Here is a 57,671-nt window from a genome sequence, read left to right as displayed (position 1 = left end):
TAGACGAGGGTATGTAGAAACGTTTAGAAGCGACCTTGTTGCGGAATAAGATTCCAAACCCATGGTTATCTATTACAACGTCTAACAAAAATATACGTTATAATGACGAAATCTTTTTTGAGTTCAAATATTATAAGTAGAGTTGGCAATCTGGAGCAATACTTAACGATCAATTCTGAAGGTTGCAGTGGTGATGAGTAAATTTCTAAAAGAGTAGTTCGATTTGAGATTAAACGTATTTTGATATTTATATGAATACTTTTGTGACACAAAAACGACCCCCGTAAAGTTAGATTTTTAACTCTAACTTTCGGGGGTCACCTCACTGCTCCTTAGATGCGTGCTTTTTATTAAATATTATTTACTAAATAATCAATCAGGACGTATTTTATATCATCATAACTAATCTTTTCAGGCAAAGCTTCTTTAATCGCTTTTAGTGAGTCGGTCCCAACTTTTCGAATCGCTTGCTTGATTTGGTTCTTAATATATGATGACACATCCGCGTCAAACACTTCTAAATCCCCTTGCTCCGCAGCTTGTGTCAGATGCGACAAGATAGTGGCTTCAGTCATATTACGTTCAATCGCAATCTCCAATGGCGTCAGGCCACGTTCTGCATACTGAGCACTAATATAATAACTTGATTGTCCACCACTACTTTGTAGATCAACACTTTCACGGTGTGGTTCTTCTTCGACTGTCGTATCCGGATTCGAAGAAGAATATTCTTGAATCGCAGGTAAGAAATAGCCCGCATACTTCTCTGCTTTAACCGATCCAACCCCTTCAACATCAAGGAATTCTTCATAAGTATTCGGCATACGACTCGCCATATCTTCCAAGGATTTATTAGAGAAGATAATATAAGCCGGCATCCCCTCTTCTTTGGCCAGTTGTGCCCGAACTTGACGCAATTGTTCATACAGATCCGCATTAACATCTTTAGATACTGTGCGTCTACGACTGGTTGATGCTTTAAGGTATTTACGTTCTTTAATTGTTAAAGTCGTCTTACCCATTAAAAGCATCTTAGATGCTTCCGTCGCATATAAACCGCGGTGTTCCGTCACGCCAATATATTGATAGGCTAATAATGCTGAAATGATGTCGCGAATTTGTTGAACAGAATAAGTCTTCATAATGCCGTAAGTCGACAGCTCGTCAAAGCGATTATCTAGAACTCGCTGATTCTGACTTCCACGCAGGACATCAATAATCATCGTCATCCCAAATTGGTGCTTCATTCGAAGCATACACGATAAGATCATCTGTGCTTCTTTTGTCACATCGATTTGACGCATCTCACCCATACAATTTGAACAATTTCCACAAGCTTCATTAGGAAATTCACCAAAATATCTTAGGATAAAATTCCGCAAACAACCCGTGAAGCTTGCGTACTGAATCATCATCTCTAAGCGGCGATGAGCTAATTCATCATTACTTTGCGCAATTAAAAACTTATTCGTCATAATATCTTGAGAGTGATATAAAAGAATCGCTTCCGCATCAAGGGAATCACGGCCCGCACGGCCCGCTTCTTGGTAATAACTTTCTAAATCTTTCGGCAAGTTAAAGTGAATCACTTTCCGAACGTCGGTCTTATCAATTCCCATTCCAAAAGCATTTGTTGCGACAATTATGTTACACTCATCCTTAATGAATTCAGACTGAGATTGTTGTCTTTGATCGTGTTCCATCCCAGCATGATACTTATTCACGGCATAACCTTGTTGCTTCAACTCTAAATGCAACTTGTCGACTTGTTTACGCGTGTTGGCATAAATAATAATTGCTTCATCATGATTAATTAAACTATGCAAAGTCACTAGACGATTGTTAGGTTCGATGACTGAGAATTTGATATTTGGTCGGTCAAAGGAATTAATGAAGACGCCTGGATCTTCTAATTCCAATTGAGCCACAATATCGTCTTGAACACGTTTCGTTGCTGTTGCGGTGAAGGCTGACATTCTCGGTCTTTGAGGCAATTGGTTAATAAATTGTGTAATGTTTCGGTAGCTTGGTCTGAAATCAAAGCCCCATTGAGACACACAATGCGCCTCATCCACAGCAAATAGTGAGATATTTTGTTTACTTAAAAACTCCTGGAAACTTGGATTCTCTAACCGTTCAGGTGCCACATATAACATCTTCAATGTTCTTTGGCGTAGTTGTTGTATTATATCTTGGAACTCTTTACTACTGATAGTCGAGTTCAAATAAGCTGCTTGTACTCCTAGTTGCGTCAACGTATCCACTTGATCTTTCATCAAGGAAATCAATGGCGATATTACTACGGTTAAGCCAGGCAACATTAAAGCCGGGAGCTGGTAACAGACTGACTTACCTCCCCCGGTTGGCAGAATCCCTAATGTATCTTGCCCAGATAATATTGTATTTATTATTTCTTTTTGTCCAGGGCGAAAGGAAGAATACCCAAAATGCTCCTGTAATGATGCTTCTAACTGCACAAAATACGCCCTTTCTTTTTAAATCATTTTTTATCCTTAAATAGTTTAACATACAACTGAATTATTTAGAACATGAGGGTGTTCTCGGAAATAGTGTACTTATTTCAGCGAGAATGATTCGGTCACCGTAGTGGATCTCCTTAAGTCAATCACCTCGGCTTAAACCTTTTGATTAAGCTTTCGTCGCGCTTTGCTAGTTAATCCATATGTCGCTACCACTCCTATGGCTTGAAGTACGCAAAGTCGTCCTAATACGACTGCACCTCACCATTCTCACTTTCATATGCTATTACTAAAACGATCTTATTTATTAAATTTAGTTTTTGAAGAACACTCACCCAGCATATTACCGTGAGTTCAGTGAATTCATTTACTATGAATAAGGACGGACTACCGTATTAAATTCTGCGTGAACGACAGTGATCTACAATATCAATAGGTAGACGAGACGGAAGAGCTTTTATAAAAATACGACCGTATTTTTGTAAAGAACTAGAGACGGTCCCATGGCTACATTGAATTCGCTGAGTGAACATAAATATGCGGTCGCGGAATCATCTCTCTTTCATCAGCATAAATAAACTACTTCTCACAAGCCGATTCTTTGTAAACAAAGGGGGTTGTTGTTAAGATGAGATAGAAAATACAGTTAGATTAAAAGCTTTTGAAAGGAGTTTTTTAATGAAAGTATTAGTAGTAGGAGCAAATGGTAAAGTTGCTAGACACTTTGCTGAAATAGTCAAAGACCATGAAAGCATTCAAGAAAAAGCTATGATACGTAAGGCTGAACAAGAAAGTTTCTTTAGCGAACGAGGGATCGAAACAGTATTACTCGACTTAGCTAAGAACTCAATCGATGAATTAGCCGAAGCAGCTAGAGGCATGGATGCAGTAATATTCAGTGCAGGTGCTGGAGGAAAAGGCTTAGACAAGACAGTGAAAATTGACTTAGACGGCGCAATTAAAGCAATGACAGCTGCTGAACATGCCGGCGTTAAACGATTCGTGATGGTAAGTACATTCCGTACTGGACGCGAAGAAATGGAAAAAGAAAATTCTCTGCAAGTATACACCATCGCTAAGAACTATGCAGATGAATGGTTGAAAAACCGTACAGAATTAGACTGGACTATCGTTCACCCAGGTATTCTTGTAGACGAAAGCGGTACTGGAAACATTAAAGTAGGAACAGACTTTGAAATCAATGAGATTCCACTTGAAGATGTTGCTCACACACTGGTTGCCGTATTAGAAAACGAGAACACAATTAAGAAAGAATTTGAAGTGTTAGCTGGCGACAAAGACGTGAATGACGCTGTTAAATCACTATAATATATAACAAGTAATAACTGAGTCAGATCACATTATAAAGTGACTGACTCGGTTATTTTTATGGATTTATTCATTGTCTTCATCACTATGTATTAGTGTACCCCCTGCATTTGTAAACTCTAAAATTTTTTATATATTGTGTTTCCCATGTATCATTTAATTGCCAAATAATACTAGTTTTTATTGTAAGAATAGACAGTAGTTGAAACTGGAGAATTGAGTGAAATTTTGACTTTGCGGGGCGTCGTGAGTCAGCACGATGAACCGCAAACGAAAATACGGAGTGTCGTGAGTCGGCACGACGTACCGCAAACGAAAATACGGAGTGTCGTGCCAATTCACGACGCACCTTAAGCATCAAAAAAACACTATCCATTCAAGAATAGTGTTAACCATCTTCTATAATACGACTTCAGACCGCTTTCTATAATTAAACACTTCATTCATAACCGTTGAGCCTAGAATAAACAGCGTCCCAACCATTTGTATTGTGCTTAAAGGTTGGTGTAGCAATACTGCCGATAGGATAATAGCTGTAACTGGATCAATGTAGCTCAAGAGTGAGGACGTCTGAGCTGGTAATTTATTCAAAGCTTCAAAGAAGAGTTGATAAACCCAGCCTGTGTGAACAACTCCGACAATCAGTAAAAGGCCAAGCACTGAAGGTGTGAAGCTCAACCCGCTTAAATCCTCGGTCAGGAATACATATGGAACCATCACCACTGCTGAGACCAATAATTGGAAGAAAGTTAACTCCAATCCTGGTAAGCCTTTAGTCTTTTTATTTAGAATCATGATCCACGCATACAGTACAGCTGCACCGATTCCATATCCGACCCCGATTAAGTTAACTTGCACCCCACCAAACACACCTGAAATTAAGACAGCTCCGAACAAGGCAGCAATGGTACTGAAGAGATTATAAATCGTCATTTTTTCATTTAAAACGAAAGGTGCTAGCAATACCACAAAGGCTGGTGCCATATAATAGCACAAAGTTGCAACGGCCACACTTGTATATTGATACGCTTCAAATAGGAAAATCCAATTAAAACCAATCGCAGTTCCAGAAATAATTAAGTATTTCGCATTTTTCTTAACGACAGCCCAATCGATGTTACTTTGCTTAAAAATTATGACACCGAGGAGGAAAAGAGTTCCGACAACGGCTCTAAACATCGCTATCACCGCAGATGGCAACGGAATAAAATGAACAAAAATCCCGATTGACCCTACGATTAACATTGCGACAATTAATTTAACTTTATCCAAAAGACACTCCTCCTCAATCATTAAAGTTTCAATAGTATTCTAACATAATTTTAATTTAATTGGGTGTTTTGTTTCTGGTATTTGCCCCACTCATTCATTCGAAGATTCATCGTCGCTAAAAATTCATCCACCATCCCTTGGCCATTGGTTAAGACAACTAAAGCATAGACCGGTTCGCCGTCCTCCATATAAATACCGGAGTCGTGAAGAGACCCGCCAATACTACCATATTTTGTGAACATGCCTTCTTGGATATGTTTTTTGAAATATTCTGCTTCGGTATTCCCACTAAGCGAAGTTAAAATATAACTGTATTTATCTTCGGTAGCAACCGGGAGTAAAATATTCAATATCATCTGGGCGTCTGCCATATTATTCGTTGTATACTCAGCTTGATCAAACGACAGCCCGCTTAAATTTAAAAGTGACTCTTGCACATTTTCATAAATTTGCTGGTAATAAGAGAAAAGCATATTAAAAGCGGTGTTATCAGACAGAGCTAATGAATTGTAAAACAACTCATATAAAGGATAAGACGCCTTTTTCTCACTATTCGTCACTGGACCGGCACCCTCCTCGAACAAAGCGTCACTATAAGGTAACTCTGTCTCAAAAGTCATCACACCATCGGCAATTAAATCAGCGTAAAGTCTTGCACACCCACTTTCGTCACACTTCCAACAAGCATTGGCGTTCGCTCGTTATAGAAAAAATCTGTGTCAGTCTGGTAATTATGATAGGCAACTAAAACAGCCTCTGGATTCAAACCGAATTCATGTATTGTTGCAGTCACTAATTCTTCCATAGAGGTGAATTGACTATAGTCTTGAGATAATTCTTCAGTCACAGACTCCTCTGTCTCACTCTCAACAGACTCACTTTGAGTCTTCAATAACTGGCACGGGCTCTTCTGATGTGCTACACGCCGCCAATAAAAACAAGGAAACTACTAACATTTTTCTTTAACAACTTGCCCACCTCTTCATTTTTTGTTAAATAAATACCCCACTTTATTCAGTGAGGTAAAACTTAATTGTTTATGCTTTTTTAACGAATTCAGACTTTAACTTCATCGCTCCGAAACCGTCGATCTTACAATCAATGTCATGTCCATCGGCTGGATCAATAATTAACTTTATATTTTTTACTTTCGTTCCATGCTTAATCGCTGATTTGAAGCCTTTTACTTTCAAATCTTTGACAACGATAACTGTGTCACCGTCCGCAAGCTCATTCCCATTCGAATCTGTAATTGTTTCGCTAGCCTCGATGTTTGCTTGTTCACTTGCAGTCCATTCGTAAGCACATTCCGGACAGACGAATAATGCACCATCTTCATACGTGTATTCCGACTGACATTGTGGGCAATTAGGTACGTTTTCCATTCTGCACCTCCTTATCTTTTATTGAAAATAATCATTCCTCAGCTGTATCTCTTAAATTGATTAAAGCTAAGTACTCTTCAAGAGTCAAACCATGTTCATACATAAATGTCGCGTGGTCTTCTCCTACATAACGAATATGCCAAGGTTCGTATTCGTAACCAGTGATATGTGTTTTGCCTTCTAAGTAGCGTAAGATAAAGCCATAATCATGACCGTTCTCAGCTAACCAAATCGCAGAACCGTATTGGCCGTAAGCTTGGTGTAAATCACGTCCGTATTCTTGCCAATCCGTTCCAAGTAAATCAAAAGCCAATCCAGTCGAATGTTCAGTCGCATCTGCTGGGGCAACAAACATGTCCGTCATATAAAAGGCATCCGCATCACTATAACCATCCGCAATATACATATTATAACGACTATCAAAGTTCATCGCTTGATAGGCAATTGTCCGGTGAGCAGAGACAGTTTCAAAGTAGTATCCAGCTTGTTCTGCTGCAGTAATTAAAGCATTAAACTCTTCGAAAATATTCGCATTGTAGGCGTGCCCCGTCCCTGTCCAAGCAAATTCCATGTCTAAATCTGCTTCCAAACGGTTTTCTCGGTTGATCAGCATGAGTGCTGGATCGTCTAAAGACGCATCCTCTGGCAAGGCTTCAACTAATTCTTCTACTGTTAAATCAGATTTAAATGGTTCAATGAGTTCGGTATCAATCAACTCAATCGCTCCAATGGTTTTAACGGGTAAAGTTAACCAGACAACCATTGTCATTAAAAAATATCGCCATTTTGTTTTAAATTTCATTAATTTAAGCTCCTTAATTAAGATTACTCATCTATTATCTCAAATTTTCTCATTAAGACAACCTTTTTTCAATAGGCTTTTAAAATAAAACACACCAGCCAATATAAAACAAACTGATGTGTCATTATAATACATTTTAAATATCAATTTCCAACAAGGTTGGCGTGTGGTCTTGACGAGTTCCTGAATCAATCATTTCAGATTTTTGAACTTTATCCGCAATTCGGTTACTTACTAACCAGTAGTCAATTCTCCACCCCGAATTGTTGATTTTACTAGTCTTCGCGCGTTGATTCCACCAAGAATAAACGCCTTCCACATCTCCGTGAATATAACGGAATGTATCTGTAAATCCGCGAGCTAATAGATTTGTGAACCCTTCACGCTCTTCGTCAGTAAAGCCAGCTGAACGACGGTTACTCTTAGGATTTTTCAAGTCAATTTCTTTGTGAGCGACGTTATAGTCACCTGTTGCTATGACAGGTTTCTCTTTATCAAGACTCGCTAAGTAATCCGCATACTTAATATCCCATTGTTGACGCTCTTCTAAACGAACTAAGCCCGAACCAGCATTCGGTGTATAAACTTGTGTAATAAAGAAATCATCAAATTCAAGTGTAATAATACGCCCCTCCGCATCCATGGTACTTGGTGCCCCAATTTCTGGATAAGTAACATTAGGTGAAAGGTAGTTTTTGAATAAGAACATTGTCCCAGCATAACTTTTTCGGGCCGGTTCTTTTGAACTATTCCAAGCGATGGTGTAATCTGGCACGTCTTCTTGCAAGATTTCTAAATGCTTTTTAGTTGGCCCTTTACTTGATAATTTAGTTTCTTGAATCGCTATTACATCTGGATCTTCATCTTTAATTGTCTTTAGTACAGCTCTTGATAATTCTGCTCTCGCTGAGTCACTTGTTAAAGCTGCGTTAAGTGAATCGATATTCCATGAAATTAATTTCACTGTCATTCTCCTCGTATACTTTATTTATTCTTATTCATTTTATATTTAACTGATTGGATGGTCAAACATTGTGACAATTTCTTTGTAAAAGGAGTTCAAAATTGATTGATGATAGCGCTTTATGATATATTTAAATTAAGATAACGATGATGGAAATAATGGAAGAGAGGGATGTCTATGGCAAGAGGAGGAGGCCGCGGAGGTGGCGGCGGTGGTCGCAGCGGTGGCTTCGGTGGGTCTCGTGGTGGCGGTGGTCGCAGTAGTTCTGGTGGACGCGGTGGCGGGTCATTCGGTGGTAGTCGTGGCGGAGGCTCTTGGGGTGGTGGCGGTTCTTGGGGCGGCGGAGGTTACAATTCTCGTCCAGTCATTCGAACCGGACCAATCTTTAACTCATGGGGTTCTCGTCGTAGAAGAAGTTCCTTTGGTGGTGGTCCTTCTGGAGGCGGAGGTGGCGGTGGCTGTTCAAGCACACTCATCTCAATGATCATTATTGGTGTGATTATCATGTTCATATTACCAATGATATTTGGTGGTATGGGTGGGAGTTCGAATAATAATTCATCCAGCTCTGAAACTTCTGTAACGCGCTCAACCGTTGAACGTGAGCCACTACCAGCAGGTTCAGTCAATGAAACGGATTATTACACCGATGACGCTAACTGGGTTGAAAACCAAACCGTTATGAATGATGGATTACGTCATTTCTATGAAAAAACAGGTGTTCAGCCTCACGTCTATATTACAACTGAAATTAATGGTTCAAACAATGCTTCAATGTCGGAAGTAGAGGTATATACCAATGAACTTTACGATGAATTATTCACCGATGAAGCTCACTTATTGTTAATGTTTTATGAAGGAACACCAAGCAATTACACGACTTATTATGTCACGGGTTCCCAAGCCGACCAAGTTATTGATAGAGAAGCAGCAGACATATTACTAGATTACATTGATCGAAATTACTATGACATGAGCCTTAACACTTCCGAGTTCTTTAGTAAGTCATTCCGAGATGCAGCTGACCGAATTATGGACGTAACAACCTCACCTTGGATACCTGTCCTACTAGTAATAGGTGGCGTGATTCTCGTTGGAATCCTCTTCTTATGGTGGCGTAAACGTAAGCAACAAGAAGCGATTGAAGCCAAACGTACCGAAGATATGTTGAGTAAACCGATTGACACTTTCGGAACAAGTTCTGAAGCAGACGATTTAGCAAAAAAATACGAAGACAAATAATATACAATTTGGAGGAATTACATTATGGCTATACTAAATAGATTTAAAGACATTATCAGTGCAAATATCAACTCAATTATTGACCGCATGGAAGATCCTGAGAAAATGATCGACCAATACTTACGTGACATGTTAGAAGACTTAGCTGAAGTAAAAGAAAGTACCGCAAGTGTGATGGCTGAAGAAACTCGCAGCAAACGTAAAGTCGATGAGAACGAAGCGGAAGTGAAGAAATTCGAAGAATTAGCTAAAAAAGCGCTAGAAGCTAACAACGAAGACGACGCACGTATCTTCTTATCTAAGAAACAAGAAGTTGAAAATGTCGGTGCCGGTTACGCAACAGCTTACGCTGCCGCTCATGAAAATGCCGTTAAAATGCGTCAAATGCATGACAAATTAGCTAAGGATATCGATACATTGAAACACCGTCGTGCAATGATTAAAGGTAAAATGTCAGTGGCAAATACTCAAAAAACAATTAATGATGCCACAGGTAACGTTACTCAATCTGAGAATGCGATTGGAAACTTCGAAAGAATGGAAGACAAAGCAAACCGTATGCTAGACGAAGCAAATGCTATGTCAGAATTAAATACGGAACCGATTGACGAAGCCAAAGCTTTAGAAGAAAAATACGCTTCAAATACTTCCGCTGCTGTTGAAGATGAATTATCTCGACTTAAACAACAAATGGGTCTAGATTCAACAGATACAGAATCTTAATAATAAATTTAAACGCCTTTCTTTCAGTGCTTGTAACTGAAAGAAAGGCGTTTTTTGTACATACTTATATAGATTGTAGTACTTCCGAAACGAGCCAAGCCCACACTCCTACAGTGAACACTGCAGTAATTGGAACCCAAAACTGAAATTTACGATGCTTCGTCTTATGTCTAAAGAAACGCATGCCTAAGAAAGCACCTAGACCTCCAAACAGAAAACTCGCTTGTAGTAATTTTCTTTCTGAAATTCGGTATTGCCCAGTTCGTGAATATTGTTTATCACGGTAGTAAAGATGACACGTGTACACATTCATTAAACCAATAAATAAGATGACGATCATCTCTATCATTCTAATATACTCTTGCATTTATTCACTCTTTCTATTGTAACTTAGCCTTGACTCAACATATCTTGAGCTGCTTTTTTATAATCTTCACTTCCAGAAGTTTCCGCAAACTCCGCAATCGTAATGGCTTGCGTTGATAGAACTTCAATAATATGCTCTTTCATCTTTAGCCAAGTATATCCGCCCGCTGCTTGATATTCCTGAATTAAATTCTCCAACTCAGCCTCTCCAAACAATAAGTAATGCGCTGTAAAGTCATTGGAAACATCCATATGCTTTGCCTCAGTCCAGTCAATAATTCCGATGACTTTTGAATTGGAATCAATCAACATATGACCTGGATACAAATCACCATGAATAAAGCCGGTCTCTTTTGGCCACAAGTCGCCTTGACTTAACCAAGCTTCCCACCGCTCTAAAGGCGATTCATGAACCGAATAGTTTTCCTTCACACGATTTATTCGCTGGCGCATCATCTCTTGTAACTGATCTTTTGAGTCTACTCGCAAGCCCGCTTCTGCCACTTTTTCTTTGGAAATGCTGTGAATTTCTACCATTGCTTTAGCTAGGCTCTTTGTAAATTCAGCTGGCGCTTGATTCACATCAAAAACCCAACTTGTCTCTTGAGTTACCGAATCAGTCGTGACAGCCGGCTGCCCTTCCAGTGACTTATAGGCAATTAACTCTTCTGTAAAAACTTCCCAATTTGGGACTTGGATCGACTTTGTATTTTCATTGACGAGTTCTAATATTTTCTTTTCGGCTTGCGCTTTTAGAAAAACGTCTCTTCGTCTTGGCACGCGTAATATCCACTCTTGCCCATTGATATCTTCGGCGATCACAACTTTAAAATCTAAGCCAATATTTACGTCTTGTAAGGTCTCCTCTTTTAATTAGATGCCATTTTTCTTAGCTAATTCAATCATGTCATCACCCTTTCGTTGGCCCTCTATAATAACTGCTTCAAATCTTGTCCTCTAATTATAACTTAGTCAGTAGCGAATACCAAATGCCCTCTATGGTATATTATATATAAAATGTAAGATCGGAGGACTTTTCATGGTCGCAAAATTATCAGAAGACTTAATCTATGAAATACTTTCCGTCGTTGACGAGATCCCTAAAGGAAAAGTCGCTTCGTACGGACAAATTGCTAACCTCATTGACCGCCCAAAAAACGCTCGCCTCGTCGGAAAAGTACTCAGCCAGGCTAGTTACTACGGCGCTTACCCTTGCCATCGTGTGGTGAATCATGCGGGGAGACTCGCCCCAACTTTCCCTAACCAAAAGGACTTGTTACTTGATGAAGGCGTTGAATTTAAAAAACCATCACATGTGGATATGAAAAATTTCCAGTGGGATATGTGATTTCGCCTTAACTTTAGACAAACGGCGATTCTATTTGGCTTGAGTTCGATCAACTAAGGACGAACCGCAGTTCCATTTGTCCTGAGTTCAATCAACTAAAGACAAACAGTGGTTTCATTTGGCTTGAGTTCGATCAACTAAGGACGAACCGCAGTTCCATTTGTCCTGAGTTCGGGCAACTAAAGACAAATGGCGATTTCATTTGGCTTGAGTTTGCTAAACTAAAGACAAACGGCAATTCCATTTGGCTTGAGTTTGGGCAACTAAAGACAAACGGCGATGTCATTTGGCTTGAGTTTGGGCAGCTAAAGACAAACAGCGATGTCATTTGGCTTGAATTCACTCAAATGATTATATTTTCTATTTATTAGAAGCGCGGTTACTTTTAACTTGATCAATAAGAGCTTGAATTGACTCAATCCCCAATTCATCCATTCTTGCTGGTAAGTCGCGAATAATTTCTGGACAAACCATCGGATTATTGTAGTTCTCTGTTCCTATTTGAACGGCTGTGGCACCCGCCATATACATTTCTAATACGTCATCAACCGTCTTGATGCCGCCAATACCAATAATCGGTATAGTCACGGCATTCGCAACTTGATAGACCATTCTTAGGGCAACGTGTTTGAGTGCGGTACCTGATAAACCACCTGTGATCCCACCTAAGATAGGCTGGCCAGTCGTTAAGTCAAAGGCCATACTTGTTATCGTATTAATCATTGAGATGGCGTCGGCTCCCGCTGCCTCTACCGCTTGGGCAATTTCTACAATATCTGTTACGTTGGGCGTTAGCTTCACATAGATAGGTAGACTGGTCACAGCTTTACAAGCTTTAGTTAAGCGAGCGGCCACTTCTGGATTCGTACCAAAAGCTACACCACCTTCTTTAACATTCGGGCAGGAGATATTTAATTCAATTGCTTTGACATTGGGTGCTGTAGAAATCTGACGGCACATTTCGATGTAATCTTCTTCGGTAGACCCTGCGACACTCGCAATGATTGGTACATCAAAGCCTTCAAGGTAAGGCAATTTCTCAGATAGAACGGCTTCGACGCCTGGATTCTTTAATCCTACAGAGTTCAGTACATCCTTGTCTCTATGCACATATTGTGGTGCAGGATCACCCACACGTTCTTCAAGTGTCGTACTTTTAGTAATTAAGGCACCTAATAAACCTAAGTCATAGTGTTTTGCGTAACTTTCACCGAAACCAAAGCAACCTGAAGCTGGCATAATAGGGTTCTTCAATTCAATACCTGGAAGATTTACTTTTAGTCTGTTCATTATATTCTCTCCTTAAATTTCAAGTGCGTGATACACTATCTCACCATCAACTAGAGTTAAAGCACACATACCTTTGACTTTATAGTCATTAAAAGGCGTATTAGCAGCTTTAGATAAATAATCATCCGAGTTAATCACAGACTCTTTTTCTAAATCAAAAACAGCAATATCTGCAACACTTCCCACTTTCAATTCACCCATAGGTAAGTTAAAGAGTCGGGCTGGCAGGTGACTCATGCGATCAATTAGAAATTCTAAAGTCATCAAATTCTTTTCAACAAAGTGAGTATACATTAAAGCAAAGGACGTCTCGATACCCACTATTCCAAATGGAGCATCAATAAATCCACCAGACTTTTCTTCCATAGTATGGGGCGCATGGTCAGTCGCAATAAAGTCGATCGTTCCATCAGCTAGTCCTTCAATTAGTGCGCGTTGATCTTGTTTGCCACGTAATGGTGGATTCATCTTGAAGATAGCATCATCACTTGGTATATCCATCTCATTAAGAATTAGATGATGTGGTGTCACCTCTGCAGTAACATTCACTCCTTGTCGCTTACCTTCTCGAATGGCATCGACGGATTCTTTCGAAGAGACATGACAAACATGATAATGGACGCCAGTTTCTTTAGCGATGAGAATGTCACGAGCAATCTGGCTGCTTTCAACAATCCCCATAATCCCTGGCAAACCCAATTCTTTATTGCGAATACCATTATGCATGACCCCTCCGTAAAGTAGACTCTCGTCTTCAGTGTGGGCGACGATGGGTTTATCAAGACTCGCAGCTAACTTCATCGCTTCATACATAATTCCAGCTGTTTGAACACCCACCCCATCATTAGTGAATGCGAAAGCATCAATGGCTGCCATATCAACTAATTTATCTGTCCGTAATCCCTCAGTAATCGGCGCATATTGAAAAGTCTTAACAACTGAATCACGCTCGATAATATCCTGAATAGCTTGGTATTTCTCAGGTGTATCTGGAACAGGATTGGTGTTAGGCATAGCGCAAACAGTTGTAACACCGCCACGAGCTGAGGCTTTGGATCCACTCAAGATAGTCTCTTTATCAGTGAAGCCAGGTTCTCTAAAATGCACGTGAATATCGACCAAACCATGTGTGATGAGTTTTCCTTTTAAATCAATCACTTGCTCACCCTCCAAGTCATGCCCTAATTCAACAATCACTCCTTCTTCAATTGCGATATCAATAGACTCTAATTCATTATCTTTTACCACTCTTTGACCATTCTTTAATATTAGTTTCATTCTACTCTCCCTTTTAAGACCCACTCTAGAATTGCCATACGTGCATAGACCCCGTTGGACATTTGAGTAACAATTCGACTTTGTGCACATTCCACTAATTCATCCGCCAACTCAACATCACGGTTCACTGGTGCTGGATGCATAATAATGGCTGTATCCTTCATTGTTCGGTGACGTTGACGAGTTAATCCATACATCGCATGATAGTCTTCTTTTACGTAATGCATATCCTCTGATCCGTGGCGCTCCAATTGAACACGAAGCATCATCACCACATCTGCCTCCGCTACTGCTTCATCCACTGTTTTAAACGCTCCGTACTGCTCAAAGCTTATGTCAAAGTAATCATTCGGCCCAGCAAAGATAACGTCAGCCCCTAACTGATTAAGCAATGTCATATTACTCATGGCAACGCGTGAATGAACTATATCTCCAATTATCGCAACTTTTAACCCTTTAAAATCACCAAACTCTTCATAAATAGTCATAATATCTAATAAAGATTGCGACGGATGCTGTCCGTTACCACTACCCGCATTAATAATTTGAATCTTTAAGTTCATAAGTTGGTCCATATAATTTCGATCTGGGTGGCGAATGACAGCTACATCTACCCCTATCGCTTGCATAGTTAGAACAGAATCATATAAACTCTCACCTTTATTGACTGACGAACTTCCGACATCAAAATTAATTTGATGCATGCCTAACTTATGCTCAGCCACCTCAAAACTATGCTTAGTCCGGGTACTATTCTCAAAAAACATATTCACCACTGTTGCATCACTCTGGTATGTTCTACGACCTTCCTTAAAGTCGATAGCAGTCTCCAATAAATTCAGTAACCCTTCATTATCAAATTGCTCTACAGATAAAAAATTTCTCACAATCATCTTCCTCCTAACAAAAAAGCGCCTTTAATCTTCGAGACTAAACGCACCTAAATAAGGATAGTTTCGCTTATGATCTCTCGGATCTATTTAAAGTCAAAAACTGATTAATAATTTATGATAGTGTGACAGCATCCTTGCCATCTATTTCTTTGATTTGAACTCGCACACGTTCTTGTTTAGATGTAGGAATATTTTTCCCAACATAGTCTGGGCGAATTGGTAATTCACGGTGTCCTCGGTCTACTAATATAGCCAAAGATATTTCTGCAGGGCGTCCTCGATCCATACAGGCATCCATTGCCGCACGAATCGATCTGCCTGTAAAGAGCACATCATCAACTAAGATGACTTTTTTACCTGATAGATCACTAGAATTTTCTAGTCTCTGGTCGGTATACTCAATATCATCGCGGTAGGCTTCAATATTTATTGACTCAACTAGCACGGGTCCTTCGATCTCAGCAATATTTTTACCTAGGCGTTCAGCCAGAGGTGCCCCGCGCGTCGCAATCCCCATAAGGACAATATCTTCAATTCCTTTGTGATGTTCAATAATTTCATAAGCTAGTCGGGTCAGAGCACGTTTCATTTCCATCTCATTCATTACAACTTTTTCCATTGTTTACCTCCTTGATAAAGAAAAGACCTCTCCTTAACCGCGGGCATGCGAAAGAAGAGGTCTCTAAATAAAGAGTTTCCGACTGTACTTACCTTCTTCGTCTCACAGGACGCCAATTAAAGGATACTTATTAAGCTACATTATATACTATATTTTTTATTAAGCAACTGTAAAAATTAGGGCTCTTCGAATTTAATGCTTCATTAATCTAACTTTTTCACGTAATAAGCCTTTCAAAATCAAGACACTCTAGCATTTATGTGTCCGCTTAACATTAAATATAGATGAGGAATTATCTGAAAAATAATCTTATTTTAATTTAAAGGTTGACTTTTAAATCTTTATTCTTTAATATAATTGAAAATATAAAAGTCAATGAAACAAAGAGTAGCACACTTATTTATGAACAGAGAGTAGACGCTAGCTGAAAGATCTACCTTAATGAGTTTGTGAACCGCATTGTTTGGACTCTTGAATGAAATGAGTAGTTCAAGACGCTAGTCGCGTTAACACTTTGAGTGATGTCTGGAAGTTTATGACGTCATTAGAGTGGTACCGTGGATTCGTCCGCCTCTAATTATTAGAGGCGGGCTTTTTTTGTCGCTTAATTCACCCTTAGAAAGGATCGATACTATGTTTCAAGGAAGAAGTTTTACTAAAGAAATAGATTTTACACAAAACGAACTCAATTACTTAATTGACTTTGCCATTCATCTTAAACAATTAAAAAAGCAACGTATCCCCCACGAATACCTTAAAGGTCAGTCCATTTGTTTAATCTTTGAGAAAACATCAACAAGAACACGTGCAGCCTTCTCAGTTGCTGCCAGCGATCTTGGCGCAACGGCGGATTACTTTGGTGCGAGTGATATGCAGATGGGTAAAAAGGAATCCATTGAAGATACTGCCAAAATATTAGGTAGTATGTACGACGGTATACAGTTTAGAGGCTATAAGCAATCGGATGTGGAAGCATTGGCTACTCACGCTGGCGTTCCCGTGTGGAATGGGTTAACAGATGAATGGCATCCTACCCAAATGATTGCCGACTTTATGACATTGAAAGAAAACTTCAATCGTCTGTCTGGACTTAACTTAGTCTATTGTGGTGATGGGCGTAATAATGTTGCCAACAGCTTGATGATTACAAGTGCCATCTTAGGTGTCAATTATACAGTAGCTAGTCCTAAGGAATTATTCCCTGATTCAGACCTAGTTGAATTGGCTCAGTCCTACGCTAAGAAATCAGGTGCAACCATCACTCTGACAGAAGACATCAAGCAAGCAGTCACAAACGCAGATGCTATCTACACCGACGTCTGGGTCTCAATGGGAGAAGAAGCATTATTCGATCAGCGCATTAAGCAGTTAATGCCTTATCAAGTGACTCAAGAATTATTTGATTTAGCCAATGAAGATGCTATCTTCCTACATTGTCTACCTGCTTACCATGATACTTTGACTAATATAGGTCAAGAGATTGCAAGCAAATATAATATTACAGAGATGGAAGTGACTGATGAGGTCTTCCGCTCAGACTATGCTAAACAATTCGACCAAGGTGAGAATCGCCTTCACTCAATTAAAGCCATTATGGCAGCAACCAATGGTAACCTATTCATCAAACAATTAGATTAAATACATAACCCTATCAAAAGAAAGTAAACTTATCAGAATTTCAGCGAATCGGCGGTGGTGAAAGGCCGATACATATACTAAGTTGAATCGCACTTTTGAGGTAAGATATTAGAATTACTAAGTATCTTCGTTGGAATAACGTTAACATTCACTAAAGAAAGATTATGTCAAATAATCTTTGAATTAGAGTGGCACCACGAAGCACATTCGTCTCTATCAATGAGATGAGTGTGCTTTTTATATACATATTTTTAGGAGGAAAACATATGATTAATGTTAGTATTATTGGCGCGACAGGCTATACAGGTTCTGAATTGATGCGCTTATTGGTCAATCACCCTGAGGTAACCCTCAAACATCTAACTGCACGGAAATTAGCTGGACAGAAGATATCACATACTTTCCCTTTCCTCACATCTTTCTTAAAAGATAAGTGCTTTGTCACCTTAGATATAGAGCAAATTAAACAAGATAGCGATATCGTCTTTATTTGTCTACCTCACGGTCACGCAATGACCTTAGCTAAAGAATTAGGCGAGGATATTAAAATCATTGACCTTGGCGCTGATTTTCGGATAGAGGATTCAGATACTTATGAAGCTTTTTATAAATTTCCGCAAACAGCACCAGACTTATTAGCGAAAGCAGTGTATGGCCTAACGGAATACCATCGTGAGGCCATTAAAGAAGCTCAGCTGATTGCAAATCCAGGTTGCTTTGTTACCAATGCACTCTTAGCTCTTTCTCCTCTAGTTGAGTCTAATCTGATTGACTCTGAATCAATTATTATTGATAGCAAATCAGGAATCAGCGGTGCCGGTCGAAGTGCCAATGTAGATAATTTACTTAGTGAAGCAGGAAATAACTTCAAAGCATACAACCCACTCCAGCACCGTCATATCCCTGAAATCGAACAGGAGTTGTCACGCTTTGGCCAAACAGTGCAAATTCAATTCACTCCGCATCTATTACCTACAGAACGCGGCATATATTCAACTATCTATGTTCAACCAAGGAGTAATATAAGTGAAGAAGCATTACGCCAATTATATAAAGATAAATACGCCGAGGAAGCTTTTGTCCATCTATTGGATCCAGAGCAACTTCCTACAACCAAAGCGGTCCGTGGTTCCAACCATTGTCATATCCAAGTTAAGGTAGACCAACGAACAGGTCGCATCATTATCTTTTCAGTCATTGATAACCTAGTCAAAGGTGCTTCCGGCCAAGCTATTCAGAATATGAATGTGATGTTGGGATTGGATGAATCATTAGGCTTAAGTCAATCTGGCGTGATGCCATAATTTCTATACAAAGGAGAAGCATATGAAACAATTAGACAAAGGCATTCATGCTGTAGCCAATATACAATCGCAAGCCTTACATGCTGGCTTTAAAAGTGATGTCGCCCACAATGACCTGGCTTTAATTTATTTCCCCACTGGGGCTACTGTATCAGGTGTCTTTACCCAAAACTTAGTCAAAGCTTGGCCAGTTATTCACGGTCAAGCGAGTCTGAAGCATCATTCTAACTTCAAAGCGATTCTGATTAATAGTGGCAATGCCAATGCTTGTAATGGTCCAGATGGTGAGAAAACGATGCATCAAGCCATTCAAGAATTAGCAGATTTATGCGCGATTAAACCGTCAGAGATACTGATGAGTTCTACGGGGGTCATCGGTGCACCTCTTGATTTCTTTCCTTTTAAAAAGGCACTACCAACATTAGTGAATTCCTTGCAGTCAGAGTCTAGTCAAGCGGTCAGTGAATCGATTATGACTACCGATACTGTCGCAAAAGAAACTGCTTATTCATTGGAGATTGATGGACAGACTGTTCACATCGGCGCAATGGCTAAAGGCTCAGGCATGATTCATCCTAATTTGGGCACTATGTTAGCTTATATTGTTACCGATATCGCCTGTGATCAAGTGACACTCAACCAACTATTAAAGAATGCGGTAGACGTATCTTTCAATAGCATGACTGTTGATGGCGATACTAGTACCAATGATACAGTCTTACTTTGTGCAACAGGGGAAAACTCAATTGACTTAACAGACCACAATCTTGCAACAATCCAATCCCTTATAACAAAAGTCAGCCAAGACTTAGCTCAAATGATTGCCAGAGACGGAGAAGGTGCTTCGAAATTCATTACAATAACTGTAGGTGGGGCTCAATCAACAGAAGATGCCAAAGCAGTCGCTAAGTCCCTGGCCACTTCCAACCTCCTGAAGGCAGCACTTTTTGGGCAAGACCCTAACTGGGGTCGCGCCCTATCAGCCATTGGTAATAGTGGCGTTGAAACTCTTGATCCATGGCTGATCGATATCATATTTAAATCTGACATCGGTTCTATTCAACCGTGCCGTAACGGCGCTTATCATCCCTTTGATCCTCAATTTGCCCAAAAGATTCTCACTGCCACTGATATTGAAATGATTGTCGAACTCAACCAAGGCACAAGTCAAGCTACTGTTTGGACTTGTGATTTAACGCATGATTATATTGAAATTAATGCTGACTACCACACTTAGGAGTGATTGAATGAATTATACAGAAAAGATAAACGTTCTCATTGAGGCTCTACCCTACGTCAATCGCTTTAGAAAACATATCATCGTCATCAAGTACGGTGGTAATGCCATGATTAATGCCGACTTAAGACACTCGGTCATGCAAGATATTCTTATGATGAAGTCGGTTGGTATGATCCCCATTGTCGTTCACGGTGGTGGTCCCTTCATCTCACAGATGTTAGATAATTTATCCATTGAAAGTCACTTTGTGGATGGACTTCGCTCTACCAGTGAGGAAGCCATGAAGGTGGCAGAGATGGTCTTATCAGGCTCAGTTAATAATGATATTGTACGAACTTTCAACCATTTAGGAGGAAATGCGATTGGCTTATCGGGTTTAGATGACCACCTTATTACTGTCACTAAAAAGAAAGTGATTGATCCAAATTCTGAGACTCAAGTTGATTTGGGCTACGTAGGTAATGTCGAATCAGTCAACACCTCATTATTAACCAACCTTATCCAGGCAGATTATGTCCCAATTATCTCATCAGTGGGAATTGGTAGTGACGGTCATAGTTATAATATCAATGCAGATGAGGTTGCAAGCGCTGTGGCCATTGCCTTAGGTGCCAGCAAGTTAATATTTTTAACTAACACCCCGGGACTCTTAGCTGATAGCCAAGACCCTGACAGTCTTATTTCTAAACTAAGTATTGACGAAGCCAATCAACTCATTGAGAACAAAGTTATTACTGAAGGCATGATACCTAAGATAAATTGTTGCATAGAGGCTATAACTAACGGAGTTGATAAAGCTCATATCATTGATGGTCGTATGAGTCATTCCCTTCTGCTAGAATTATTCTTCGACATGGGAATTGGAACGATGTTAGCTCACAGTAATAACGATAATAAGGAGGTTTAATATCATGGAAAAACACAACTGGCCACAACGTGGCGAAGCCGTACTTATGAATACATTCAAACGCGATGGAAAGGTAATGGTCTCTGGTCAAGGTAGTTTTCTGACTGATGCAGAGGGCCGAACTTACCTTGACTTTATCTCAGGTATCGCCGTCAACTCACTCGGCCACTCCAATGAGAAATTAGTAGAAACACTGGTCAATCAAGGTCAACAACTCATTCATAGTTCCAACTTATTTTGGAATACTCCTTCTATTCAACTGGCTGAGAAACTAACAAAACTCTCTGGCTTAGGTAAAGTATTCTTTGCCAATTCAGGAGCTGAAGCCAATGAAGGTGCCATCAAGCTTGCTCGGAAGTGGGGGCGAGAAGTTAAAGGCCCTAATGCAACAACCATTGTTACAATGAAGCAATCCTTTCACGGTCGAACTATGGCAACATTGGCAGCCACGGGTCAAGAGGCTATGCATAAAGATTATGCACCGAACTTACCTGGCTTTGACTATGTGACTTTCAATGATATTGACCAATTGAAGGCAACAATTACACCCCAGACTTGTGCCGTACTTATCGAAGTTATTCAAGGTGAAGGTGGTGTCAATACGCTCTCTGAGGACTTCGTCCAAGCCATTAATGAGATCCAACAAGAAAAGCAAGTTCTAGTTATCATTGACGAAGTCCAAACAGGAATTGGACGAACAGGAAGCTACTTTGCCTATGAACAATTCGATTTAGACCCTGACATCATAACTCTTGCTAAAGGTCTGGGTGGAGGTTTTCCTATTGGCGCCTTCCTCGCCAAAGATGACTTAGCTACGCACTTCCAAGTGGGTGATCATGGCACGACATTCGGAGGCAATCCACTAGCAACTTCCTGTGCTAATACTGTCTTAGACACCATAAATGAAGACAACTTACTAAATAATATCAACCAACGCCACAAACAATTGGTTGAAGGGCTACAAGTATTACAAGCTAAGCATCCCACGATTAGTTCCATTAAAGGTCGCGGTCTATTAATTGGTATTCAATTTGACCAGGCTGTAGATGACATCATTAATGATTGTTTCGACCAAGGCTTATTAGTGATTAGCGCCAAGGGAAATGTTATTCGTTTCCTGCCGCCGTTGAATGTCTCAGAAGAAGAAATCAGCCAGGCGCTAGATATTTTTGGGGCGGTTCTCTCAACGCAATAACTTCAGGCTATAAGCTGTATTTTTCACTTGTTTTGGGATATTTACATCTTTTGTTTCAATCATTCAATTCATTCTTTTCAAAGTAAAAAACACTCAACAGTTTGGTAAATGACCAAATAATTGTTGAGTGTTTCTAATTTAAGTCCGTAAAAAGCTTGTCTCATTAAACAAATGATAATTCAGATAGCTTTACTATCTTAGCTTGCTCTTTCTCATAGAGAGCTATTTCATCCACACCATACTGCTGCAATAACTTTTTCAAATCATTAAAGGCCAGCATATAATCACTCGCAAGATGCGCGTCTGAACCTAGGGTGAATAACTTCCCACCTAAGGATAAGTAAAGGGGGATTGCCCATTTGTATAAGTCTAAGTTTTTATACTTTACGATGCTTTTACTATTTAATTCAAAAGCAATCTCATGCTTAATAATTTGCTGGAAAATCTCAGTGATTTTCTCAGTGTATCGTTCTTGAATGGTCTCTAAACTGGCATCATGCACTCTAAAGCCATAATCAAAGTGAGTCATAATTTGAACATCGGTCATATGAGTTACAGCTTCTAATAATTGATCGACATATTGATCCATCATTTGCTCGCTGGACTCTACCTTTGCATTTGTTTCCTTTGTGTCCATATAATCATAGATGCGATTATGGTGACAACTTAAGAGTTTAATATCAAAATCATAGCTAGATAATATCTCATTGAGGCGATCCTCTTGACCAGGAACATAACCTACTTCCACACCTAATAATAAGTCTACATCGTTCTTTTCTTTCATTTCCTGTTGCCAAATAACGGCTTGCTCAAAGTCGGGAATATCATCGTGCCCACCATTCACTGGATTGTCTAAGTCTAGATGTTCCGTGAAGGTTAATTTTTCTAGCCCTAAAGCTAAGTAATTATCTATGCTTTCTTCGCTGTCAAAAGATAAGTGTGTATGACAATGTTGATCATAAAAATTCATGTTCTCCCTCCTTACCACTCATTAATTTCTGAACGAATGGAGTAGTGTTGCTTTTGTCCATGACGCTCACCCAACTTTGCCTCTACCTCAGCAAGGCTAACACCTTGCTGCTGAAGCAATACTAATAAGTGGTAGGCAAGGTCACTGGCTTCATTAATTAATTCTTCTTTATCATTATTTTTAGCCGCAATAATTACTTCAGTCATTTCTTCGCCGCATTTTTTGATGATTTTATCCTGGCCCTCATCAATTAGATATTTAGTGTAAGAACCTTCTTGCGGGTGTTTAATCTTTTCTGAAACTGTCTGCTCTAAGACAGAAAGGTTAAAATGACCTTCACCGAAGCAACTTGTCTGACCTGTATGGCAAGTTGGCCCTAGAGGATCAACTTGAAGCAAGATTGTATCTTGATCGCAATCTAATGCAATGTCTACAACCTTCTGCACATTACCACTCTCTTCACCCTTTTTCCAGAGGCGCTCTTTGGAACGAGAATAGAACCATGCCACACCTTCTTCACGAGTCTTATCAAAGGATTCTCGGTTCATATAACCAAGCATTAAGACTTGCCCAGTCTGGTGATGTTGTAATATTGCAGGGACTAGGCCACCTGCCTTTTCAAAATCAATTTTAGTCAATGTCTACCTCAATCCCTTCTACACTAATCGCTTCTTTCAGTTCTTTAATTGTCACTTCACCTTGGTGGAAGATAGAAGCGGCTAACCCTGCGTCTACCGCTGATTCTTTGAATAAATCAATAAAATGTTGGCTATTCCCAGCACCTCCACTTGCAATAATTGGAATATCTACCAATTCTGCTGCTTGCTTTAGAAATGGTATATCAAAGCCTCCTCTGACACCATCATGGTCAATACTTGTAATCAATAACCCGCCAGCACCACGGTATTGGCATTCTTGGATCCACTCAAAGGCGGGGACTGGTTCTTGGTGTTGACCTGCTTGTGTATAAACAAAGTAATCCTCCTGCTCATCATCATAAGCCACATCTACTGCAATTGTAATTGCTTCTGATCCAAAAGCTTCAGAAGCTTGATTAATCAAATCAGGATTCTTTACAGCAGCTGAATTGATTCCTACGCCACTCGCGCCAGCTTTTAAGACCGCCTCGATGTCATTAAGACTGGCTATCCCACCACCTACGGTTAAAGGAATAGAAATCTTCGCTACGATAGCTTCAATCATCTGAGTCCGTAATTCGTGGCCATCCAAGGTCTTAGTAATATCTAAGACCACTAAACCATCGGCTCCTTCTTGATCGTATTGTTCAGCAAATTCAACCGGGTCACCTAATTCTTTGACATTCACAAAGTTGACACCCTTAACTAACTTGCCGTCTCTTGTATCTAAGCATGGAATTATTTTCTTCATATTAACTCAATCCTTTCCAGAATGAATCATTCTGAGCAGCTTTTCCGACAATTGCTTCTGTTATCCCTGCCGCTTCCAATTGCTTTAAATCAGCTTGACTGCGGACGCCCCCGCTTGCAACAACCAAGTGGCGGGTTGAGTCATTTAGCTGAGCCGTACGATTCACATTAGGGCCTTGCTCCATTCCATCCTTGTTAATATCCGTATAGATAATTCCAGCTAGATTCAACGACTCAATTTCTTTAACATATTCTTCAATCTGGCGCTGACTATTTTCTTTCCATCCATTCACATAGATATCCTCACCCCGCGCATCAATCCCAACAAAAATCCGTCCAGGATACTTTTCGGCTACGTCAATTAGCCAGGGAACATCTAAGATGGCTCGCGAGCCTAATATAAAGTAATCGATACCTAGGTCGTCATAGAGTTCAATCGTTTCAAGTGATCTTAAGCCGCCCCCTAATTCAAGCGGAATATTAGTTAATTTCTTTATTTGTCCAATCAATGGCGCTTCCACTGACTCTTGTTCTGCTGCTCCTATCAAATCCACGACATGAATCCGGGATACTTGTGGGAATTGGCTATAATACATGACAGCTTCTTGTGGCGTTTTTGGCATGATAATCTTCTCATCATAATCTCCTTGTGACAGTCGTACACTTTGTCCATCAATTAAGTCAATAGCAGGAATAATTTTCATTGTTTTCTTCTCCTTTATGCAATAAGTCCTTTAGATGATGGTACGCCACCCTCAGTCTCTGTTAAAGCAATACTTAAGGCTCTGGCAAAGCCCTTGAATATCGCTTCAATCTCATGGTGAGTATTGCCACCCTTCAATAAATCTATATGTAATGTCATTCGTGCATTCATAGCTATCGCATTGAAAAATTCTTCCACTAATTCTGTATCAAAAGAACCTACCTTCCCTTTTGAAAAGTCAGCATTAAAATTCAAGTGCGGACGACCTGATAAGTCTAAGACAATACGTGCCAAGGATTCGTCCATAGGCAAGTAGAATGAGCCATAGCGCTGATAACTATTAAGGGATTGGTAGAAGTCTCGAATCGCTTCCCCGAGTAAAATCCCAATATCTTCAACCGTGTGATGGTCATCCACGTCCGTATCTCCTTGAGCCCCTACCCCAATATAGAGTCCAGAATGAAACTTGAATAAAGTTAACATATGGTTAAAGAATCCTACTCCTGTCTCAATACCCATGTCTACATCGTTGCTTCCAAGAGTTTGGGCAAGTTCTAACTTAATCTGAGTTTCCAATGTTTGTCGGTCTTTTTTAATCAATTTGTTTCCTCCAAGTCTTTAATAAGTCTTCAAATTCGTCGTATTTATCTATATCTAAGATTGAATAACGAACAACATCTTTTAAGTGATCTGCATCATATGTTCTACCTACAAAGCCATTTTCACTCAAATATTCTCCAAGATCACGTGCATATTTTCCATAAGTCATAATAAAATTACTTTGAGTAGGCTTTACCTTGATGACATCGTCCACTAAGGTAAGCGCCTGAATGAGCTTCAATTGACATTCTTTTTGATAAGCTACCCATGCATCCAATTGTTCCTTATTAGAGAACATGGCATTGGCCACATTCAAAGCTAAGTTACTAACAGGATAAGGATGATTAATATCAATTAACTTCGCGAAGGTTTCTCCCTTAGCAATAGCAATACCAATTCTCAGTCCTGCCATAGCATATATCTTACTGAGTGTGCGAATGATAATAACATTATCATTTGATGGTCTATGATAATCGTCACCAAACTCCACATAAGCCTCATCAATAACGAAATATCCTCCTATACTTTCCATCTCATCTGCGATAGCTTGCAGAAATTCATAACTAAATTGCTTACCCGTTGGGTTTTGTGGATTCGACACTAAAAGTAATGACGGTCGAAGTTTTTGAATCTCTTCTAAGACCTTTTCTAAGTCAAAGTCAAAGTTCTCGTCACTCTCCACTTTCCAAAAGGGGCGATTAATTTGTCGAGCGTAATCTTCATACATAAAGAAGTCGGGACTAATAGTCAAGACACCCTCTTGCCCGAATTGAATCATCAGCTTCTGCAACCACTCATCCGCTCCATTAGCTAATTCAATCTGATTAAGATCCAATTGATTATAGCTAGCATATAATTCTTTAAAGCGAGTGGACTCTTTTTCAGGGTATTCATGAAAGGCAGTTTGAGTAACTACTTCTATTAATTGCTCATCATTGAGAGGCCTTTTAGGACTAATATTACGGTTCATAAATACTGTCATAAACTTTCCCTCCTAATCGATACAGATCTTTGGTGCGCAAATAATCCTTCGCTCTGTGCAATCTTCTCAGCCGCAGGAGCTATCTGATTATAAGTAGCTTCATTAATACTAATAATGGCGTGACTTGTTCTGAAATCATTGGCATTAAGTCCATGACTAAAGCGAGCATTACGATTGGTTGGTAGAACATGGGACGGTCCCGCTACGTAATCTCCAATAGCTTCCATAGAATAGAAGCCTTTGAAGACTGCACCCGCATAATTTATAGCATCAACTATGCTATCTTGATCCTTATGTTGAATTGATACGTGTTCAGCCCCGATATAATCAATCACTTCTAATAACTTATCGCGACTGTCAACAATGGCAAAGTGATTATTGGCCAACGTTGCTTTAATAATATCCTCACGCACTTGGCTTTCTACTAGTTCCTCCATTCGTTCTTCGATTCTATCCACATATTCTTGTGACTCACTCAGTAGAAAAGTGCGAGCATTAGCGTCGTGCTCAGCTTGGGAAAATAAATCATAGACAACAGCATCAACAGGTGTTGATTCATCTACATATAATAAAATCTCGCTTGGACCTGCGATACTATCAATTCCGACATCCCCGAAGACTTGTCTCTTGGCCATTGCTACATAAGCATTCCCTGGCCCACAAATTTTATCGACCTTAGGAATGGATTCAGTTCCATAGGCCAGCGCTGCAATGGCTTGAGCCCCTCCAACCGTGAACACATAATCAGTCACACCACATAGATAAAGTGCCGCAAAAGTGATATTGTTCGGTTGAAAGACAGGTGTCGTAACAATAATATCTTTAACTCCAGCTACTAAAGCTGGCACAATTGTCATCAACACACTTGATGGATAGAGTGCTGTGCCACCAGGAACATAAATACCTACTCGCTCAAGAGGACGATAGACGTAACTTAACTCATCATCTTGGTGGTCTTTATACAGTATCTTTGTCTCATAATCTTCAATGCGTTGCTTAGTTAGCTTCAATGCTTGTTGTAAGTCAGGCTCTAAAGCATCCCAACTTGCTTTCAATAAAGCTGGGTCAACTCTTAAATCGTCTAAGTCTTGTTGATCAAACTCCTTAGTTAAGGAGTACAATGCCTGGTCGCCGTCTACTTTAACTTTGTCAATAATTGCTTGCACAGCAATCATCTGATCGACATTGGAGCTTTTAGTTTTTATTTTATTTTGCTTAATAAATTTATTAGCATCCAACTATATCACCCCAATCTCTTTAATAAATCGATAGATCGCTTCGTCCTTAATATAAAAGGACTGCTTGTTAGCAATCAGTCGCGCTTGAATATTCATGATAGTACTGTATTCCACCAAGTTATTCTCCTTTAAGGTAGTCCCCGTCTGAACAATATCCACCATGGCATCCGCTAAACCTAAGATGGACGCTAATTCCACCGATCCGTGAAGATGAATAAGCTCAACATCTTGCCTTTGTTTGTTAAAGTACTGGCGCGTAATATTAGTGAAAGTAGTTGCTACTACTTTAAACTCATGTTGATTAAGATTAGGCGAACTGGCAATTGCTAAACGACACTGACCAAAAGGCAACTTAGACACATTCAACACATCAAAAAAATTCTCCGTAATAATATCTTGCCCAACAATCCCCAAATCAGCAATCCCCTGCTCTACGTAAGTAGGCACATCAGATCCTTTAGCAAAGATAAACTTTACATCGCCAACAATCTTATATAAGTATCGCCCGTTCTCTTGCAGTGGACTCGCATAGTGGTTTAACCCCTTAGTACTTAAAAACTTTATAAAATCTTTGAAGAGACGACCTTTAGATAAAGCAACTGTAATCATAATAACCCTCCCGTTGATAAGTTAATCCCTATTCCAAAGGCACCTTCCGCATACTGACCACCAGAAAGGATGGGCGTATTACTAGTTAAAAAGGCTTGAAAATAAAACCCATTATAATATAACTGTGATGAACGGAAAGATAAGTCTAAAACAAATCGGGTCTGTGAACTTGGCAACTTGACTTTAAGACGGTGAATAATTTGCATAGGTTCACTCTCGCCAAACTGCTCATCAATACGATCGAACTGCTGACTAACAGGGAGAATCATCAATTGATAGAAAGGATGGTCTTCACCCAACATGTCTCGCATAGCTGATAAGTTCTTATCAATCACATAAGATTTAACTTGATCTGGTAAATCATACAATTCAATATACATATCTAATAAAACGTCATTATTGACTACTAAAATTGTAAAGGGTGACTCACTTATCTTTTCAACAAAGTTAATATGCAACTCAATACTCTCAATAATATCTGTCACAGATGGTTGGAATAGCTCTACGCCCGCTTGATACTGTGTATTAAACTGCCTTAATACAGGACCAAAATAACCAAATTTTTGCTGCGATAATTGAAAGGTATTATTATAATTCAAAATACTTCGCGTCCAATCACTACGCATTGCGAATAATTGATGGTTCCGTTCAAAAACAATACTATCCGGATGATAGTTTTTATTTTCCATCTTGAATGGTTCCACCATATTCAAATCAATCAACTCATACCCCGCTTCATCAATAAGTTGTAAATAGTCATTCGCTAAGCTAATTCGTTTTAAAATCGATGTATTCCCCATTAGAAACCTCACTTTCTATTCACTTCATATAAAAAACCTTTCAACCCTAAAAAAGGATTGAAAGGACGTTTCACAACGCGGTGCCACCTTCGTTTACAGGTATTTCACAACACCTATCTCTGACAGTAATCACTGACTACTGAAGCGATAACGGGGCTACCGGATTTCCATTCATCTGCCGTAGAGCTGTGTCATGATAACTATCATATGTTTACTTCTCACCAACTAGTAAACTCTCTTTAATATGATCCAGTTATCATTTGTCTCTAGATACATTTTAAATTATAAAGCTAAAAAAGACGCCCTAAAATCCATGTTGGATTAAAGGACGTCGCGACGTGATTCCACCTTTTGTTCACTATAATCTCGCAATTATAGCCTCAAGGAGTATAAATACTCCAGCGATAACGGGACTACCGGGTGCTAACCACTCTTCAAGGGTGTGTCTAACTAGTCTATGATGCTTTGCTTCTCAGCTAACCGCAAATTCTCTGTCGTCACTTTCACTAGTCTTTGTCCTTGCATATATCACCTTATTTTAATCTATCTTATCTAATTTTAATAATACAGTCAAGTTTATTTGTCTTATTTCATATTTTTGTGAGTGTCTAATTTATTAAAATGTTCGAGTCCAGAATTATTAACATCTCAATTATTAAATAAAGACGTAAATACAAGAAGTTTCTAAGCTCGCATTTACGCCTTTATTATTTCCTACTATTCTCTAATAAATTTCTGATCCGATTCAGGCACACCGTCTTCATCACTCACATAGCGTTCAACCTTCATGGTGAGATCGTATTTTTCGCGCAAGTCTTTAATTTCTTGCATCATTGAAGAGGCGTGATGTCGGTCAATGGCTGCTTGATCGGTCCAACTATCAATTAATAGAATGGTCGTTTCGTCCTCTAATGGCGCAAAGTATTCATACTTTAAATTCCCTTCAGCGCTTCGGATTCTTTCAACGACGCCTTTTGACATCATCTCTTTCGCAAATTTTAAAGCATTGCCTTCCTTGCCTGTGTAATAAATATTAATTGTAATTGTCATGCAACTTTATCCTTCTTGTGCAATATCTTGTATTAGTGGTTTCAGCCAGTCTTCGAGATTGTTTAATTCAAAGCCTTCAGCTTCAATCTTATCTGAACGCAAATATTGGTCATGAACGGTGCTAAATGGCGATTCATGTGACCGGTCATTCGTATACTCAACCTTTACTTCTTTTCCAGTCATCTCTTCTAACCAAGCTATAAAAGTTTCGACAGTAATTGCGTTGCGTGAACTAATATTATAAATGCCTTCTTTTTGATTCTCAATCGCCCACACAATCGACTCTGCTGCTTTCGTTCCTTTGACATAATTTACTTTAATTTCTGGATCCGTAAAGTATACAACTTCGTCATTCATTACTTTCTCAACATAAAAGTGCAGTCGCTCAGTATAATCATCTAAATCTAGGACAATTGGGAAGCGAAATGCTGTGAGCTTGAACGGTGCTTCAGTAAATAATACTTGTTCAACTTGCCTTTTCCCTTCGCCATAATTTACTTCGATATTTGGGTTAATATGATAAGTTAAAGGATCAAAGTCCGCTTCAGTGTAGCCATCAATATCCCCACTGTAAACCGCCATAGACGAAGTAAAGTAAAGATGATCAATAGAACCCTTGAATTTATCCATAATAATTCGTGCATCATCTGCCGTATAACAAATATTGTCAAAGACTGCGTCCCATTGCTGGTCCGTCACTTCAGTCCATCCTTCGTGGCTCGCATCGCGCGCATCTAAAGTAATGTGCATAGCTTTTCCTTCAAAGGGATTTGGTTTATTTCCACGTGTTGCAATCGTCACGTCATGACCGTTATCTAATAATTGTTGTACTGCCTTCATTCCAAAGAAATTGGTTCCACCTAATACTAATAATTTCATTTTGTACCTGCCTTCTTTAATTTTCCATTAGTTTTTGATAAATCTTTTCGTATGTTTTTCCATTTCGAACAGTCATTTGCTTATAAAATGGAGACTTCACTAAGTATCTTGCATACGCCGTCTTTTTGTAATTGGCTTCGTCGTATTTCCCCCAATAAACTGCTAACTCACCAAAATGAATTTCTTCATTCCCTAAACTCATACTTGCTACTTCTTCTTTAAAAGCGTCTCGGTCTACAGCTTCTGTATAAAATAAAACATCTCGACGAGCAAATTCCTCATTCCACCACGCCGGTAAATTTAAGTATTCTGCTTTGTAAGCTTCAGCGCTAATAATAATTGAAAGTAAATCAAAATCATATGACTCTTTTAAATGAGTTTGAACTTTTTCTCTAATCGAATTGATATCTTCCTCACTATTAAAGAAAAGATTACCGCTATTGATATAGGAAGTCACTTCGGTAAATCCAAGCGCTTCTAGTTTTTCCCTAAGTTCCGCCATCACCACTCGATTCTTACCACCGACATTAATTCCTCTGAGTAAAAGTACATAGCGCATAGTTTGGACTCCTTACTACATAATTTTTTTAATAAATTTTAGAGCCCAATCTTTATAGGGCGGGTAGCGTAATTTAATATCAAACAAGTCAGTCTTCTCGATGACGCTTTTTGGATGTGAGAAGGTTTCGAGACTATATTTGCCGTGATATTGCCCCATCCCACTCGCACCAACTCCACCAAATGGGAGATTGTAATTACTTTGATGAATCAGCGTGTCATTTATCGCTGCGCCACCAAAAGATAGATTTTTTATTATATACTCTTTCAAAGCTTTATCCTGCGTAAATAAATATAAAGCAAGCGGTTTGTCTTTCGAACGAATAAATTCTACTGCTTGACTCACTTCTCTATAAGTTAATATCGGTAATATCGGACCAAAGATCTCTTCTTGCATTAATTCTGTATCGAGTTCCGGTTCCAAGACTAACGTGGGTTCAATAGTTAGCATCTCTTTATTACTGCCTCCGCCATAAATAACACTTTGATTTTTCATTAATTTCTTCACACGCTTGAAGTGTCTTTTATTAATCATCTTAGAATAATCTGAATTCTCTAAAGGTTTCTTCGTGTAATATTCTTCAATGACTTCAATTAGGGCGCTGATCAAGTCATCACGAATCACTTCATCAACGAGAAGGTAATCGGGCGCGATGCAAGTCTGACCAGCATTGGTAAATTTCCCCCAAACAATCCGTTGGGCTGCATGCTTGATATTGGTGTCTTTTGCAACAATAACTGGACTTTTCCCACCTAGTTCTAGAGTTACTGGCGTTAAAGTCTGACTCGCTGTCTCCATAATTGCTTTTCCAACTTGAGTACTACCAGTAAAGAAACAATAATCGACGCCTTCTTTTAGCAATTGCTGAGATACTTTTCCATCACCTTGCTCAACTGCAACATATTCACGTGCGAACACTGATTCAATAATTTGTTGAATTACCCTAGCTGTATATGGTGCCAATTCGGAAGGCTTTAATACGACACAATTCCCTGCCGTAATCGCCCCAACAAGTGGTACGAAACTTAACTGAATAGGAAAATTCCATGGTGCAATAATTAAGACACGCCCATATGGTTCTTGATATATGTGGCTTTTAGAATAAAAATGCGCCAGAGACGTTGGAACGCGTTTGGGTTTAGCCCAATCTTTTACATGTTTAATCATATAATCAATTTCACTATAGACCGAGCCTAACTCTGTCACATAACTTTCAAAGACGGGTTTATTTAAATCCTTTTTCAGCGCATCATAAATCAAAACATCATGCGCCTTAATTGCCTCTTTTAATCGTTTTAATTGTCTAATTCTAAATTTCACATCCAAGGTTATGCCACTTCTTAAAAACATTTCTTGTTCTGCTTTAACTTGCATCATGAAACGCCCCTTTCAGTTAAAAGTATATCATTGACCGCAATTAACCTCCAAACATGTGAATGGATTGTTTGAAAATAAATAAAAACCCTTCTAGAGATCTTGCCTGGAAAAAGATTTATCAAAATAATTTCGTTAATGGCAGCTTGTTCATCATGGTAATAGAGTATATTGACTACTTTAATCGCATAATCTGAAGAGACTATCGCGTCTCCTTGCATATGTCCGGTTGCCACGACTTGAGCAAAGACTCTGACTGAAAACTTGCTGATGTCATTAATGGACTGTTGGCCTAGCTTGTTAGCGAGAAAGCCTGTCTGACACAGTTGATGCGCACTTTACTTGCTTCTGTGATGATACTGTCTTTTAAACTCTCATCTTCGATATCAATGTATTCGAGAACGTTCCGGGCATTTTGGCTGGCCCATGTTGCTAAAGATTTTTGAGGTATTGTATCGAGTAATTCCTCTAACTCAAGTCTTAAGTCAGCTGAGTCTTGAATTTTTATCTTGTATTTTTAGGGAGTTCGACCTGACCGTCTATGTATAGCTACCTCTCCCGGCCATTCCAGGCGTAAGCTTGAGGATCCATAGACATCTTTCTTTTCTGATAACTTTCTTGTTTTCTATAGACGTCTAAGTCCTTGATACCTTGTCTAGAAGGAAATGACAACAATACACCTAAATCTACTTAGATTATGACCGAAATAACCTGAGTCCATGAATGAAATCGGTATGTCTCTAATTGTCCACGTTCATAGGATCATTATATAACCCTAATCTAGTACTCGATTTGAATTCGAACGCATGTTTAATTAAATTATCAATAATAAAACCGGCAAGTCAGTTTTTCCTAACTTGCCAGTAATACAACGGTCTCTCAATTAGAGTTATTTAATTCCTTTACCACCTTTTATAATTAGTGATGGATAATCTGACATGCCTGTAATGATTGGTTTTGCTTTTGTAATTAGCTCTTTAAATACATCTAGTGACAAGGAATTCTGGTGGGCTTCTTCATCTTCCCAGACCTCATAAATATACACTTTATTTGCATCTTCTGGATCAATGCCGACACTGTATATATAACAGTTCTCAACATTTTCCATTTCACTTGCTGCTTCTAACAAGTAAGTTAAAAGTTCTTCACGCTTGCCGTCCGCTGCCGATATACTTCCATTTACACTGTATAATTCCATCTTTATACTCCTTATTCATTGCTTTTATGACCGTTTGACTGACTTTTGACCTTTGCACTTTTATTTTATTACTCATGACCCTCTTATGCAAACATATGCTATAATAAATGCATAAAAAATACTTAAGGAGTTTACTATATGAAAAAGAAGTCCTCATTCATTCTTAGTTTCATCACTTGTCTGTTCCTAATTTCAATTCAAATGCCCGACGCTCAAGCTGCTACGACTGTAGATGGCGCTAACTATGCGCCTTATTATTTCCATGATGTTTATAATCATGTCGCTGATTTTATGGAGTTTGATGATTACGAAGTGACTCGCAATTACCCGGCGGACGAAGCGAAGATTTATCAATTTAATTTTGATAATAACGCAACAAATACCGTCTATGTTTACCAAATTCAAGAGGATGGCATTTATGAATTAGCCTACTTCCCACATGAAAATCCTACGGTTGATTACAGAAATCATTCCGATTCAACTGATTCATATCAATCCCTTATTTTACCGAGAAGTTTAACTACTGGCGAAGTTTTTTATCAAGGTTATAATCAAGATGAACCAGTCTTAGTTGTTGATATTTTAGATTCGTTTACGCATTTAGATACCGCTTATCAAAACGTGGTCGTCTTAGAGAAGAAGATTGATAACTATACTTACATCACTTACTTAGCACCGCACACAGGAATAATACTAGAAAATAAAGTCAGTGATGATGGCCAATTCAATATTACAACTCAACTAGTGGATTATACGAGCAACTCAGCATTACCACAATCTACCGATACAGAAGTAGTTGCATCTGATATGAGGGTTTTAACTCAAGAAGAAGCGATTGAATATGCCCATGATCATCCAGAATTAGTTGAACAATTTAGATCCGTAATAGAAGATGGATACGGCGAATTCCATAATTTTACTGATGAACAATTAGCTGCATTGCCTGAGGACGCATACTTTAATACTCTCGTTCTTCATAAAACAAGTATGCCAACTGGCGGAGATCCCTCAACTACTGCGCATCTTCTTTCGACCCTATACCCTGAAATACTTGGAACATTCACTGGTCCGGAACTTAAAGCAGAAAGTGCGCTTGATAATCCAATTGATTTGATCGATATCGATGGTGTGCTTGAAGAATTACAAAAACCAAATGCATTAAACGAGAGCTTGTCTTATAACGAAGCTCAAGCTATCGTAGACCAAATTATCGCAAATATCTTAGAAAACCATCATAATTATACACCTAATAACCGGGGAGCTTTTAATAATACCCTTCAGGATTACCTGCCGGGGAGCTTCTCAACTGGCCAAACCCTTGCGATTCCTGATTTTTTCTATACTTATATCGATAGTCTAAATGCTGCACATAGTTCAACTGTCCCAACAACTAATACGAATACTGACTATTCAGTTGATATGTCTGAATTAAATGGACGACACTTATTCGAAAGTTTTCAACCTAATTTCAAACAAATAGAAATTGACTTTTCAACTGGACAGCTGTCATACCAAGGTAGTGTCGCTAATGACCCTGGTCTTTACAATGTAAGAGTTGAAAATAATGAAGTACGAAATATAAACGTTGCACACTTTGATGAAGCGAGCAGTCGAAATGTTTCCGCAGTAACTAATTTGATTATTCAAGGAGAGACAGCTCATTACAGATTAGGTACTAACGCTGCATACCTTTTCAATAATAGTGACGGAGGCATTTCACTTGCACTACCCGATTTAAAGAATGAATTACAAAATGTCGATCAACAAACTTGGATTGAATATCAAATGATTGAGTAGTAGTTTTTAAAATTTTCTAATCAATAGAAAAATAGAGTTGATGTTATTTATTTACCATCAACTCTTTTTATTATTGGATTCCTTTTTAATGGTCAGCCTAAAATGTTTAATTTTATAAAGCAACATTTATCAGCGAAAATATTTAATGTATAAGATTGCTATTATACTTTTTTTTCACCTAGATGACATTATATTTTTATATAGAAAGGCCAATTTACATATATTAATTCGATTAGAAATACTTTTATTATATCTAACAGCCATACTTACCAAAAGGAATTTTACTAATTATTTTTAAGTTAAACAAACTAATTAAATTCATAATATTCGTAAATATAATCACTACGTTTATTCAGAGTCTTGATACAGAATATTACCTTCTAGTGATCTCAATAATTTTTTCATTCCAAATGATTGTTCAGGTGATGATAACCTATTAATATACCGAGTTGATCGACCTTTACCTGTAACTTCGATGACATTTTTTTCGATAAAAGTTTTATTGTATTTCGAATAATATGATTTTCCATCGATAAATTTTTAAAGCATAAATTTGATTGAAGGTTTACTTCGTTGCACGTTTATCCGTTTCAATACGAATGAATTCAGGTAAGTAATTTGGTGTACATCCTTTTGAAACAAAATCACCTTTGTATAATTCTGTCTCCTCACCTAGAGAAACACAACGGTCGCGCAAGGTTTCATCATAAACTCCAATCCAACCTGCAGTAAAATTCATCGCCCACTGAACTTCTGGCTCTTCGTCCATAATTCTTTCTTCGATATCTTCTAGCAGCGCTTCAGTATCATCCGTCATATTCTTTCCTGTCCAGCGTAGACGCCCTTGATAACTCCAGAAAGCGCGGCGTTGCAGGACAATCGAACTGTCTTTCCAAGATTCTAAAATGGCTTTTTCTCGCTTAGTTTTTGTTAAATGATTTGTCATTAGCCAGTCCATTAAATTATTACGCTCATCATAAGTATGTATTGCCATATCTAGACAAAGAGCATCCAGGACTTCTTCTGAAAGTTCTTTTTTATCCATAATGAGGATGGCTAAAAGTCTTGGCTTAAACTCTTCACTCTCCCATAATTCTAGTGCTAAATCATGATCTTTTTTTATTTCTTTAGCTATTTTTCTTAAGTCGCCTAGTTTCGTATCCGGCTTTATTTCAGCTAGTAATTCTTTAGCTTTAGTTGTCATAATTCGACTCCTTTGTATTTGAAATCTTTGTTCTCGCGAATTAATTATATCATATTCAAAACCAACTCATTTAAAATGTGAACTTGAGACAAATGTGTGTGTCATTTGGCTTGAGTTGGCCAAACTAAAGACGAATGGCAATTCCATTTGGCGTGAGATAAGCAAACTAAAGACGAATGGCAATTCCATTTGGCTTGAGTTGGCCAAACTAAAGACGAATGACAACTCCAATTGGCTTGAGTTGGCCAAACTAAAGACGAATGACAATTCCATTTGGCTTGAGTTCAGCAAACTAAAGACGAATGGCGATTCCATTTGGCTTGAGTTAAGCAAACTAAAGACGAATGGCGATTCCATTTGGCGTGAGTTAAGCAAACTAAAGACGAATGGCGATTCCATTTGGCGTGAGTTAAGCAAACTAAAGACGAATGGCGATTCCATTTGGCGTGAGTTAAGCAAACCAAAGACGAATGACAACTCCATTTGGCTTGAGTTCAGCAAACTAAAAACGAATGACAACTCCATTTGGCTTGAGTTGAGCATTTTTAAATTTTATAAAAATTCTCAACAAAAAACGCCTTCCAAAAGCGAGTCGGACTCTACTTTTGGAAAGCGATAAATGTTTAATTATTTAATGTATTTAGATTCTAAGCCTTCAGCTTCAAGATATTCTCTTAAAGGTACTAATCCTTCAGCTTCATATTTTTCTTTATATGCTTGGATTTCTTCAGCACTGTATAATTTAGAGTCCAGTTTTAAAGTTTCTACTGGGATTGGACGGTCTTGAGTAATTTTACAATCAATGACAACTGTACGGCCTTGTTTGAATTGTTCTACTGCTTCTTTCATAACGCTGTCAATATCTTCGATACGTGAAACTGTTAGACCCACAGCTCCTTGAGCTTCAGCAATCATAGCGTAGTCAACATCAGTAAAGTCAACACCGAAGATGTTTTTGTTAGTATCTTCATATTTGTTTTTAATGAAGGCATATTCAGTGTTAGCGAATACTACGTTAATAACTGGCATGTTATAACGAACGTTTGTTACTACATCTGGATATGTCATTGAGAACGCACCGTCACCGATGATGTTCCAAACTTGACGATCTGGATAAGTATTTTTCGCACCGATACCACCTGGAATTGCAATCCCCATTGTTGCGAATAATGGAGACGTACGCCACATATTCTTAGGAGTTAAGTTTAGGTGACGGATAGATGTTTGAGTTGAGTTACCAACATCAATTGAGTAAATAGCATCTTCGTCAGCGTGTTTATTAATAGCGTTATATACTTGATAGAATTGAAGAGGTCCTTCTTCTTTAGTTTCTAATTTGTTGATATATTGACGCCAGTTTTCGATATTTTTAAGGTTAGCATTCCACCATGCAGATCCTTCAACAGCATCTACTTTATCTAAGATCGCGTTCACAGCTTCACCAGCATCACCAAGGATAGCTACATCAGCTTTATGACGTTTACCTATCATAGTTGGATCGATATCGATTTGGATGAAGTTTTCAATGTTTCTGAAAGTTCCTTCAACTTCTGCGAATGGGAAGTTTGATCCAGCAAATAATACTGTATCTGCTTCTAAGATTGTTTCGTTCGCAGGTTTCCAACCAACACGGTAAGTTGATCCAGCTAAAGCTTCGAAGTCATATTCGAATGTTTCAAAGTTTTTACCAGTTGTAATTACTGGTGCTTTGATTTTACGAGCTAATTCTTGAACAGCTGGTCCGTGTCCCATAGTACCAATACCTGCATAGATTACAGGACGTTTAGATTTGTTTAATAATGCAACTGCTTCATCAATATCTTTATCGTTGATTGCTGATGGAACGTGGTGACGGTAGCTTGATCCTGAAGAATAGAATGCGTCTTCAGCGATTTCTTCAAAACCAAAGTTAGCTGGAACTTCTAATACAGCTACTCCACGTTTAGAAATTGCAGTTCTTGCAGCTTCGTCAATTAATTTAGGTAATTGCTCTGCATAAGCCACACGTTTGTTAAATACAGCAATATGATCATACATTGGATTTTGATTTAATTCTTGGAAGGCATCCAAATTTAATTCTCTTTGAGGACGAGATCCTAAAATCGCTACAACTGGAATATTATCCATAGCCGCATCGTAAAGACCGTTAATTAAATGCGATGCACCTGGTCCACCAGATCCAACAGTTACACCTAATTTTCCACCGAATTTCCGCTGCATCACTGCAGCCATAGCTCCAACTTCTTCGTGTTTAACTTGTAAGAACTTAATGTTGTTCTCTTCGTCTCCCATCGCGTCCATTAATGAGCTTAATGTTCCTGATGGAATACCATAGATGGTATCAACGCCCCATCCTTCTAATACTTTCAATACGGCCAAGCCGATTTTAATTTTTCTTCCTGACATTCAAAAAATCCTCCCAAAATATAATTATTTCTAACGTTATGATAATACCACTTCTCTAGAATAATTTAAACTATATTATGGATTAAATATTCATATTAAGTGATAAACTTTACCTATAATCACGTATAATATAGCCATAATCGCTATTATAACGCGCTTCGTTGGGGTTTTACCTTATATATATATACCCCATTCAGTTAAATAAAAACAGAAAAAAACACTTTGTCGAAAAGGTTTTATTTAAAATCAGCAAAAAATATGTGCTTGAACACTCATTTATTTGACTGTGTCTACATCTTAATGGTTATATTTATGGATTATACTGTCTGAACTTTCGTCAGTAATCTCCATAAAGGCGGATCATGTTTCAATCGATATGGTAAGTGGTTTGCCTTTGCTCTGCCACTCGTTGGACTATTTGATGTATTAGAGAATATCGTTTCATTCTTTCTGACTGCTAATCCAGTCTCTTTTTCCGACTGGTTAGTATTCACCGATTCAACATTAGCTGTGATTAAATTTGTTTTTTTGGAGATCGCAGTCATCTGGCTTGTACTCTCAATCATCGCGTTAGTAGGTAGTTATTTATACAGAAAATTATTTAATCCTGCCAAAACATCAGCGTAGCTGGAAGCTGGCTGCATTGGATAATTTACCTATTTCTTATAAATTATTTATCTTAGTAACTAAAATTGCAGACCACTCATTACAAGTGTTTGAGAAGCAATTTGACAGTTTTCTACGATAATTAGCTCATCGAGTGAATATGAGTGACGCAGCCATCAGTAAGCAAATGACTAAACTAAGCGAACATGGCTTGCTAGATATATACGTGAATCCAGCGAATAACCGCCATAATCAAATTCGCTTGACCGATGGGTGCACTCGGATATTAAATGACTGCACCCAAGTTCTAGATAAATTAGTAAAAGAACATTAGGATAAAGTTGACATTGACACCACTCAATTTGAAGGACAGATAATGGATCTCATTTCAACGTTTTATGAATAATATAATGACTCAGTAATCTTGGTAGTATTAACCAAGTTACCCCAAATACGATTCCGATTAATAAACCCATCAAAATTCCATTGTTCCGTCTACGATTATTATCATTTTCTTTCATCTTAACTACTCTGGTAATTCCATATTTTCTGTTACATCAATGGGAGTTAGTAATAGTCTAATAATACTGATTATTTTACATTGGCTTTGTCAATAAAATCATTCCTTCAACAGCCGTGTTCAATAAATCAACCTGTATATTTTTGCTTGAGTTCCCTTTGAAATCTGTGCATAGGCAGGAAATGTTGAGCATGTATGCATTGTAAAACTATTTTTTCTCCTTTATTTTTATACAATATCAGTTATTAACTAGTTTTAATCATATCCTACACAAGTTTTATGCTTCTGAAGACCTTGCATTAAATAATAATTTGCAAAGACTACCATTTTATTTATTGCAATTAGCTTTTTCAATCTAGTAATACTTCCTACGCTTCTTGTTTATCCGTATATTTTATGTTAGAATCTAATATCCAATTTGGAATCACAACTTATCCAGAGTAAGCAGAGGGAATTGGCCCGATGAAGCTTCAGCAACCTACCATTGGCAAGGTGCTAAATCCAACTCGAAAGAGGAAGATGAGTCTAACCCAGTTATTTGGCACGACGAATCTCGTTGTGCTTTTTTAAATTGAATAAATAACTAGGAGTGGTTGTCTTGTTACCAGAAAAAAATATTAGTTTTGAGGAGTTCATAAAGGGATTGAATGAGTTACAAATTATGCCTCAATTTAGATTTCGACGGAGCCAATCTGGAGATCTAGATGAACATGATTTGATTTTTCTAGTTTGTACGAAAGGCTCAAAAAAAGGTGCACACATAGGTCGAACATGTCTTTGCTGCATCGGGTCTGCTAGTATTAATGACTATGAAAGCTTTAAAGACAGTATGAGTTCGAATGATTATGATACTCTCTTGATCCTTTTGTTTAACTTCACATATACTGACTTGAGATACAAAGCAATTAACTAGTAATTTTATAAAGCACAAAATGAAGAGAGTCACAGACCATGCCTTATTTGCATAGTGTTGTGACTCTCTTTATTGTATTATTTCAGTTTTATCGCCTGTTTTTTTCAATCTACACTAATATAGCTAAACAATAAATGATTCAAATAGGCTTCAAAATCCCTGTTAGCTCATCTAATGTTTTCGGTGGGTTAACAAGAATTTCACGGGCCTTATCCATATCACCTTTCACATTATATGTTAAAATTCCTGTTGGTTTACCTTTAAAAAGATAATAAACAATATAACCACCGGCAACTTCTTCAATAATCGCATCATCACGGTTTCGACTCATTTCACCAACACCTTCAATAGAAATATCTAAGACATCCGTATAAGAAAGTGGCGCACCATGATTATAAACTTCTTCAGCGCCCGTCATGTTTCGTCCCGCTACTTTCCCAGAAAACTCCGCTTGCTCTTCATGTTCAAAACGATTACGTCCTATGATTACATCTGGATAATTCAACACATCTCCTGCTGCATAGATATGTTTGTTGGAAGTTTGCAAATACTTGTCAGCAATAACACCATTACCCACTTCTAAGCCAGCTGCTTCTGCTAACTCAACATTTGGCTTTAATCCAATTCCTAAAACAAGAATATCCGCTTTCAATACAGCGCCATTCTCTAATGTAAGACTCACTTGATCGTCTGCTACACTGTAACTATTAGCATAAGTATTGTTTATCAAAGAAACGCCAATATCTACAAAGCGCTGATGAAACTTTTCAGCTAGCATTCGTGGTAGTCGTTTTTCATTTAATATTTCATTAGGAAAAACAAGCGTCACATCCATATCATTCAGCTTTAGACCTGCTGCAAGTTCTGCTCCAACCCAGCCTCCTCCAACGATAATGACTTTGCTCCCAGGTTTGGCTAATTTTCGGAGGTTTCGGTAATCTTCTAAGTTTCTTAAAGCTAGGACACGCTCACTTTCCAGCCCATCAATCCACTTTGGAGCACCACCCAGTGCATAAAGCAATTTTTCGTATTGATAGATTTCTCCACTCTCAATCTCAATCGTTTGTTGATCGGCATTAATTTGCTTAACAGTTGTCCCAGTTAAGAAATCAATCGATTCATCATCCGAAATGTTATAATATATTGTTTCTTTTGGATAGTCTGGCTCTGTCCAAAATTCTTTGCTTAATGGAGGACGATAGTAGGGTTTGTCAGTTTCTTGTGTGACTATCAACAATGTCCCTTCACGGTCATACTTACGAATTTCCATTGCGGCATTGGCCCCAGCCATCCCGCCACCTAATATTATATATTTATATGAATGTTGCATAAATCATGCCTCCCTTTTTCTCTTCCTACATATATTACCAAAATTCTTCTTAAATGTTGTTGTATATGCTATATTTCATATTATCTCTCGAATTATATCTATGATTGTCTCAGTCATTCAAGTATAACCTATTAATAAAATATCAGCTTACTTATTGCCCATTTAGAGAAAAAGAAAGCTGCGATCCATAATCGTTAAAAATATACATAAAAGTGAGACACAAAACGATGCTAATGATATTGCATCGTTCTGTGCCTCTTTAATATTTCGGTTGTGTTATATGTATCTAAGTTCAACCTTAAATACTTTAATGGTATATTCTACTATCCGTGAAGCTGCTTAAAATTCTATGCAATCAGTGACCAAAGATGTTGAATCGTACCATTCTCTAACAGAATAAAAATACCCAAGCCGATGAAAACGACTGGTACGATGACTTTTTCGTAACGCTCAACTACTTCACCAATCATAGGAACCGAAGCCAATCGTTTAGATAAATAACATAAGCTAAAAATCCCAATGATAAAAACAAGGATCACAACCATGACTTCCTGGAAGGACATTCCAGTAAAGTAAGGAATATAAATTCCCAAATTATCTCCGCCAAGGGCAATGGTCAGAGCAACCACACTCGCAACTTCTGACTGTCTATGCGACATCTTTTCTTCCAAGTCCTTTTCATCTACATCTTCATCGATGAAGATAGCCCGAATCCCTAGAATCAAAGGAAGTAAACCAAGTAACCCGATCACCCAATCTTGTGGAATAAAGTTCAGGAAGTACGCTGCAATGAGACTAAAGCCAACGAGCAACCCCGTTCCAATATATTGGCCAATATAAATTGATCGTTGTTTACCAGTATTCATGGTAGAGAAAAGAATCGTTAAAACAACCAAATAATCGATGGACGTAGAGATAAAAACTAACATTGAAGATATAATTATTTCCATAAGCCTCCCCTTTCAATATGTTTATTAGAATTGGTGGTTTTCACACAAACACATCAACTTGGCCAAAGCCAAGGGGGAATGTTTAATAAATTGCTTCATATAAAACATCCAACTTTCATATTTTTTTCACATGACTCATATGCTTTCTAAACCAACGTTTATGAAGTCACTTTGTTCCCTCATGAATTATACCATTAAACATACAATGTTTCAGCCACTCAGCTTGCTCATTCTGCTTGTCTTCTTGGGAAATCCGTGCATGGGCGGAACATCTACTTCTTCTGTCGCTAACGCTCTTTCACAAGTAGTGTTACCGCTTCAACATGGGACGAGTTGATAGAATTGATGTATTTGCGATTTTTGGTGAAATGGTCGTATGCGGTAACATGTCGACTATTTCGTACGTTCGTGGGAACAGGTCAAAAGTAAATATTATCGAATTCTAACTCTTAATTGAATAGTATTTCTTATTTTATTGTAAAGTTTAATTCCCTCTATATGTTCAATCACCATAGACACGCAATAATCCTGAGTATAATTTAGATCATTAATCCATTTATTTGAATTAATTATAACAAGTGTAAAGGACGAAGTAGGTATATTTTGAGGTTCCCTCTTATACTCTTTTACACCTTTTTGATGGCATCCTTTTTTACGAGTATCGATTCCCGGATTTATAACTATTTCATATTTTTTATCAATCACATTTGCAAGTTGTTCCTCATCACTTAAATCTACTTCAGCAAATTGATTTACAAGAATATCAGAGTCTAACGCATGGAATAATTTAAATTCCAATTGATTTCCTAAATAACTATCTCCGCGAGTCATTTTTATTAGTGGATTGAATGTTAGCGCCACTGGCACCCTTTTATGACCTTTGGCTTCGAAAAAAAGCTTTGGAACATCAACAGAATAGACTTGAATCTTGTTTAATCCAATTGTAGCTTCATCCAATAAAACTACTCTATTATCAAAGGACGCTATAGCATACTCATAGTTTGGTAAACCGTAACCTAATGAGTTAAAATGAAACTTCTTCTTATCGGTATTAGTCCCTTTAACATTTTTAATTTCAGGTAATCTAGTTGATTGTAACAATAGGTTTTTCAACAAATTAGCAGATCCATTTGGATATTTATTTGCAATTTTCCCAAGTATATTTGTCACCATAGGTGCTGAAAAACTAGAACCCACATAATGTGTAAATAATCTTTCCATTAGTAAGTTTGACAATAAAGATAGCTTACCACTCATAGTTTCTTTAATGTTTCCACCGCTTTCTCGTAATATCATGTTACCACCATCGTGAACATCTTCTGGTTTTAATATATTATTAATACCCGGATCAACTCGTGTAAAAGAAGATGGCTCATTTTCATCAGCTATCGGTGTCCATAATTCTTTTTTATGAAAGTCTAGTGATTGCTCCATAATATTAATTTCATGAGCTACTGAACCTACTGTAATAGAAAGAGCAGAAAGATAACGCAGCGATCGACTACTACAAACACTACAAAAAAATAAAAAATGTTGCAGTAGACATAAAGTCACTTTACCTAAAAAGGAACCGAAGTATATTAAAGAAAAAGTTGCTCAAGGATGGCCACTAGACGTCATCATTGGATGTTCTGAACAGCCAATCAGTTGTTCAATGAGAACCTTATATCGTCAATTTAAATATGGCATCTTTGATATCACAACACTCCCTATGAAAGGTAAGAGAAAGTTAAACGAACACCAAGAACGACGGGGAAAACAAGCGTTCAAAAGAAATATCTCTGAAAGAGAAAAAGACTACCCTCTATTTAAAGATGAGTTTGGTCACCTTGCTAGAAAATCATTAAATTATCAAACACCTTTGGAAGTATTTTCAAATTACATAAATGACTCACGTTTGTCTAGCTTATATTGACAATTCAAAAATAATTTAATTCATCTCGATTTTTTATTCTAACTACAATTTATTTCTTTCTCACCCTCCCCTATTCATATCACTTGCCCCAACCTTCATTTATTATTATATTATAATCAAGTTATTGTTTGCTTTTTTCTCTGGTGGTTAATATAGTAATCACTTGGATGATTTTTTGAGGAGTGAAATGATGAAGAAGATTATCTTACTGTGCTTTTTGCTTTCTTTAATACCTATTCAAAGGGCGGAGGCTCAGTCTCTATCTCCTGTCTTTAGGAAGGATTATGAAGGCGCGGCTGTGCCTTTTTCTGGGTCTGGCTTGACAAACCGTTTGTACAATGAAGTGATTGAGGACTTTGAGGTGGAGATTTCTAAGGATTTTGTCCTGGAGGCCATGGAGAGGAACAATCGCTATCCTGCACTAGTTCCGATTGAGGATGAGGACGTAATGGTTGGGTTCTTTTCGGGGATGGATGAAAACCGTGACCTTATCTATATCTATCAGTACATACTGCCGAATCCGTCTTTGGACTTTGATACTTTTGTCAGTCTGGTTCATCTTGTGGATCCGACGATCTCTGAGGCAAACTTACGTGAAGTCTATGCCCCTTGGGTTGAGGATTCCACTTCGACAGACAAGATTGAGCTATCAGGTCATAGCTTTGATGCTTCGCATCACCGTCATCACAATCATGATTATATTGAGGTCTCTTACCATTTCCCGCTGTCGCTTTATAACAATGCTGACACAGTGAATCTCAATAACTCTTTCTATGATTTAGAAGGGGATTTCCCGGATATCTTCTCCCCCGATTATGAAGGCGAAGAAGTCTTTGTCGACCGTGCCTATATCAATCGCATTCTGGACCAATTAAGCCAGACTTTTGGCTTCGAGCTGACAGAGGACCACCTCGATGCGTGGGGCAACACCGTCTATTACTACCCATCTGAAATGGCCAAAGCTAGCCGTTTGAATGAATTTTACATTTTATCTGGCTTGACTGGTGAGCGGAATGTCCTAGAGATTCGCTTCACTAATGGCTTCGACACCTTCGACGAGTCTTACAACCTCTATTATGATAAGATGACGCGAAGCTACTTCCATTTCTTCGGGAAATTACTCGATCCGACTTTAGACGAGGAAGCTATCGAATTAGCCTATGAAAAATTCCAAGCGGGAGAGGATGTGGAGATGGGCCGCATACACGTCCAATCTAACGGCTATACTGACAACACCCTCAGCATGTCCCTACAGATTCCGACCTCTCAACTTGAAGACCCCGAGACCTACTACTTCGACTCCGTCCCAAGCAACCAGGCCCAAGACGTCCGGATTGACGAAGACGTCCACCACCTAGCTACTGTAGACCGGTTGAATAATCCAGACCGCATCTACGCCGACTACCAGATTGATGAGCAAGTGGTCATTAATCAAACTGATCAGAAGGAAATCTACCGACAATTACTAGACGACCACCAAGTCAACATGCCCCACTACCAAGAGGAAATTCAAATGACGGGCGAGATCATAACCGACTTAGGTTCTGGAAATTGGAAGACCCTTCAAGTTGACGACAATGATTATTTTGCCTCCTTCATTATCTACCTTGAGGGCGATGACCTGCCTGTACTTGAAGGGAATGTCACGGTTGATGGACGCAGCCTTGGTGTCATACGAGCGGGTGCGGGTTCTGGAGGCCGAGTTTTATACCTAATTGCTGAGGCTATAACCCAAAATGGCGAGGTCATCTACCATAGAGGAGGATCCGACAATGACTAAAAAACTAAAGATTTTGAGTCTCATCATTCTCATCCTAGCCCCCGCCCTCTTGTTAGCCTATACCAAAAGCAAAGCCGACGCCCCCATCCGCGCCAACGTCCCTGAGGCTTACGAGATCTACCTCAGTGGTGGTCACAATCAAGTCTTGGAGCGCTTGGACCAGTATATTGATGAAAATGCAGAGGGTGGTGAATACGGTGATGATGCCGGTGTGACCAGCGCGCCCTTCTTCGTCAATATGTCCGAGCAACAATTACAAGCCAAGTCAGACTTAGAATTCCAGAAGGCCTTTACCTACGACATCAACCAAGACTTCATGTTCGTGCCGACTGCTACGGTGAATATAGCTGACCGGACTGTCACAGTGGATGGGCAAGTTTTAGCTTTTACAGTGGATGGCGAAGACTCCGCTGGGCGCCCACTCTATACTCTGACCTCCGACAGTGACGTAATCAGCGACAATAACCTCAGCGTTTTAATTCGCAATGGGGCTAGTTTGATTGAGGCGCGCAACAACGCCTACTGGTCTCGCACTTGGCTAGCCATTGCTTACTTCATCGGCTTGTTTACAATCGGTGTGCTAATCCTGTTCAACCTTGACTCTCTTTCCACATGGACTGTTGGACTGTACATTAAAGGTGCCGAGCCTGGGCCAATGATTAAGATTGGCTTCGCCGTCTCAGCATTGACACTGATTATTGTTGGCTTTATGTTTATGTTTATTACCTTTACCGAAATAGGCTAGTTAGTGTGTGCTCCCCCCCAGGCCGAAGCATGTGGGGAGTTTCTTTGTATTGACCGTCACAAACTCATTGAGAGTCACTTAGCAAGTTTCCTGATTAATATTTATGAAATTAACTTTCTAACTTAGTCGACAAATTAAAAAGGAAGACCCGCGTCTCCCTTTTAAGTCATTATTTAATTTCTTGAGTTGCTGCAAGTTCTTTGTACCAATAGGCACTCTTCTTAGGATAGCGTTCTTGCGTCTCAAAATCTACGTAGAATAGTCCATAGCGTTTTTCATAGCCATTAGACCAAGAGAAGACATCCATGAGAGACCAGATGAAGTATCCTTCAACCACAGCGCCGTCTCGTATCGCATCTGAAATGGCTTCTAAATGTTGTTTCACATAGTCAATTCGTGCATCATCATAGACAGTTCCATCAACAAAATCATCCTTATAGCCTAATCCATTCTCAGTGATATAGATTTTCTTGTAATTCGGATAATCTTTTTTAACGCGCATAATCTGATCATATAAGCCCTGAGGATAAATCATCCAATCCCAATCAGTACGAGGGACATCAACATCAAATTCTCGCTGGCCGACACCTTTAATCTGATATTTAGATCCACCTTTATCTCCTTTAGAGTTGTGTGTAATCTCTGTCTCACCTTCAAAGGCTTTCATCCAATCACTCATGTAATAATTAATTCCAAGGAAGTCATTCATATCTTTGGCAGCTTTTAAAGCTTCAAAGTCTTCATCTCTTAGGTCTAACTGTCCACCATTCACTGCAAGTATGTGATTCACACCATCCATTGTTTTCTCAGAATACTCTCCAAGATAAGTCGCATCCAGGATGAATTTATTATGGATGATATCCTCTAACTCCGCCGCACGTACATCTTCAGGGTTCTCTGGGTCTAGAGGATACTTAGTTGGCAAGGCATGCACTACACCTATCTCACCGCTATAGTCCGCTTCTTTATATAATTTGACCGCTCTTGCATGGGCAACCATCATATTATGATGTGATTGGAAGACTTTAGCTAGATCATACTTGATACCTGGCGGGAATTTACCAACCAGATATTGCCCATCCCCAATAGGTCCGATTTCATTAAAAGTAGTCCAGTACTTTACTTGAGTGAATTCCTTAAAGCAAAATTCTGCATAATCGACAAAGTGATCGATGTTTTCTCTGTTCAAAAAGTCACCTTTAGAATGAAGTGCTTCCGGTGTATCAAAGTGATGGAGTGTTACAAAAGGCTCCACATGTCGTTTATGACATTCATTGAATAGATTGTGGTAATATTCAACCCCTTTTGCATTCACTTCTCCATAACCCGTTGGAAAGATTCGTGACCAAGCGATAGAGATTCGAATACCATTCACACCAAACTCTTCCGCAAGCTGAAGATCAACGGGATACTTGTGGTAGAAATCACTTGCAGGTTCCGCAGTATACCAGTAATTATCCTCCAGATACTTATCCCAAGCAACAGGCCCTTTGCCATCCGTCTTGGTGGCTCCTTCTGCTTGATAAGCCGCAGTTGCCCCTCCGAAAATAAAGTTCTTTGGTAATGTTTTCATTAATTAGCCTCGATTCCTTATTGTAAATTCTCTTCAACAAATGCTAAAGCACCTTCACCATCACGCGTCAATGCTATATATTCCGCTCCGGCTGTCTTAGCCAGCTTGATGCCTAACTTATCCGTCTCTGCTTTCATATCCTCATAATTAGAAGCTACTTGTGGTGCTAGAATAACAAATTGATATTGAGGAAGTATCTCGCGGTGTGCTCCATAACTTCCAGCTGTAGCCTTAATAGGTCTATCATATTCTTTAGCAGCCTTGTTCAAGGCATTGGCTAAAAGTCCACTCGTTCCACCACCTGCACATAGTACCAGTACATTAGTTGATTCTGTCGCTTTAACAGCTGTTGAAGGCTGAGCTTTCACTGTTGTAGTCTCTTCAACCTGACTCTTCTCAAGAATCGCTGTAGCTTTACGTGTATCAAAGCTCTGTTCAACTTTGGCTTTTAATTCATCAGACGATGATACTCCTGACTCTTCTTCCGCTAGAATCTGACGGTCATAGACCTTCAAGAACGGGTAGTAGATTAAGACATCCACGATGATTAAGACGGCAACCAGGACAAAGGATAAGAATTGGAAGTTCGTTCCTAACAAGATACCAAGCGGTGCTGGTGTTGTCCATGGAAGATTCGTTGTAAAGCTATTCACTCCTAAGGCATCGATAAAGAATTTAAAGATCCAAACATTGGCAATCGGTGCAAAGATAAATGGCACAAAGAATACAGGATTCAAGACGATGGGTGCCCCGAACAAGATAGGTTCATTCACCCCAAAGAATGTGGGTATAACAGACGCGCGTCCAATGGCTTTGTTACGCTTAGACTTAGTCATCCACATAAACATGAATGGAACAACAAGCGTTGCACCAGTACCCCCCATTGTGACAATGAACATCTGAGTTCCAGATGTTAAGATTTTATCCGCATGTTCACCTGCTTGTAGTAATTGTAAGTTCACATCAATGTTGGCATAGGTAATAGCTGCAATAGCTGGCTCAACAATTGAAGGACCATGAATCCCAATGAACCAGAAGAATGCATACGCACCAAAGATAAGGGTAATCCCCAAGTAACCATCTGCTGCTTGGAATAAAGGCGCAAGTAAGGTACCAATAGATTCAGCAACATTTACGCCCAGTGTGCTTCTTACAAATAACGAAACCGCATAAAGGATAACCACTGAGACAGTAAAAGGAATTAAGTCCTTAAACACTTGAGATATATTAGGTGGGACTTCTTCTGGCATTGGAATCGTCACATTATTCTTCACACATACTTTATAGACATTGACCGTCACGAATGCAGCGATAAAGGCTGTGATTAGCCCCTTCGTCCCCATGAATTCCGTTAAGAATCCTCCTTCTTGGGCAGGATCGGCTGCCATCAATAAGAAGCCTACCATCGTTGCTAGCATAGTTGAGATATAGTTTATCTGATTAGTTGATTCCATGTCTCGATTCATAGAATCGGTCAATGACTTTGCTGTCGTCCCTGATACAAAGAAAGCTAAGATTCCCATAGAATAGTTATAAGGGACCATTAAGAAATTCTCAACTTCAGGACTCCAGTGGAATCCCCATGCGTTTGGCACATAGGCTAGTAGAATAAATATACTAGAGAAAAGAATGACTGGCATACCCGCGATAAAGCCATCACGGATAGCACGGATATAGATATTACGAGAGATTTTTTCGAAGAAAGGTTTCGCTTTTTCAATTTGAGCAATTAATGTATTCATAGCTTTACCCTATCCTTTCTTATAGAATCCAATTAAGTGATTAATTAGATCTTTAAGTAGTATGGTCGTCATCAGATGGTCTTGACCATGCATCATAATGACGCTGTATTCAATCTCTTCGCCAGATGCTTCTTTAGCAAGGAGATCAGTCTGAGCATTATGTGCACCAACTATCACTTCTTCAGCTTCTGCCACAAGTCTCTCAGCTTCGTCAAAGTCGCCATCTTTTGCTTTGTTCAAAGCATCTAATAGTTTAGATCGTGCTTCTCCTGCATAGGCAACAATTTCGAAGCCAATCATTCCCACTTCATCTTTGTTCATGTTAGTTCCTCCTTTTTCCAGAATACCTTTATTATAACCCAAAGTCGCAGGCTACTGCAGTACGATTGAGGACTTCATTCAGGTCTTCTATATTCTTTCTTCCTTCTGTCTGTAACCATTCACGAGCCGCTTCTTCCCCTTGTTCAATAAAGACTTGAACAGATCCTGCCCATGTTGCACGTCCACATAATACACCATTAAATCTCGCACCGGCTTCATAAGCGAATTCTAAAGTATCTTGGAATAATTTAGCGCTTACACCTGCACTTAGATAGATATAAGGGAGGTCTGTTGACGCATCTTGTTCTTTAAAAGCTGCTTTGGCCTCTTCTTGAGTATGTAATACTTCTCCGCTCGCAAATCCTTCTACATAATTCATATTCACTGGCACTTCCACTTTAAGCACATCAACTCCAAAGCGATCTTGAGAGAATACTTTCATCGCACCATTCACTTTATGCGCTTTCACTTTTGCGAATTCAAGACTTCCGTTATCTTCAATATTTTCGTCGTATGTAAGAATTTCAAGGAAGAATGGAATATCCTCTGCCGCACATTCTGAACCAATTCTTTCCATGTATGCTTGTTTTTGAATATTAACAAACCCACTACCATCCACATCATAATAAAGTAGGAACTTAACAGCATCTGCACCTTGTTCTTTAATGCGTTTTACTGACCATTCTACTAAGCAATCTGGTAAACGATCGGTCGTCGTAGCGTCATATCCAGTCTTTTCATAGGCTAGTAATAATCCAGCATTATCATCACGTGCTTGCGCAGCTGGTAGACCGTATTCTGGATCAAGTAGAATTGATGACGCATACGGTGTAAGTTCTTCTGATACAATTTCTTTTAATCGTTCAATCTGTTCAACGGTTGGCTCCTCACTTTGATACTTACTAATCATTCTCTTTAGGGCACCACGTTGGTCAAAGGCTAGGGCTGAGATAACGCCCTTATCATCAGTCAATTTGTTTAGGTAATCTAGTTTAGTCATTTTTATACTCCTCTAACTTGAATTTTATTGAATAAGGCCTCATAGTGATTCAAATTAACATGGCCTGTTATTTCTTCTTGAGCATTTAACATTCCTAAGACGTTCGCATGTTTCAGCAATGCCACATCGTCATAATTACGAGTGATTCCCGATACGATTCCTGCTACAGTCGAATCACCTGATCCAACCGGATTCACGATATCAATGGTTGGAATGTCTACTTTGTAATACAAATCATTATGTTTAGCAAAAGCACCTTCAGAACCGAGTGAGACAATGACCCACTCCACACCATTGAATAAGCTGTCTTGCAGTGCTTCTTTTAATAGATTTAAATCTTTATCTAATTCTCTGCCTAGTAATTGTGATAATTCATCCACATTAGGCTTAATGACTTTTGGTTTATGTCCAGATAATAGAACTTGTCTTAAACTTTCTCCGGAGGTGTCTAATACTACTGGGACTTCCTTAGCATTAGCAATCATAATGAGTTCAGCATAGTAATCTGTTGCTAAGCCTGAAGGGGTGCTACCCGATATTGACACAACTTCAGCATCCTTCAGCAAGCTTTCAAAATGATTTTTAAAGGCTTCTCCCTCTACATCTGAGATGGTCGGACCTGATTCAAGAATCTCTGTCTGCATTCCTTCATGTAAGATAGCAATGCAGTTTCTTGTATTTCCCTTAATCTGGTAAAAGTCATGATGAATAGCTCCTTGGTCTAATCGAGACTTAATATAATTCCCAAGGTCTCCTCCTACTAATCCAGTTGCTGTAAGATCTTCGTCTATTTCTTTTAAGACTCTGGTTACATTCAAGCCTTTACCACCTGCAGACTTATTCACATTACTCACTCGATTCACATCATCTAATTTGAATGTTGGTAATTGATAAGCGATATCCACGGATGGATTCATTGTGACAGTTAAGATTGACATAAGGTCACCTCTTCATCTAATCTTTGTATTCGCCACGGTCCCATTTTTCAAGAAATTCTTTAAAGAAATCTGGGTCTGTCTGGTCTACTTCTGCATGATCTAAATGACTAATCTTGGCAATTAATTCTTTGTTTTCGTCTGTTTCTTTATATTCAGCTGCAATAAAAGCATCAATAATATCACACATGAGTAATTCACCTGTAATCTTGCCACCGAAACCAATTACATTCGCATTCAATTCTTCTTTTGCATAGATAGCTGTTGACATATCACGAACTAAAGCTGAACGGATACCTGCTACCTTATTTACTGCGTTATTAATTCCTACACCAGTACCACAGATACAAATCCCTAGGTCTGCTTGGCCACTCGCCACAGCCTCTCCCACCTTTTTCCCGTAGATTGGATAGTGTGTTCTGACATTGTCATATGTTCCAAAGTCAAGGACCTCATAGCCTTGTTTCTTCAAATAATCAACTACAGTAATCTTTTCATAAGTCACAATATGGTCGCATCCAATAGCAATTTTCATTTTTTCTCCTCCAGTTAATTCAATTAACACATCTTGTTCAACATATCTACACGCACTTGATGGCGTCCACCATCATAGTCTGCAGATAAAAATTCAGTAGCAATATTCTTTGCTAATTCAGGTCCTACCATATTGGCTCCTATGGTAATCATTCTTGAATTATTATGTTCACGCGTCATATAAGCAGATCGTTCATCAGAGACTTCAGCTGCAACCATCCCCTTAATCTTAGTCGCAACCATGAAACTCCCTGCGCCATACCCATCAATGACAATTCCTAAGCGTCCCTCTTCTTCGTTCACTTTCTTCGCAACAACTAAAGTAGTATCTACAAAGTCAGCTGTTAATTCTTCACTGACGTCAATCACATCATAGTTCTCATCTAATAGATGGGCCTTCACAATCTCTTTTAACTGTTTACCGTCTCTATCCGCACCCAATATAACTTTCATTTTATTGCTCCTTTATGTCTGCTAATTTTGCTTTGCCTTTTTCCGTTCGATAGTAGAAACCGCTTTCTGATTTACTATACATATACTATATCACGAATGTTTAAAAAGTCAACACTTTTTAAACGTTTATTGTTTAAAAGGTGTTTATTAATTGTTTAAACGTTGATTTAATCGCTTTTATTGTCATAAAACTTTTTTATTGGTATGCAAAAAACTCCTTCTAAACTCAATTTACTTGAGTTTAGAAGGAGTTTACTTTAGTATTGTGTGTTTAGTTAAACAATTAATTCTGTGTATACTTGAATTGCTTGTTTTTTATCCTCATTAGATTCTTCCATAACTACCGCTGTTAGGTCAGATAAGTGACATAATTTAGAGAAATCCTCTTTCCCAACCTTTGACGAATCCAATAACAAATAACTCTCTACCGAGTGCTCTAATGCCATCTTTTGAGTGTAGGCTTCTGCGACAGATGACGTCATGACAATCCCGTCTTTAACACCATTACCACCAAAAAACATCTTCCCGAACCGCATATTCTCCAAAGACATATTCGTAATCTCACCTACAAACGACTGTGTGACACTTCTCATCTCACCACCGAGTAGATAGACATGGAATGTCTCGGACTTTTTCTTTAATAGAATATTAAAGATGGGAAGGCAGTTTGTTACAACCGACAGGGCTTGGTAATTAATCACCTCTGCTAACAAAGCCGTGGTCGTTCCTGGCCCAATAAAGATTACATCCCCTTCATCAATTAATTCAGAGGCTCTTTGAGCTATATATCGTTTCTGGTCCGTATTCTTATCAAATTTATCTTCATGCGCGATTTCCTTATATTGAAACGCACTATTACTACGAGCCCCACCATGGATTTTCTTTAATAGCCCCTGATCATCTAACTCTTCTAAATCTCTTCTCACTGTCATATCTGACACATTATAGCGAGACACAATCTCTGAAACCCTGACAGTTCCTTGTTCATTCACCCATCGAATGATTGCTTCATGTCTTTGATATTTATTCATACCCGTCCTCCTCGTTTATAAACTCACTATACAACATTTCTTTAGAGAACTCTACACTTAATGTTTAATTTATAAACATTCACTCATTAAAGCGTTCGCTAATGTTTGAATATAATCTATACGGATGTTTCCTTATTTCAATTGAAATAAATAACTTATTAAGTCAGTGTACTATCTTTATTCAATCCGGATTTATTCACTAAAATGTGATATCCCCGACCAACCGCATCGTTGATGATTGACCGTCACGAACTCGATCACGAACAATTAACAGGTTAAATTTCTCCCTATTCAAACCATCAAAAAGTATTTCTTATCGTTTAGTAAAGTGCTATAAACCGCTTATTGTAGGCTTTGTTAAAAAAGTTGTGTTTTGTTCAATTTCGTTTTGGAGCTTATTGTTACTTAAACACCAAGTTTCTCGCCATATGAACACTTATAAAAATAAATGTTCTGCAAGGTTTTAGTCTCCTTACAACACATTCTGAAATGCCCTGTGTACCCGATTTTGATACACTTTTATTTTGTAGATTCTCTCTTCATCAACTTCATCTTCGTAAAGAGCTGTAGCAGCCTTCTCAATTCCTATTATTCTTTCTTCAGATACTACTTCGTCTAGTCTTGCCTAGTTATCCTCATAGAAATCATTCAAAAGTATGCACATCAATATTCGGTATAAGCAATGTGTAAAGTCCTGAAAATACTATGAAGCACTTATTAAGAATCAATAAAAAGAAATACTCAAAGTCAAAAAGATGATGATTTAGAATTAGAAAATATGATTATAGATACGTTTAATTCGAATAGAAAAAGCATTGGTACAAGACGAATTAAGATTAATTTAAATGATAAGGGTTTCACTGTATCCAGACGAAAGATTGGTCGTGTCATAAAGAAATATAATCTAGTTTCTGTTTATACAAAAGATAAATATAAACATCATCCAAAAGAAACTAATGAAAAATCATTTAAATCGCACTTTTAATAGAGAACAACCAATGGAGGGCATTGGTAAATGATTTAACATGTGTAAAAGTAGCAAATACATGGCATTACATATGTTTACTTATTGATCTCATCTATAGAGAATTCGATGGTTACAGTGCAGGTAAAAATAAGGATTCAAATTTAGTTGTGAGAGCAAATAGTAAAATTATAGGACAAAATCGAGTAGGAGACTAGCCATTATTTGACTAGTCGACCTCTCACACCACCGTGCGTACGGTTCCGTACACGGCGGTTCAATACCTTGCGTAAGCAGACTCTACCAATTCGCTTAGTGGAACTAAGC

The 57,671-nt window shown here is 38.6% G+C and carries 55 protein-coding genes, 2 pseudogenes, 1 riboswitch and 2 other annotated features; of the genes and pseudogenes, 15 read left to right on the top strand and 42 right to left on the bottom strand.

Features of this window, described 5'->3' with window-relative positions:
• Positions 1 to 350: 350 nt before the first annotated feature.
• Positions 351 to 2,477, bottom strand: coding sequence for a DNA helicase RecQ (recQ, locus tag ACEN3Z_RS02880; protein ID WP_407089531.1), 2,127 nt, complete (start codon positions 2,475 to 2,477; stop codon positions 351 to 353).
• A gap of 681 nt (positions 2,478 to 3,158) precedes the next feature.
• Between recQ and ACEN3Z_RS02875 the strand changes: the two genes are divergently transcribed.
• Positions 3,159 to 3,809 carry an SDR family oxidoreductase gene (locus ACEN3Z_RS02875; RefSeq protein WP_407089530.1) on the top strand — a complete coding sequence of 217 codons (651 nt, stop codon included), beginning with the start codon at positions 3,159 to 3,161 and terminating at the stop codon, positions 3,807 to 3,809.
• Positions 3,810 to 4,208: 399 nt separating this feature from the next.
• Here ACEN3Z_RS02875 and ACEN3Z_RS02870 read toward each other — a convergent pair whose 3' ends face one another.
• The 6 genes from ACEN3Z_RS02870 to ACEN3Z_RS02845 form a co-directional block, all read right to left on the bottom strand.
• Positions 4,209 to 5,081, bottom strand: coding sequence for a DMT family transporter (locus ACEN3Z_RS02870; protein ID WP_407089529.1), 873 nt, complete (start codon positions 5,079 to 5,081; stop codon positions 4,209 to 4,211).
• 50 nt (positions 5,082 to 5,131) lie between these two features.
• Positions 5,132 to 5,701 carry a serine hydrolase gene (locus tag ACEN3Z_RS02865; protein WP_407089528.1) on the bottom strand — a complete coding sequence of 190 codons (570 nt, stop codon included), beginning with the start codon at positions 5,699 to 5,701 and terminating at the stop codon, positions 5,132 to 5,134.
• A gap of 14 nt (positions 5,702 to 5,715) precedes the next feature.
• On the bottom strand, positions 5,716 to 5,973 hold the full coding sequence (locus ACEN3Z_RS02860; RefSeq protein ID WP_407089527.1) for a hypothetical protein: 258 nt from the start codon (positions 5,971 to 5,973) through the stop codon (positions 5,716 to 5,718).
• Between the two features lie 145 nt (positions 5,974 to 6,118).
• A complete protein-coding gene (locus ACEN3Z_RS02855; protein ID WP_407089526.1) occupies positions 6,119 to 6,466 on the bottom strand; it encodes a zinc ribbon domain-containing protein YjdM in 348 nt (115 codons plus the stop codon).
• Between the two features lie 31 nt (positions 6,467 to 6,497).
• Positions 6,498 to 7,268, bottom strand: coding sequence for a M15 family metallopeptidase (locus ACEN3Z_RS02850; RefSeq protein ID WP_407089525.1), 771 nt, complete (start codon positions 7,266 to 7,268; stop codon positions 6,498 to 6,500).
• 136 nt (positions 7,269 to 7,404) lie between these two features.
• Positions 7,405 to 8,232, bottom strand: coding sequence for an exodeoxyribonuclease III (locus tag ACEN3Z_RS02845; protein WP_138404176.1), 828 nt, complete (start codon positions 8,230 to 8,232; stop codon positions 7,405 to 7,407).
• Between the two features lie 177 nt (positions 8,233 to 8,409).
• On the opposite strand from ACEN3Z_RS02845, the gene ACEN3Z_RS02840 reads away from it, so the two are divergent.
• Entirely contained in the window at positions 8,410 to 9,474 is a 1,065-nt protein-coding gene (locus tag ACEN3Z_RS02840) for a hypothetical protein (protein WP_407089524.1), read from the top strand.
• 24 nt (positions 9,475 to 9,498) lie between these two features.
• Entirely contained in the window at positions 9,499 to 10,197 is a 699-nt protein-coding gene (locus ACEN3Z_RS02835) for a PspA/IM30 family protein (RefSeq protein WP_407089523.1), read from the top strand.
• Positions 10,198 to 10,261: 64 nt separating this feature from the next.
• On the opposite strand, the gene ACEN3Z_RS02830 is transcribed toward ACEN3Z_RS02835, so the two are convergent.
• Both ACEN3Z_RS02830 and ACEN3Z_RS02825 read right to left on the bottom strand, forming a co-directional pair.
• Positions 10,262 to 10,564 carry a DUF1294 domain-containing protein gene (locus ACEN3Z_RS02830; RefSeq protein ID WP_407089522.1) on the bottom strand — a complete coding sequence of 101 codons (303 nt, stop codon included), beginning with the start codon at positions 10,562 to 10,564 and terminating at the stop codon, positions 10,262 to 10,264.
• A 23-nt stretch (positions 10,565 to 10,587) separates the two neighbouring features.
• Positions 10,588 to 11,409, bottom strand: a pseudogene (locus ACEN3Z_RS02825) (macrolide 2'-phosphotransferase); the annotation flags it as partial.
• Positions 11,410 to 11,602: 193 nt separating this feature from the next.
• Between ACEN3Z_RS02825 and ACEN3Z_RS02820 the strand changes: the two are divergent.
• Complete coding sequence (locus ACEN3Z_RS02820) at positions 11,603 to 11,911, top strand: MGMT family protein (protein WP_407089521.1); 309 nt, start codon at positions 11,603 to 11,605, stop codon at positions 11,909 to 11,911.
• 360 nt (positions 11,912 to 12,271) lie between these two features.
• Here ACEN3Z_RS02820 and ACEN3Z_RS02815 read toward each other — a convergent pair whose 3' ends face one another.
• The 4 genes from ACEN3Z_RS02815 to pyrR form a co-directional block, all read right to left on the bottom strand.
• The gene (locus ACEN3Z_RS02815; RefSeq protein ID WP_407089520.1) at positions 12,272 to 13,201 is read right to left on the bottom strand and encodes a dihydroorotate dehydrogenase; all 930 of its coding nucleotides are present in this window, start codon (positions 13,199 to 13,201) and stop codon (positions 12,272 to 12,274) included.
• Between the two features lie 12 nt (positions 13,202 to 13,213).
• Entirely contained in the window at positions 13,214 to 14,479 is a 1,266-nt protein-coding gene (locus ACEN3Z_RS02810) for a dihydroorotase (protein WP_407089519.1), read from the bottom strand.
• Positions 14,476 to 15,372, bottom strand: a complete 897-nt coding sequence (locus ACEN3Z_RS02805; RefSeq protein WP_407089518.1) for an aspartate carbamoyltransferase catalytic subunit — start codon at positions 15,370 to 15,372, stop codon at positions 14,476 to 14,478. Before ACEN3Z_RS02805 ends, ACEN3Z_RS02810 begins: the two co-directional genes overlap by 4 nt.
• A 112-nt stretch (positions 15,373 to 15,484) precedes the next feature.
• Entirely contained in the window at positions 15,485 to 15,991 is a 507-nt protein-coding gene (gene pyrR, locus ACEN3Z_RS02800; RefSeq protein WP_407089517.1) for a bifunctional pyr operon transcriptional regulator/uracil phosphoribosyltransferase PyrR, read from the bottom strand.
• A 366-nt stretch (positions 15,992 to 16,357) separates the two neighbouring features.
• Positions 16,358 to 16,569, top strand: a binding site (T-box leader).
• Between the two features lie 55 nt (positions 16,570 to 16,624).
• Here pyrR and argF point away from each other — a divergent pair.
• The 5 genes from argF to ACEN3Z_RS02775 all read left to right on the top strand — a co-directional run bounded on the left by argF (position 16,625) and on the right by ACEN3Z_RS02775 (position 22,275).
• Positions 16,625 to 17,629, top strand: a complete 1,005-nt coding sequence (gene argF / locus ACEN3Z_RS02795; protein WP_138404166.1) for an ornithine carbamoyltransferase — start codon at positions 16,625 to 16,627, stop codon at positions 17,627 to 17,629.
• Positions 17,630 to 17,631: 2 nt separating this feature from the next.
• Positions 17,632 to 17,847 (top strand) — a binding site (T-box leader).
• 48 nt (positions 17,848 to 17,895) lie between these two features.
• The gene (gene argC, locus ACEN3Z_RS02790) at positions 17,896 to 18,933 is read left to right on the top strand and encodes an N-acetyl-gamma-glutamyl-phosphate reductase (RefSeq protein ID WP_407089516.1); all 1,038 of its coding nucleotides are present in this window, start codon (positions 17,896 to 17,898) and stop codon (positions 18,931 to 18,933) included.
• Positions 18,934 to 18,955: 22 nt separating this feature from the next.
• On the top strand, positions 18,956 to 20,170 hold the full coding sequence (argJ, locus tag ACEN3Z_RS02785) for a bifunctional glutamate N-acetyltransferase/amino-acid acetyltransferase ArgJ (protein WP_407089515.1): 1,215 nt from the start codon (positions 18,956 to 18,958) through the stop codon (positions 20,168 to 20,170).
• Between the two features lie 10 nt (positions 20,171 to 20,180).
• Positions 20,181 to 21,080, top strand: a complete 900-nt coding sequence (argB, locus tag ACEN3Z_RS02780; protein ID WP_407089514.1) for an acetylglutamate kinase — start codon at positions 20,181 to 20,183, stop codon at positions 21,078 to 21,080.
• Positions 21,081 to 21,084: 4 nt separating this feature from the next.
• The gene (locus ACEN3Z_RS02775; protein ID WP_407089513.1) at positions 21,085 to 22,275 is read left to right on the top strand and encodes an aspartate aminotransferase family protein; all 1,191 of its coding nucleotides are present in this window, start codon (positions 21,085 to 21,087) and stop codon (positions 22,273 to 22,275) included.
• A 163-nt stretch (positions 22,276 to 22,438) separates the two neighbouring features.
• On the opposite strand, the gene ACEN3Z_RS02770 is transcribed toward ACEN3Z_RS02775, so the two are convergent.
• From ACEN3Z_RS02770 to ACEN3Z_RS02700, 15 genes are all read right to left on the bottom strand, one after another.
• The gene (locus ACEN3Z_RS02770; protein ID WP_407089512.1) at positions 22,439 to 23,245 is read right to left on the bottom strand and encodes a PHP domain-containing protein; all 807 of its coding nucleotides are present in this window, start codon (positions 23,243 to 23,245) and stop codon (positions 22,439 to 22,441) included.
• Between the two features lie 11 nt (positions 23,246 to 23,256).
• A complete protein-coding gene (gene hisIE / locus ACEN3Z_RS02765; protein WP_138404160.1) occupies positions 23,257 to 23,883 on the bottom strand; it encodes a bifunctional phosphoribosyl-AMP cyclohydrolase/phosphoribosyl-ATP diphosphatase HisIE in 627 nt (208 codons plus the stop codon).
• Entirely contained in the window at positions 23,876 to 24,634 is a 759-nt protein-coding gene (gene hisF / locus ACEN3Z_RS02760; protein WP_407089511.1) for an imidazole glycerol phosphate synthase subunit HisF, read from the bottom strand. Before hisF ends, hisIE begins: the two co-directional genes overlap by 8 nt.
• Before the next feature lies 1 nt (position 24,635).
• Positions 24,636 to 25,337, bottom strand: a complete 702-nt coding sequence (locus ACEN3Z_RS02755) for a HisA/HisF-related TIM barrel protein (RefSeq protein ID WP_407089510.1) — start codon at positions 25,335 to 25,337, stop codon at positions 24,636 to 24,638.
• Positions 25,338 to 25,351: 14 nt separating this feature from the next.
• The gene (gene hisB, locus ACEN3Z_RS02750) at positions 25,352 to 25,936 is read right to left on the bottom strand and encodes an imidazoleglycerol-phosphate dehydratase HisB (RefSeq protein WP_407089509.1); all 585 of its coding nucleotides are present in this window, start codon (positions 25,934 to 25,936) and stop codon (positions 25,352 to 25,354) included.
• Positions 25,929 to 26,918, bottom strand: coding sequence for a pyridoxal phosphate-dependent aminotransferase (locus ACEN3Z_RS02745; protein WP_407089508.1), 990 nt, complete (start codon positions 26,916 to 26,918; stop codon positions 25,929 to 25,931). Before ACEN3Z_RS02745 ends, hisB begins: the two co-directional genes overlap by 8 nt.
• A complete protein-coding gene (gene hisD / locus ACEN3Z_RS02740; RefSeq protein ID WP_407089507.1) occupies positions 26,915 to 28,156 on the bottom strand; it encodes a histidinol dehydrogenase in 1,242 nt (413 codons plus the stop codon). Before hisD ends, ACEN3Z_RS02745 begins: the two co-directional genes overlap by 4 nt.
• Positions 28,157 to 28,765: an ATP phosphoribosyltransferase gene (hisG, locus tag ACEN3Z_RS02735; RefSeq protein ID WP_407089506.1), complete on the bottom strand. Its 609-nt coding sequence runs from the start codon at positions 28,763 to 28,765 to the stop codon at positions 28,157 to 28,159.
• Complete coding sequence (locus tag ACEN3Z_RS02730) at positions 28,762 to 29,565, bottom strand: ATP phosphoribosyltransferase regulatory subunit (protein WP_407089505.1); 804 nt, start codon at positions 29,563 to 29,565, stop codon at positions 28,762 to 28,764. Before ACEN3Z_RS02730 ends, hisG begins: the two co-directional genes overlap by 4 nt.
• A 717-nt stretch (positions 29,566 to 30,282) precedes the next feature.
• Positions 30,283 to 30,615, bottom strand: coding sequence for a putative quinol monooxygenase (locus tag ACEN3Z_RS02725; protein WP_407089504.1), 333 nt, complete (start codon positions 30,613 to 30,615; stop codon positions 30,283 to 30,285).
• Between the two features lie 6 nt (positions 30,616 to 30,621).
• On the bottom strand, positions 30,622 to 31,494 hold the full coding sequence (locus tag ACEN3Z_RS02720; protein WP_407089503.1) for a hypothetical protein: 873 nt from the start codon (positions 31,492 to 31,494) through the stop codon (positions 30,622 to 30,624).
• A gap of 16 nt (positions 31,495 to 31,510) precedes the next feature.
• Positions 31,511 to 32,053 (bottom strand): DUF1697 domain-containing protein, encoded by a 543-nt coding sequence (locus tag ACEN3Z_RS02715; RefSeq protein ID WP_407089502.1) that lies wholly within the window; start codon positions 32,051 to 32,053, stop codon positions 31,511 to 31,513.
• 15 nt (positions 32,054 to 32,068) lie between these two features.
• Positions 32,069 to 33,430: an aldehyde dehydrogenase gene (locus tag ACEN3Z_RS02710; protein ID WP_407089501.1), complete on the bottom strand. Its 1,362-nt coding sequence runs from the start codon at positions 33,428 to 33,430 to the stop codon at positions 32,069 to 32,071.
• Complete coding sequence (locus tag ACEN3Z_RS02705; protein WP_407089554.1) at positions 33,427 to 33,708, bottom strand: putative immunity protein; 282 nt, start codon at positions 33,706 to 33,708, stop codon at positions 33,427 to 33,429. Before ACEN3Z_RS02705 ends, ACEN3Z_RS02710 begins: the two co-directional genes overlap by 4 nt.
• A 608-nt stretch (positions 33,709 to 34,316) precedes the next feature.
• Positions 34,317 to 34,625, bottom strand: a complete 309-nt coding sequence (locus ACEN3Z_RS02700; protein WP_407089500.1) for a putative quinol monooxygenase — start codon at positions 34,623 to 34,625, stop codon at positions 34,317 to 34,319.
• 138 nt (positions 34,626 to 34,763) lie between these two features.
• Here ACEN3Z_RS02700 and ACEN3Z_RS02695 point away from each other — a divergent pair, with 138 nt between their 5' ends.
• Positions 34,764 to 36,422 carry a hypothetical protein gene (locus ACEN3Z_RS02695; RefSeq protein WP_407089499.1) on the top strand — a complete coding sequence of 553 codons (1,659 nt, stop codon included), beginning with the start codon at positions 34,764 to 34,766 and terminating at the stop codon, positions 36,420 to 36,422.
• A gap of 565 nt (positions 36,423 to 36,987) precedes the next feature.
• Here ACEN3Z_RS02695 and ACEN3Z_RS02690 read toward each other — a convergent pair.
• Positions 36,988 to 37,626, bottom strand: a complete 639-nt coding sequence (locus ACEN3Z_RS02690; protein WP_407089498.1) for a DNA alkylation repair protein — start codon at positions 37,624 to 37,626, stop codon at positions 36,988 to 36,990.
• Between the two features lie 115 nt (positions 37,627 to 37,741).
• Here ACEN3Z_RS02690 and ACEN3Z_RS02685 point away from each other — a divergent pair, with 115 nt between their 5' ends.
• The gene (locus ACEN3Z_RS02685; protein WP_407089496.1) at positions 37,742 to 38,245 is read left to right on the top strand and encodes a hypothetical protein; all 504 of its coding nucleotides are present in this window, start codon (positions 37,742 to 37,744) and stop codon (positions 38,243 to 38,245) included.
• An 8-nt stretch (positions 38,246 to 38,253) separates the two neighbouring features.
• Here ACEN3Z_RS02685 and spxB read toward each other — a convergent pair whose 3' ends face one another.
• The 5 genes from spxB to ACEN3Z_RS02660 form a co-directional block, all read right to left on the bottom strand.
• The gene (spxB, locus tag ACEN3Z_RS02680; RefSeq protein WP_407089495.1) at positions 38,254 to 40,032 is read right to left on the bottom strand and encodes a pyruvate oxidase; all 1,779 of its coding nucleotides are present in this window, start codon (positions 40,030 to 40,032) and stop codon (positions 38,254 to 38,256) included.
• A 317-nt stretch (positions 40,033 to 40,349) separates the two neighbouring features.
• Positions 40,350 to 40,598, bottom strand: coding sequence for a hypothetical protein (locus ACEN3Z_RS02675; RefSeq protein WP_407089493.1), 249 nt, complete (start codon positions 40,596 to 40,598; stop codon positions 40,350 to 40,352).
• 988 nt (positions 40,599 to 41,586) lie between these two features.
• Positions 41,587 to 41,684: riboswitch (SAM riboswitch) on the top strand.
• 526 nt (positions 41,685 to 42,210) lie between these two features.
• Positions 42,211 to 43,401, bottom strand: a complete 1,191-nt coding sequence (locus tag ACEN3Z_RS02670) for an NAD(P)/FAD-dependent oxidoreductase (RefSeq protein WP_407089492.1) — start codon at positions 43,399 to 43,401, stop codon at positions 42,211 to 42,213.
• 347 nt (positions 43,402 to 43,748) lie between these two features.
• The gene (locus ACEN3Z_RS02665) at positions 43,749 to 44,351 is read right to left on the bottom strand and encodes a CadD family cadmium resistance transporter (RefSeq protein WP_407089491.1); all 603 of its coding nucleotides are present in this window, start codon (positions 44,349 to 44,351) and stop codon (positions 43,749 to 43,751) included.
• A gap of 432 nt (positions 44,352 to 44,783) precedes the next feature.
• Positions 44,784 to 45,821 (bottom strand): S8 family serine peptidase, encoded by a 1,038-nt coding sequence (locus ACEN3Z_RS02660; RefSeq protein ID WP_407089553.1) that lies wholly within the window; start codon positions 45,819 to 45,821, stop codon positions 44,784 to 44,786.
• Positions 45,822 to 45,844: 23 nt separating this feature from the next.
• On the opposite strand from ACEN3Z_RS02660, the pseudogene ACEN3Z_RS02655 reads away from it, so the two are divergent.
• The 3 genes and pseudogenes from ACEN3Z_RS02655 to ACEN3Z_RS02645 all read left to right on the top strand — a co-directional run.
• Positions 45,845 to 46,182, top strand: a pseudogene (locus tag ACEN3Z_RS02655) (IS30 family transposase); the annotation flags it as partial.
• 274 nt (positions 46,183 to 46,456) lie between these two features.
• A complete protein-coding gene (locus tag ACEN3Z_RS02650) occupies positions 46,457 to 48,046 on the top strand; it encodes a hypothetical protein (RefSeq protein WP_407089490.1) in 1,590 nt (529 codons plus the stop codon).
• Positions 48,039 to 48,791, top strand: a complete 753-nt coding sequence (locus ACEN3Z_RS02645) for a hypothetical protein (RefSeq protein ID WP_407089489.1) — start codon at positions 48,039 to 48,041, stop codon at positions 48,789 to 48,791. The genes ACEN3Z_RS02650 and ACEN3Z_RS02645 overlap by 8 nt, the downstream gene beginning before the upstream one ends.
• Positions 48,792 to 48,960: 169 nt before the next feature.
• On the opposite strand, the gene lacG is transcribed toward ACEN3Z_RS02645, so the two are convergent.
• The 8 genes from lacG to ACEN3Z_RS02605 all read right to left on the bottom strand — a co-directional run bounded on the left by lacG (position 48,961) and on the right by ACEN3Z_RS02605 (position 56,380).
• Positions 48,961 to 50,364, bottom strand: coding sequence for a 6-phospho-beta-galactosidase (lacG, locus tag ACEN3Z_RS02640; RefSeq protein WP_086950606.1), 1,404 nt, complete (start codon positions 50,362 to 50,364; stop codon positions 48,961 to 48,963).
• A gap of 17 nt (positions 50,365 to 50,381) precedes the next feature.
• Positions 50,382 to 52,106, bottom strand: coding sequence for a lactose-specific PTS transporter subunit EIIC (locus tag ACEN3Z_RS02635; protein WP_407089488.1), 1,725 nt, complete (start codon positions 52,104 to 52,106; stop codon positions 50,382 to 50,384).
• Between the two features lie 9 nt (positions 52,107 to 52,115).
• Positions 52,116 to 52,427, bottom strand: a complete 312-nt coding sequence (locus ACEN3Z_RS02630) for a PTS lactose/cellobiose transporter subunit IIA (RefSeq protein WP_086950604.1) — start codon at positions 52,425 to 52,427, stop codon at positions 52,116 to 52,118.
• A gap of 31 nt (positions 52,428 to 52,458) precedes the next feature.
• The gene (lacD, locus tag ACEN3Z_RS02625; RefSeq protein WP_407089487.1) at positions 52,459 to 53,427 is read right to left on the bottom strand and encodes a tagatose-bisphosphate aldolase; all 969 of its coding nucleotides are present in this window, start codon (positions 53,425 to 53,427) and stop codon (positions 52,459 to 52,461) included.
• Between the two features lie 2 nt (positions 53,428 to 53,429).
• Complete coding sequence (locus tag ACEN3Z_RS02620; protein WP_407089486.1) at positions 53,430 to 54,365, bottom strand: tagatose-6-phosphate kinase; 936 nt, start codon at positions 54,363 to 54,365, stop codon at positions 53,430 to 53,432.
• 16 nt (positions 54,366 to 54,381) lie between these two features.
• Positions 54,382 to 54,897 (bottom strand): galactose-6-phosphate isomerase subunit LacB, encoded by a 516-nt coding sequence (gene lacB / locus ACEN3Z_RS02615; RefSeq protein ID WP_407089484.1) that lies wholly within the window; start codon positions 54,895 to 54,897, stop codon positions 54,382 to 54,384.
• Between the two features lie 23 nt (positions 54,898 to 54,920).
• The gene (gene lacA / locus ACEN3Z_RS02610) at positions 54,921 to 55,349 is read right to left on the bottom strand and encodes a galactose-6-phosphate isomerase subunit LacA (protein WP_407089482.1); all 429 of its coding nucleotides are present in this window, start codon (positions 55,347 to 55,349) and stop codon (positions 54,921 to 54,923) included.
• A 275-nt stretch (positions 55,350 to 55,624) separates the two neighbouring features.
• A complete protein-coding gene (locus ACEN3Z_RS02605) occupies positions 55,625 to 56,380 on the bottom strand; it encodes a DeoR/GlpR family DNA-binding transcription regulator (RefSeq protein ID WP_153863268.1) in 756 nt (251 codons plus the stop codon).
• A gap of 727 nt (positions 56,381 to 57,107) precedes the next feature.
• Between ACEN3Z_RS02605 and ACEN3Z_RS02600 the strand changes: the two genes are divergently transcribed.
• Positions 57,108 to 57,365 carry an IS3 family transposase gene (locus ACEN3Z_RS02600; protein WP_407089552.1) on the top strand — a complete coding sequence of 86 codons (258 nt, stop codon included), beginning with the start codon at positions 57,108 to 57,110 and terminating at the stop codon, positions 57,363 to 57,365.
• Positions 57,366 to 57,671: the final 306 nt, after the last annotated feature.

It is taken from the genome of Ruoffia sp. FAM 26254 (genome assembly GCF_045528545.1).
GTDB classification, from domain to species: Bacteria; Bacillota; Bacilli; order Lactobacillales; family Aerococcaceae; genus Ruoffia; species Ruoffia halotolerans.
This window is presented reverse-complemented; position numbering and strand designations above follow the sequence as displayed.

Excerpts from the sequence above, each read along its gene's own strand:
- ACEN3Z_RS02875 (WP_407089530.1), top strand. The coding sequence starts at position 3,159 with ATGAAAGTATTAGTAGTAGGAGCAAATGGTAAAGTTGCTAGACACTTT.
- ACEN3Z_RS02865 (WP_407089528.1), bottom strand. The coding sequence starts at position 5,701 with ATGACTTTTGAGACAGAGTTACCTTATAGTGACGCTTTGTTCGAGGAG.
- ACEN3Z_RS02855 (WP_407089526.1), bottom strand. The coding sequence starts at position 6,466 with ATGGAAAACGTACCTAATTGCCCACAATGTCAGTCGGAATACACGTAT.
- ACEN3Z_RS02850 (WP_407089525.1), bottom strand. The coding sequence starts at position 7,268 with ATGAAATTTAAAACAAAATGGCGATATTTTTTAATGACAATGGTTGTC.
- ACEN3Z_RS02840 (WP_407089524.1), top strand. The coding sequence starts at position 8,410 with ATGGCAAGAGGAGGAGGCCGCGGAGGTGGCGGCGGTGGTCGCAGCGGT.
- ACEN3Z_RS02835 (WP_407089523.1), top strand. The coding sequence starts at position 9,499 with ATGGCTATACTAAATAGATTTAAAGACATTATCAGTGCAAATATCAAC.
- ACEN3Z_RS02830 (WP_407089522.1), bottom strand. The coding sequence starts at position 10,564 with ATGCAAGAGTATATTAGAATGATAGAGATGATCGTCATCTTATTTATT.
- ACEN3Z_RS02820 (WP_407089521.1), top strand. The coding sequence starts at position 11,603 with ATGGTCGCAAAATTATCAGAAGACTTAATCTATGAAATACTTTCCGTC.
- ACEN3Z_RS02815 (WP_407089520.1), bottom strand. The coding sequence starts at position 13,201 with ATGAACAGACTAAAAGTAAATCTTCCAGGTATTGAATTGAAGAACCCT.
- ACEN3Z_RS02810 (WP_407089519.1), bottom strand. The coding sequence starts at position 14,479 with ATGAAACTAATATTAAAGAATGGTCAAAGAGTGGTAAAAGATAATGAA.
- ACEN3Z_RS02805 (WP_407089518.1), bottom strand. The coding sequence starts at position 15,372 with ATGATTGTGAGAAATTTTTTATCTGTAGAGCAATTTGATAATGAAGGG.
- pyrR (WP_407089517.1), bottom strand. The coding sequence starts at position 15,991 with ATGGAAAAAGTTGTAATGAATGAGATGGAAATGAAACGTGCTCTGACC.
- argF (WP_138404166.1), top strand. The coding sequence starts at position 16,625 with ATGTTTCAAGGAAGAAGTTTTACTAAAGAAATAGATTTTACACAAAAC.
- argC (WP_407089516.1), top strand. The coding sequence starts at position 17,896 with ATGATTAATGTTAGTATTATTGGCGCGACAGGCTATACAGGTTCTGAA.
- argJ (WP_407089515.1), top strand. The coding sequence starts at position 18,956 with ATGAAACAATTAGACAAAGGCATTCATGCTGTAGCCAATATACAATCG.
- argB (WP_407089514.1), top strand. The coding sequence starts at position 20,181 with ATGAATTATACAGAAAAGATAAACGTTCTCATTGAGGCTCTACCCTAC.
- ACEN3Z_RS02775 (WP_407089513.1), top strand. The coding sequence starts at position 21,085 with ATGGAAAAACACAACTGGCCACAACGTGGCGAAGCCGTACTTATGAAT.
- ACEN3Z_RS02770 (WP_407089512.1), bottom strand. The coding sequence starts at position 23,245 with ATGAATTTTTATGATCAACATTGTCATACACACTTATCTTTTGACAGC.
- hisF (WP_407089511.1), bottom strand. The coding sequence starts at position 24,634 with ATGAAGAAAATAATTCCATGCTTAGATACAAGAGACGGCAAGTTAGTT.
- ACEN3Z_RS02755 (WP_407089510.1), bottom strand. The coding sequence starts at position 25,337 with ATGAAAATTATTCCTGCTATTGACTTAATTGATGGACAAAGTGTACGA.
- ACEN3Z_RS02745 (WP_407089508.1), bottom strand. The coding sequence starts at position 26,918 with ATGACAGTATTTATGAACCGTAATATTAGTCCTAAAAGGCCTCTCAAT.
- hisG (WP_407089506.1), bottom strand. The coding sequence starts at position 28,765 with ATGATTACAGTTGCTTTATCTAAAGGTCGTCTCTTCAAAGATTTTATA.
- ACEN3Z_RS02730 (WP_407089505.1), bottom strand. The coding sequence starts at position 29,565 with ATGGGGAATACATCGATTTTAAAACGAATTAGCTTAGCGAATGACTAT.
- ACEN3Z_RS02725 (WP_407089504.1), bottom strand. The coding sequence starts at position 30,615 with ATGACAATTACAATTAATATTTATTACACAGGCAAGGAAGGCAATGCT.
- ACEN3Z_RS02720 (WP_407089503.1), bottom strand. The coding sequence starts at position 31,494 with ATGAAATTATTAGTATTAGGTGGAACCAATTTCTTTGGAATGAAGGCA.
- ACEN3Z_RS02715 (WP_407089502.1), bottom strand. The coding sequence starts at position 32,053 with ATGCGCTATGTACTTTTACTCAGAGGAATTAATGTCGGTGGTAAGAAT.
- ACEN3Z_RS02710 (WP_407089501.1), bottom strand. The coding sequence starts at position 33,430 with ATGATGCAAGTTAAAGCAGAACAAGAAATGTTTTTAAGAAGTGGCATA.
- ACEN3Z_RS02700 (WP_407089500.1), bottom strand. The coding sequence starts at position 34,625 with ATGGAATTATACAGTGTAAATGGAAGTATATCGGCAGCGGACGGCAAG.
- ACEN3Z_RS02695 (WP_407089499.1), top strand. The coding sequence starts at position 34,764 with ATGAAAAAGAAGTCCTCATTCATTCTTAGTTTCATCACTTGTCTGTTC.
- ACEN3Z_RS02690 (WP_407089498.1), bottom strand. The coding sequence starts at position 37,626 with ATGACAACTAAAGCTAAAGAATTACTAGCTGAAATAAAGCCGGATACG.
- spxB (WP_407089495.1), bottom strand. The coding sequence starts at position 40,032 with ATGTCAGGAAGAAAAATTAAAATCGGCTTGGCCGTATTGAAAGTATTA.
- ACEN3Z_RS02675 (WP_407089493.1), bottom strand. The coding sequence starts at position 40,598 with ATGATTGAGAGTACAAGCCAGATGACTGCGATCTCCAAAAAAACAAAT.
- ACEN3Z_RS02670 (WP_407089492.1), bottom strand. The coding sequence starts at position 43,401 with ATGCAACATTCATATAAATATATAATATTAGGTGGCGGGATGGCTGGG.
- ACEN3Z_RS02665 (WP_407089491.1), bottom strand. The coding sequence starts at position 44,351 with ATGGAAATAATTATATCTTCAATGTTAGTTTTTATCTCTACGTCCATC.
- ACEN3Z_RS02650 (WP_407089490.1), top strand. The coding sequence starts at position 46,457 with ATGAAGAAGATTATCTTACTGTGCTTTTTGCTTTCTTTAATACCTATT.
- ACEN3Z_RS02645 (WP_407089489.1), top strand. The coding sequence starts at position 48,039 with ATGACTAAAAAACTAAAGATTTTGAGTCTCATCATTCTCATCCTAGCC.
- lacG (WP_086950606.1), bottom strand. The coding sequence starts at position 50,364 with ATGAAAACATTACCAAAGAACTTTATTTTCGGAGGGGCAACTGCGGCT.
- ACEN3Z_RS02635 (WP_407089488.1), bottom strand. The coding sequence starts at position 52,106 with ATGAATACATTAATTGCTCAAATTGAAAAAGCGAAACCTTTCTTCGAA.
- ACEN3Z_RS02630 (WP_086950604.1), bottom strand. The coding sequence starts at position 52,427 with ATGAACAAAGATGAAGTGGGAATGATTGGCTTCGAAATTGTTGCCTAT.
- lacD (WP_407089487.1), bottom strand. The coding sequence starts at position 53,427 with ATGACTAAACTAGATTACCTAAACAAATTGACTGATGATAAGGGCGTT.
- ACEN3Z_RS02620 (WP_407089486.1), bottom strand. The coding sequence starts at position 54,365 with ATGTCAATCTTAACTGTCACAATGAATCCATCCGTGGATATCGCTTAT.
- lacB (WP_407089484.1), bottom strand. The coding sequence starts at position 54,897 with ATGAAAATTGCTATTGGATGCGACCATATTGTGACTTATGAAAAGATT.
- lacA (WP_407089482.1), bottom strand. The coding sequence starts at position 55,349 with ATGAAAGTTATATTGGGTGCGGATAGAGACGGTAAACAGTTAAAAGAG.
- ACEN3Z_RS02605 (WP_153863268.1), bottom strand. The coding sequence starts at position 56,380 with ATGAATAAATATCAAAGACATGAAGCAATCATTCGATGGGTGAATGAA.